Source organism: Actinophytocola sp. (assembly GCF_036002505.1).
GTDB lineage: Bacteria > Actinomycetota > Actinomycetes > Mycobacteriales > Pseudonocardiaceae > DASYTH01.
This window is the reverse complement of record NZ_DASYTH010000034.1, coordinates 1-42,955: the sequence shown is the minus strand read 5'-3', so window position 1 is coordinate 42,955 and position 42,955 is coordinate 1. Positions and strand designations below refer to the sequence as shown.

The window sequence follows — 42,955 nt, the reverse complement described above, 5'->3', positions numbered from 1 at the left end:
CCAAGCCCCACCCGAACTCCGCGCCGCGCTGCACACCATCGACCGTCACATCGATCACCGACTCGCCCAAGCACGGCTACCTGCCGCCGCCTGAAACTCAGGACAACTGACAAAGACTCAGAGACCAAGGGTCTCTAGCCGGAGCACGGGCGAAGGGATCGGACCATGGACCTGTCGGTCGTCATCCCCGCGTTCAATGAGGCCGATTACCTGCCGCGCTATCTGCCGACGGTGCGGGCAGCCGTGTGCCGTTGGGAGAACCGGTCACGCTCGCGCGGCGAGATCATCGTGGTGGACAACGCCAGCAGCGACGCCACTGCCCACGTTGCGCGCAGCCTCGGGGCGAGGGTGATCCACGAGCCGAGGCGGAACATCGCCCATGCTCGGAACACCGGCGCCGCCGCCGCGAGCGCGCCGATGTTGTTCTTCGTCGATGCCGACGTCGCCCTGCCGCTGGAGGCCGTGGACGTCGTGACGACGCATCTGCGGTCAGGCAGTTGTGTGGGCGGGGCGATTCCGCCGTCGTATGCGCCGCGCCGGCTTGGTGCCCGGTTGCTCTGTGGCTATTGGGACTGGTACCGCCGACGCCGCGGTGGTGCCCAGGGTGTTGCCCAGTTCTGCACGGCCGACGCGTTCCATGCGCTGCGCGGCTACCGCACGGACCTGTACATGAGCGAGGATGTGGAGTTCTTCCGACGCCTGCGGGAGTACGGGGAGGACTGCCGGCGTCCGGTCCTCATCGTGAATGAGCTGCGGGTCTGGCCGTCCACCCGCCGGTATGACCAGTGGCCGACGTGGCGAATGGTGTTCTGGCAGAACCCGATCACCGCCCGGGCCTTTCTCACCTCCGCGAGGTTTTGGCGGCACTGGTACGACGACACGACGGTCAGGTAGCGGCGATGACACCGGCCGCGGCGAGTTCCGCAAGACAGCTCCGGACCAGGCGGGATGCCCGCTCCCGAGCGCGCCGGGCACATTCGGCCCACGCCGGGCCGTCGAGCGAACGGATTGCCGCGGCCCAAGCCAGAACTTCGCCGGAGGGGATCACCAGGCCGCCGTCCTCGATGGCCTCGGCGATGCCGCCGCGGTCCGACCCGATGGTGGGCAGACCGGCGAGTCCGGCCTCGATGATGACGCGTGGGAAGGCGTCCTCGACGACCGACGGGACAAGCAACAGCCGATGGCTGCGATAGAGCCGATCCATCTCGTACGTCCGCCGGACGTAGCGCACGTTGTCCGCGCCGATGAACTCATCGCTGGTATCCCACCAGCCCTCAACGAGAGTGAACCGCCGCTCGGGAAGCTGCCGGGCCAACTCCGTCACGAGCTGGGCGCCCTTCGCGGGGACTGGGTTGACCATGAGCAGGTCGTCCGTGCGGGCGCTGGCGTCGGGCACGTCAACCCCGGAGACGGTGAACGGTGGGTAACAGAGGATGGCAGTCGTGTCCGGCGATGCACCCAGCCGCGACTGCACGAACCGAGAAACCACCAACGCGTATCTGGGGCGGCCGCGGAGCACCTCTGTGCCGGTGCGCGACACGGAGTGGATCCAGCCCACCACGGGAGCGACCCGGCCAGCGCGCACGGCCAGTTCGGCCGAGCCCTCCTGAGAGGTCACCACCAGCTCAGGTGTGGGCTCGCGCAGGACCGTGTCCAGCTCGGCCAGCACGGCGACTTGGCGAACCGACCGGCAGTCAACGCCATTCCACCGGTAGCGCAGCATGTCACGTGCCTTGTCATAGGTGTACTCGACTCCCCGGGCAGCCAGTTGATACCGCATGTCCGCCAGCACCGACGAGCCGTCCCACGGCGCTTCATGCGCCCCGAGATACGTGACCTGCCATCCAGCACCGGCGAACTCCTCGGCCAGCAGTTGCTGGGTCACCTCGGCACCGCCGATCAGGAAGGGTGGAGTGAACCGTCGCCAGGCGAACAGCACCGAACGCATCGGGGTGCCGTCATTTGTCGGTCACGACGAGGTCCCACACCGCTGCCACGGCCTCATCAGGACTACGCACGTACCGGCTGGTGCCGCCGGCCTGCTCGAACGCCCGGCAGTTCGCCTTGCCGTCATCAAGCAGGACGGCGTCAGCGAACGACAGGCCGTGGCGGTCGAGCCAAGCGCCGAAGAAACCGGCTGGATCTTCGGCTTTGAGCACGCCAACCTCGGATGACGAGATCAGATCATCGGAGAAGTTACGGATATCCTGTCGCTGGCGGGCCATGGAAACCAGGCAATCCATGTTGTCTGTGGCGATGACGATGTTCCAACTGGCAGCCGCGTAGCGAAGAGCCTCGATCAGCGGTTCGTGCAGGGGCATCGTCCGGCAATCGTGATAGAGCCGCCGGATAAAGTAGTCCCCTCGGGCGCTCTGCGGCTGTTCGATCTCCAGTAGATCGACGATCTCCTCGGCGGTGTGCCTGCCGCGCATCCAGTCATCGACGGTCTGCCAACGCTGGCCGAACAGTTCTGCCGCCTTGGGCTCCAACCGAGCCCGGAAAGGGTGCCGGATATTCGACCGGATGCTGTACCACAGTGGCGCCTTGCTCAACACACCGTGCCAGTCGACAAAAAGCACGCGCGGCCACAAAGTCAACTGGCGGCTCGGCCATTCTCTGAACCGGTGGATCACGCGCGTTCCCACAATGCCCTCCTCACTACGACAGCTCCTGCGCGATAGTGTACGCCACTGTGGACAGACTTTGTTCGGCATAAATCCAACTCACCTGCGTAGCACGAGCAAGCCCTTTCCTGGTAAAATAGTCACGGAAATACGTAATGAAATCCGGATCGAGCAAGAAAGAGTCGAACGGCTCCGCGAGCCGTTCGCGCCGCCGCTGCAGCTCCTGTGGACCGGCGTCGAGGTAGAAGGTCCGGTCGGGACGCAGGTGTGCCAGGCGTGCGAGCAGTTCGCGAGCCTGTTCGTGGACGCCGTAACCGAAAAGCCGGTCGAGTGCGTAGGCATGCGCCAGCAGGGTGTCCACGGAGCGATCAAGCAGGACCAGGTCCGCGCTGCCCGCCCGATCGTTCAGGTGGGCGACGCGCCGAGCCTCGATGCGCATGAACACCCTGAACGCGTCGAGTTGTTCCTGCGCGCTGCTCGTGCGGGCCGGCGGAACGTCGTCACGGTTGTCGATCTCATCGACGTAGCAACCGAACGTGACGAGCCCGTCCGCGGGAAGCAGCGACCTCAGCGCCGCCAGGATGCTCGTCTTCCCCGCGAACGACGGTCCCTCCAAGGCGATGATCCTCACGCGGACCCCTGCCCCGCGACGCGGAAGAAGCGCTCCGCGAACCGAGCGTTCCCCGAGACGCCGTCGTCCGAGTGGAGCGGAGCCGCGACCGTCCAGTTGTACCGCAGCACGCGGTACATCTCCCGCTGCGGCTGCATCTGCGACTGGTACATGTGGAGCAGGACGAGCTTGTCCAGGGCGACGTCGGTGATGTCCTGGACCTCGCTCGTGAGGATCCGGCCGACGCGTAGGTCGAAGAGGTGACGATCATCCACGTTGGCCGCGTAGGTCGGATAGAAGCTCGTGTCGTCCCAGAACCACCGGCAGCCGAGCCGACGAGCGGCCTCGTGCACCCGGAGGTGATCCGGATGGCGCGTCACCCCGGCCGGAGCGATCAGCTCAGCGTCCGGATGCTCGTCGAGACAGGGGCGCAGCAGGTCGGCCAGCAGCGGGACCGACCTGGGATCGTTCGCCTGGTACGGGGCATCGGCATCGTTGAGCCCGAGCAGGTGATGCCGGGTGACGTGGAGGGGTAGGAACGCCTGCCGCGACTCTTCGGCCCGCAGCGCCGAAATCTCGTCGATCGAGGACAACCCCGGGCTGATCCCGGGGTGCACGCTGGTCGTCTGCGTGAAGACCGTGACCACGGTCAATGGCCGCGTCCGGGAGAGGACGTAGCCGCCGGCGGAGAGGACCAAGTCGTCGTGGTGCGGTTCGAGCGCCAGGACCGGCCGCCCGCGGGGTGCCCGTTCCTCGATGAGATACCTCGTTTCGGTGAGCGGTGCGACGAGCTCGAGAATTCCCGGCTCGCCACTCTCCCGACGCGACCTCAACCGGCCTTGCCACTCATCGAGTGAAGCCAACATGTCGTCAGGGAATCCGTAGATGCCGATGCCGTCCGGAACCGGCAGCGGCCGTCGGGGCATGGCTTCTCCCGGCATGCGATGTGGCGGTGGACGAGCAGCGGACGCAAGCTAGCCCGACCCGCTTGTGGAGCGCCAGTGCACAACACGCCGGCAGCATGTGGATGGCATTCGAACATTCCACCGTGCGGCTGTGGACGACTAGGGTCTCTACCCACCGAAACACCAGGTCACGCTTGTGGATGAAGCAAATGTCCCTGGGGATCGCAAACAGGGCAGATCACACCCGATCGGGCGACGATAGCCAACAATTCGCATACACGCGACTACTCTGGGTATACCGCCGGGGTTCGGCAGTCGGGTGGTCAGTGCGTGAGTCGGTCCTCCCGCAGCAGGTTGCGGCGAATCAACTACGTGGAAATCCGCGTTAGCGATCATTTAGCTCGTGCGGCCCGCACGTGCTTCTTGATCACGGCGGCCGTGTCGGCCGGGGTGAGCGCCCAACCTGGCGTGTCTCGCATCTGCGTAGTCGTGTTCTGCGCTGGCGTAGTCATGACACGCGTCCACGTAGCCAACCGCGTCGACGCGAGAAGCCGGAGACCGGGAAGATCGCGGTCAAGGTCATCAACGACTACGGGGACGAAGTGATGAAGATCATCGACGCCTGACCGGCCGGTTACAACGCGAGGTGAGTGCGGAGGGCCGTGTCCAGCTTGGTGAGGAGGTCGTCGGGCACGGTGCCGGCGCGGTGGTTGAGGCGGGTGACGGCGACCGAGCGGATCTGTTCGGCCTGAGCCTTGGATTCCTTGTCGAGGCCGCATTCCGCGGCGGGCAGCAGGATCTGGAAGGGGAAGATGCGGTCGGTGTTCGAGGTGATCGGGACGACGGTCACGACGCCGCGACCGGATCGTTGGGCGGCACGGTTCGCCGCGTCGTTGCTGACGATCACGGCCTGACGGATCTTGTTCGCTTCGGAGCCGCGGACCGGTTCAAGATCGACCCAGTAGATGTCACCTCTGCGCATCGGTGAGCCCGTCGGCGGACGTGGCGTCCCACAGGTCGGCCTCCCCGCTGTCCGCCCACTCCTGCCAGGCCAGGTCATACGCGTGCTCGAGGTCGGCGGCGCGCAACAGTTCCAGTCCCCGGTGAATGACCGACGACCGTGACGGCGCGCCTGCCTTCGCGGCGTACTCGTCGATGAACGCCACGTCATCGTCCGGCAGGCTGACGCTGAGCTTCATACCCACAATGCTACCTGGAGTAGCACCAGATTGGCTACCCCAGGTGGCCGCTCATGACCGTGCCGAGTAGGCCACGCACGTCGCCGTGAATGACTGGGCCGGTGGGGTTCTTGCTGTCGCGGATGGCGCCTAAGCCCTCGGCGACCTCGACGCATGCATTGTTCTGACCGCCGGAGACGCTGCTCTTGCGCCAGCGGACAGTGTCGTTAGTGATCATTTAGTTCTTGAGTGCCCTCACGTGCTTCTTGATCAGGGTGGCTGTGTCGGCCGGGGTGAGCGCCAACCGGGTCACCTCATCGAACATGGTGGTGAAGCGCTTGACGTCCTCCTCATTGTCCACCCAGGCACCGCCGGCGGGGTACTCGAGGTAGACGCCGGACGTGGCGTCAGGCTCGGGGTAGTCAACGATGATGCATGAGCCGGCCATGGTGCCGTAGGCGCCGGCGGCGAACGGGATCACTTGCACAGAGATGTTCGGCTGCTCGGCCATGGCCAGCAGGTGCACGAGCTGCTCGCGCTGCACCTCGACGTCGCCGACCTCGCGATGGATCACTGCCTCGTCAATCAGCGCGTGCACGATGAGCGGATCCGGACCATCAAGAGGTTTCTGCCGGTCCATGCGCACCGCGACGACACTGTCCGCCCGTGTTTCGGGACGCTCCAAGATCCGCCCCGCGTCGAGCAAGGCGCGTGTGTAGCGCTCGGTCTGTAGCAAGCCTGGCACTACCAACGGCGCCAACTCCCGTTCCCGCACCGCCTCGCGCTCGGCGTTGACGAGCCTCCGGTAGCCGCTGGGTGCGCCGGCAGGCAGGCGTACCGACCGGGGCTCGTCCTTGGCGTCGTCGTAGCAGCGCGAGGCTTGGTCGAGGTCTTCGGCGGTCGCCTCGTAGAACGTCAGCAGGGTGCGCACGGTGCCCCAGGCCGGCAGGACCTCGCCGGTCTCGTAGCGGTTGAGCGTGCTGGCCGTGCTCTGCTTCAGCTCGGCGGCGGCCGCCAGCGCCGGCTTCCCCGACCGCTCCCGCACCTCGCGCAGGAGCCGGCCCAGCCGTTTCTTCAATCTCGTCGCCGTCGCCACGCACGGGAGCCTACGCAACTCGTGCTGGAAGCACATTCACACGATCGAGCGATCGATATGTGCGTACGCACGACTTATCGTTGCATGCATCAAGCTGGATCGCGTGCGGAAAGGAGTGTGGGATATGAGCCAGCAGGTGCACCGGGCTCGCTGGTGCAAGGACTGTCTCGCCGGGGTGCACAGCATCCACCCCGAGACCTGGCGAACCGGCTTCCTACTCCTGGTCCGCCGGCAATGCGCCTGCGTGGACTGCGACTGCACCTTCCGGCGCGTGCGCGTCGAGGAGCCGCGCTACCACCAGCGGCACCACCAGCCACATGTGCACCGCCGGCGCCGGACCGGGCGCCGGCACGCGGCGTGAACAGAAGGGACCGACATGCCGACCGGTACTGATTCGCCCGAACCCCGGCCCGGGTTGCGGCACAAATCGGCGATCGTGCCGTACACCACGCGATGGAGCGGCGAGACGAAGCTCCCCACCGCCGTGGTGGCCCGCGCCCGCGGATTCGGCATCGCCTTCGCCGACGAGATCATCAGCGATCGCGACCGGCATGGCGCGCTGTGGCAGCGGGATCCCTCCCGTCCGGGCACGGGGCTACCCGAGTTCGGCAACGTCCACTCCGGACGGCAGCGCCGCGCGATGCGCAACCTGCTCTGCCAGGTCTGTTCCGGCCCGGCCGACCGGGACGAGCTCGGCACGCTGTGGCTGCTCCCGGACTACTCCGACTACCACCAGGACTGGGCGGGCTGGCCCGAGCGGATGGCGACGCCCGAACCGCCGGTCTGCCTCGCGTGCGCCAACACCGCGGTCCGCGTCTGCCCGGCGCTCCGCAAAGGTCATGTCGCCATCCGCGTCGGCCATTCCGTCGTCAGCGGCGTTCGCGGCGCGCTGTACGTTCCCGGGCCTTTGCTTCCCAAACCGGTGGACGACGTCATGGTCCCCTACGAGGACCCCGCCATGCGCTGGACCCTTGCCGCACATCTGGTCCGGGAACTGTTCCAGTGCACCATCGTGCGCCTGGACGAATGAGCTCAGGCGGTGATGGTGTCGCGTTCGATGGTCAGGTTCGCGCGGTCGGCGGCGGCGCGGCCGGCATGCCAGCCGGCTCCGTTCGTGACCGACACCGACCGTTGGACGGTGTGGCTGAACATCGCCTGGAAGGTTGCCTCGACCACCCGGGACCGCCTGGCCAGCACCGGCAGCAGGCGGGCGTCTTCGGCCGGGTCGTGGGCGCGCGTCGCGGCCTCGTCGAGACGCTCGCCGATCCGGGTGGCGTAGGCGACGAGGAAGGACTGGCGGAACGACCGGGTCCGGGATGTTCCGGCCCGGGTGATCTGGCTGCCCTCGGCGACCATCGCGCGGGTCGCCTGCACCAGCAGGGACATCACCAGCAGCTCGGTGATCTCCAGGTCCATCTCCTCGCCCACCAGAGCGACGAACCCGAGCGTGGAGTAGAACACCGACCTGCACCGGTTGGCCGCGGCGACCGCGGCCACCAGATGGGATTTCGCCTCCACATAAGGGTTGTCCAGCCACAGCCGGACCGAGGCCGCCGTCTGCTCGCGGTCCGTGTCGGCGTCGAGCAGGGCTCGCTCGAAGGCATGCCGGTTCATCAGCTCCTGCGCCTTGGCCGACAGCGCCTCCGCCTCCTCGGGGTACTGCGTGGACTCCGCCTTGGCCAGCAGACCCCGGACCCGGGTGAGGATCTTCTGGTCCACTCTGGACACCGCGGCGCCGCCGGCGGCCGTGCCGGGTGGCGCGACGATCCGCGGCAGCTCCGGAAGGGTCATCAGCATGGCCAGCAACCCGATGGTGACCAGCAGGGCCTGCTCGAGGCCGGCGCCTTCGCGCTCGGCCCACTGCAGCAGCTGGGGCCGGTCGCGGTCCCACCAGACCGTGGCGTCGAGCTGGCGGACCTGCGCCGACCACCGGTCGTCCACCGCCGATCCGTACCGCGCGGAGTCCGCGGCGATCGTGTCCACCAGCAGGGCGGTCGACCCGGCGTCCGCGCGCCGCCGGGTGATCTCCCACAGGTCGGCGGGCATCCAGCCGGCCGACCAGAGCCGCTGGAGCACGTCGGCCAGGGCGATGCCGGCGCCGGTGGCGACGGTGCGCGGCTGTATGGCGAAGCGGCCGCCGGACAGCTCGGCCGCCCGGGCGGCCGCCGCGGTGGTGCTGCCCGCCCGGTGTGCCCGCGCCGTGTCCAGCAGCAGACCCGCCACCAGCTCGGGGGGCGGACCCGCCTGCGAGGCCCAGAAGTCTTCCTGCTCACACGTGCAACCCGGTCCGTGCGGACCGGAGAAGCCGTACCGGGACGGCGTGGGGCCGCGATGCGACCGGTTCCGCTTCTTGTTCGCCCGCTTCTCGCGGTTCCGCGTCGACACCAGCCAGAGGGTACTGAGCACGGACCCGCGAACGGGCGAGCCGCGCCGGTCGGGGACCCAACTCAGTCACAGCCCGAGCACTTGCCGCAGGCCCGAGTCCACGTCGCGCATCAGGACCATGGGAACGTCCCCGACCCGGCGCGTCAGGTCCTCTTTGTTGAGGGTGACGAGTGCGGTCACGTTCACCACAGAATCGCGGGGCAGTCCTGTCGCCGATGCAGGTAGGAACACGTTCCCAGGCGCGGTCGCCAAGTTCGTGTTGGAGGTGACTATCGCCACCAGCACGGTCGACAGGCGGCTTGCGTTGTACGGATCAGCTTGCACGACGAGCACAGGGCGCCGTTTGGCTGGACGTGAACCGTCGGGCTCGCCCAGGTCAGCCCAGTGGATGCTGCCCCGTTCAATCACCACTCGTCGTCCGCCGCCGCCAGCCGCCGCCGACCTGCCTCAACAGCCGCCACCGCCGAGTCGTCACTGTCGCCGATCAAGTCGAGGGCAGCATCGATCTCTTTGGTCAGCGTCTGCTGTTCCAGATGCTCGAGGTAGAAACGCGCAGCACGCGTGTAGAACTCGGAGCGCGTGACACCGAGATGTTTCGCACCGCGATCTACCTGGGCGAATGTCTCATCTGGAACCGATATGGCCGTCTTCACACCATCGAGTATAACTCGGTATTACCGAACTGTCGATCAGCCCTGGGCGGCGAGTTGGCCGCAGGCGGCGGCGATCTCGCGGCCCCTGGTGTCGCGAACGGTGCAAGCGACGCCGCCGGCGTTGACCCGGTGCACGAACTCCGACTCGACCGCCTTCGGGGACGCGTCCCACTGCGAGCCGGGGGTGGGATTGAGCGGGATGAGGTTGACATGCACCAGTTGGCCGAGCTGCTCGCGCAGCCGCTTGGCCAGGAGATCAGCCCGCCAGGGTTGGTCGTTGATGTCCCTGATCAGGGCGTACTCGATCGAGACCCGCCGGCCCGTCGTGTCGGCGTAGTAACGGGCCGCCTGTAGCACCTCGTCAACCGGCCACCGGGTGTTCACCGGCACCAACGTGTCCCGCAGCTCGTCGTCCGGAGTGTGCAGCGACACCGCGAGCCGCACCTGCATCCGTTCGTCGGCAAGCTTGCGGATCGCCGGCACCAGACCCACCGTGGACACCGTTACCGAGCGCTGCGAGATCCCCAACCCGGACGGTGCCGGATCACAGATGCGGTGCACCGCATCGACCACCCGGCGGTAGTTGGCCAACGGCTCGCCCATGCCCATGAAGACGATGTTGGACAGGCGGGTGGGGGTGCCGAGGGAGCCGTCGCGGGCGGCGGAGGCGGCGAGGCGGACCTGGTCGACGATCTCGGCGGTGGAGAGGTTGCGGGTGAGGCCCGCTTGGCCGGTGGCGCAGAACGGGCAGGCCATGCCGCAGCCGGCCTGGCTGGAGACGCAGACGGTGGTGCGGTCCGGGTAGCGCATGAGGACGGACTCGACCAGGGTGCCGTCGTGGGCGCGGAGCAGGGACTTGCGGGTGCGGCCGTCGTCGCAGGCGACCGCGCGGACCTCGGTGAACAGCGGCGGCATCAGCTCGGCGACCAGGCGCTCGCGGCTCGCGGCGGGGATGTCGGTCATCGACGACGGGTCGGCGGTCAGCCGGCCGAAATAGTGCCGGGACAGCTGGTCGGCCCGGAACGGCTGCTCCCCCAACGCCTGGACGGCCGCGCGGCGCTCGCCGGTGGACAGGTCGGCGAGGTGGCGTGGCGGCAGCGCGCGCTTGGGCGCGTCGAACACGAGGGGGAGGGAGGTCATAGCCCCTTCATCATCCCATGACGGCGCGAGGCCCCGACAGAATGGGACGACGGAGGCCCCGCGCACGAGGAGTCGAGATGACCGTTGCCGAGGAGAAGGCGTCCAGCACAGTCGCCAGCCACCCGCTGGATCCGATGACGGCGGACGAGGTCGACGCGGTTCGGGCGATCCTGGACCGCGCGGGGTTGCTGGGTGAGGCGGTGCGGTTCGCCTTCCTGGGGCCGGAGGAGCCCGGCAAAGCCGCGGTGCTCGGGTTCGCCCCGGGCGACGCGCTGAACCGGCGGTTCCGGGTGGTCCTGCTCGACCTCGCCGACGGGACCTCGCGGGACGTCGTGGTGTCCGCCACGCACGGCACGGTGGACCGGCTGACCGACCTGGATCCGTCGGTGACCGGGCAGCCGCCGATCATCGACACCGAGTTCGAGCTGGTCGAGGACATCGTCCGGGCGGACGAGGGGTGGTGTGCGGCGCTGGCCCGGCGCGGCCTCGACCCGCAGACCGTGCGCGCGGTGCCGCTGTCCGCCGGCGTGTACGGCTACCCCGAAGAGCGCGGCCGGCGGATGCTGCGCACGGTCGGGTTCCACCAGCCGCACGAGAAGGATCACCCGTGGGCGCACCCGGTGGACGGCCTTGCCGCCTACGTGGACCTCACCGCGCGCACGGTGCTCCGGCTGATCGATCACCGGGTCCACCCGGTGCCCGCCGAGCCCGGCAACTACGACGATCCGGAGCAGGTCGGGCCGCCGCGCACCACGCTCAAGCCGATCGTGATCACGCAGCCGGACGGCCCGAGCTTCACCGTCGACGGCCACGCCGTCCAGTGGGAGAACTGGAGCCTGCGGATCGGGTTCAACGAGCGCGAGGGCCTCACCCTGCACCAGCTCGCCTTCGCCGGCCGGCCGGTGCTGTACCGGGCCTCCATCGCGGAGATGGTGGTGCCCTACGCCGACCCGTCGCCGGTGCGCTTCTGGCAGAACTACTTCGACTGCGGCGAGTACATGTTCGCCCGCTACACCAACCCGCTCGAGCACGGTTGCGACTGCCTCGGTGAGATCCGCTACTTCGACGCGGTGATCGCCGACGACGACGGCGCGCCGCGGGTCGTCCCGAACGCGATCTGCCTGCACGAGGAGGACCACGGCGTGCTGTGGAAGCACACCGACCTGTTCACCGGCGCGCACGAGACCCGCCGCCAGCGCCGCCTGGTGATCTCCACGTTCACCACGGTCGGCAACTACGACTACGGCTTCTTCTGGTACCTCTACCTGGACGGCACGATCCAGCTCGAGGCCAAGGCCACCGGCGTGCTGTTCACCGCGGCCTACCCGCCCGAGGGCAACGAGCACGCCACCGAGGTCGCGCCCGGGCTCGGCGCCGTCCACCACCAGCACCTGTTCTGCGCGCGGCTGGACATGAGCGTCGACGGGCCGGTCAACGCCGTGGACGAGGTCGACGTCACCGCGGATCCCGTCGGCCCGGACAACCCGCACGGCAACGCGTTCCGGGCCGTCCGCACCCGGCTGGCCACCGAGTCGGCGGCGGCCCGGCTCGCCGACCCAGCGCGGGCGCGGACCTGGCAGATCATCAACCCGGAGGTGCGCAACCGGCTCGGCCAGAACGTGGCCTACGCCCTGATCCCGCAGGGCCACCCGACGCTGCTGGCCGACGCATCGGCAGCGATCCGGACCCGGGCCGCGTTCGCCACCCGGCACCTCTGGGTGACCCGGTACGACCCGGCGGAGCGCCATCCGGCCGGCGACTTCGTCAACCAGCATCCGGGCGGCGCCGGCCTGCCCGCGTGGACCGCGGCCGACCGGGCCGTCGACGGCGAGGACATCGTGCTGTGGCACGTCTTCGGCATGACCCACGTGCCCCGGCCCGAGGACTGGCCGGTGATGCCGGTCGACAACGCCAGCTTCACGCTCAAGCCGGTCGGCTTCTTCGACCGCAACCCGACACTGGACGTGCCACCGGCGGCCGGCCACTGCGAGACCGAGGAGTCACTTCCGTCATAGCGCGGTTGCATCGCGACAGGTTCCGATATATCGTGAACGTGTCGCGATACAGCGACGTACCTGAGTGAAGGAAGTGAACAACCATGCGTACGCATTCGAGGCACCAAGAGCACGGCTTCGACCAGGTCCGCGGCGCGTTCCGCCGCGGCTTTCCGCCGCGCCCGCCGTTCCCGCCGGAGCCCCCGTTCGGCCCCTGGCCGCCGGGCGCACCGGGCGGCGGTTTCCCCGGCTGGGGGCCCGGACCCGGGCGGGGAGGCCGTGGCGGCGGCCGGGGCCGGCGCAGTCGCCGCGGCGATGTCCGGGCGGCGATCCTGGCCCTGCTGGCCGAACGGCCCATGCACGGCTACGAGATGATCCAGGAGATCGGCGAGCGCAGCGGCGGGTTCTGGCGCCCGAGCCCCGGCTCGGTCTACCCGACGCTGCAGTTGCTCTCCGACGAGGGCCTGGTCACCAGCAGCGAGGGCAGCGGCAGCAAGCGCCGCTACGAGCTGACCGACGAGGGCCGCGCGGCCGCCGCCGGCCGGGAGGGCGCCCCGCCGTGGGAGCAGATCGCCCAGGACGTGGACCCGGACGACGTCAGCCTGCATTCCGCGACCCACCTGCTGATGGGCGCGATGCACCAGGTGCTGCACGCCGCGTCCCCGGCCCAGAAGGCCCGGGCCATCGACGTGATCAACAGCGCCCGGCGCGAGCTCTACGCCATCCTCGGCGAGGTGGAGCCGCCGGCCACCCCGGTGGACGACGAGGACTGACCACGCGAGTCCCCGATTCCAGCACGCGAGTCCCCAGTCCGAGCACGCGAGTTCGCGGTTCGGAACTGCGAACTCGCCGGCCTGAACCGGGGACTCGCGTGCCTGAAGTGGGGACTCGCGAGTTAGCCGCGGGCGCGCTTGAGCAGCTCCGCGAAGAGGTCACCGATCTCCTCGTCGGTGACCTCATCCAGCTGCTCGTTCGCAGTCAGCTCGAAGGCGCTGTGCCGCGGGGAGGGCGCCGGCCAGGTGTAGCGCGGCGGGACGAGCTCGCCCTCGTCGCGAAGCTCCTGGGACGCGGCCGTGACCGCGGCCGGCTCGGCGTCCATGTGCAGGTGGAACATGGCGGTCTGCGGCGGATCCGGCACGACGTGCACCCCGGGCAACTGGGACAGGTGCGCGGCCAGCGAGCGCGCCCGGTCGGCGAACTCCGCCATCCGCGGCATCAGCTCGTCGAGGCCGCGCTCGGCGATCATGGCGAGCGGCCAGGCCCGGTCCACCGCGCCGCCCAGCCGGTCCCGCCACACCCGGGCGTGGCCGATCACCTCGGTCTCCCCGGCCAGCACCGCGCCGGCGATGCCCATCAGTCCTTTGTAGAGGGACACGTAGACGGTGTCGAACAGCGCGGCGATCTCCGCGTGCGGGCGGCCGTAGAACGGCTGGGCCTCCCACAACCGGGCGCCGTCCATGTGCACCGCGGCACCGTGCTCCCGCGCCCAGGCGGTCTGCGCCACCAGCTCGTCCCAGCTCGGCAGCTGCCCGCCGATCTCGCGCTGCGGCAGCTCCAGCAGCAGCGCCGCGACCGGTTCGCGCACCTCCTCCAGATCGGACCGCCCGATCAGCGTGTACTGCCCGCCGACCAGGACCGCGTTCAGGCCGTGCACCACCGAATAGCCCTTGTGCTCGTGCACCTCGAGGTGGCACTGCGGATGGAAGGCCACCGAACGGATCCCGCGGCGGTCGGCATGCAGGCGCATCGCCACCTGCTGGGCCATTGTCCCGGACGGGAACATCGCCGCGGCCGGCTTGCCGAGCAGCTCGGCGATCCGCTGCTCCAGCCGGGGCACGGCGTCGGTTTCGATCTCGCTCGGCTGGACCCGGCCCTGCAGCGTGGACAGGACGCCGGCCGGAAAGCGGGACTTGGCGGTGACGGGTGAGACGAAGCGTTTCCTGTCGTCGCTGGGCACGCCGCCGAGGCTACGGACCACCGGCCGGGCCGCGCATCCGAGTTATCGAACGATCAACCCGGGCGGCTTGCGCCGCACCAGAATCCGGTAGCCGACCGGGAAGCTCAGCCCGGACACCTCGGCCACCGCCCGGGCGGCGACGCGCGCCGAGAACTCGATCCTGAGCACCGCCTCCAGGCTGGCCCGGTCGGTGAACCGCCACGTGGCGCACACCCGGCGGCACGCGAAACCGGCCCGCTCGAAGAACGTGTCGATCTCCGCGGGGTGGTACGTGGGCAGGTCGGCCCGCAGCCAGTCGCCGTACGGCCGCACGGTGGCGTCCAGGTCCACGATCGCCAGCGCGCCGCCCGGCCGCAGCACCCGGTCCGCCTCGCGCAGCCCGGGCTGGCAGCTCGGCCCGAAGAAGTACGCCGTCCGGGCGTGCACCAGATCGCAGCTACCGTCCGGCAGCGGCAACCGCTGTGCCGACCCGACCCGAACGTCCACATTGGACAGACCCGCGACCCGCTCGCGGGCGCGCGGCACCAGCGGCTCGTGCGGCTCCACCCCGGTCACCTGGCGTGCGGTGGCCGCGAACCGCAGCAGGTGAAAGCCGTCCCCGCAGCCCACATCCACCACGTCCCGGCCCGACCAGTCACACAGCTCCCCCAGCACCCGCCAGATCTCGTCGCCGACGTCCTGCGCCCGGTTCTCCACCTCATAGGTCTCGGGCCAGTGCCAGATGTTCGGGCTCGGCAGCACGTCAAGCGCGCGCAACTTCTCCCGCGCCCTCGCCAGCACTCCCATACCGCAAGCAAACCACGTCTCAGCCGCCGCGCGCGGCGAGCAGCTCGCGGGCGGCCTCGTTGCCGTCGTGCTCGGCCCAGCCCGCCGGGGTCGAGTCGTACAGCTCGTCGCGGATCTTCGGATCGGCACCGCCATCGAGCAGCACCGTGAGCACGTCCAGGTGACCGCTCTGCGCGGCCAGGTGCAGCGCGGTGACCCCCTCGCCGTGCCTCGGCCCACCGAACGTGGCGCGCCGGTCCGGGTCGGCTCCCAACTGGAGCAGCTGGCGCGCAGCCGGAACCTTCCCCCTGGCCGCCGCCCAGATCAGCGGCGTCCCGCGGTACACATCCGTGTCCAGGTCGGCCCCGAGCCGGTGCAACCGCCCGATCGCCAGCACGGCGTCGTTGCGGGCGGCCCAGGACAGCGCCTCGTCCACGATCTCCTTCGGGTCGCCGGAGGGTTGCCAGTCCGGGAAACCGCCGTGCGGCCGGTAGAACGCCCGGTGCGCACCGGCCTGGCGGGTCGGCCGGCCAGGCTCGGGCAGCAGCTCGTTGATCAGCCCGACGTCGTCGAGACCGGCCGCGGCCCGCAGGTTCCGCGGCGGCACCCCCCGCTCGGCCAGCACCGCGGCCACCTCCCGGTGACCCCAGAACAACGCGGCGATCAGCGGAGTGCCGCCGTCGCCGCGTCCGGAGACGTCGACCCGCGCACCCGCGGCCAGCAGCACCCTGGCCATGTGCGGAAGGTTCGAATAGCCGGCCTGATGCAGGGGCGTCCAGCCGTGGGCGTTGCTACGCGTCACGTCCGCACCGCGCTCGATCAGCAGCGCCACCAGCCGCTCGTCGCAGGTCCCGGCGGCCAGGCCGAGCAGGTCGTTGCCGTTGGTCCCGTTCGCGCCGACCAGCTCGGGAAACCGGTCGAGCTGCTCGCCGAGCCCGGCCAGGTCGTGTTTTCTGATCGCCTGGAACGCCCGGCGGAACGGCTCACCGCTGGTCGCCAGGGACGAGACGTGATCGTGCAGCGCCGTCCAGGTGGCGAACCCGTGCTCCCTCGCCACCACCGTCCGGGCGCCCGCCTCGGTCAGCGGAGCCGACCAGCTCCCGAAGGCCGCGACCGCGTCGGCCGTACCGTCCCGGGCCGACGCCAGCAGGCCACCGGCCCGTTCGGCGTAGTAGCCGACCCGGTCCTCGAACGCGTGCTGCAGGCCGGGACCGTGCTCGGCCACCCGCCGGACGTAGGCGTTCAGCTTGGGCCAGCTGGGAAATCCGTACTCCCGCGCGACCACGAGCTGGGCGTCGGTGAGCCTGGGTGGCTCCGCCGATGCGGGGTGGCTCGCGGTGAACCGCTCGACCGCACCGGGGTCCCCGGCACGGTGCGCGCGCAGCAGGTCCTTGGCCTGCTTGCGCAGCTGCTCCAGATTGGCGGCAGCGGGCAGGGTCGGCTTCACGGCAGCCTCCTTTCCACGTCGCCCGCGGTCCGCTGCATCGGGCGGGAAAGAAGGTACGTTCGGTGAAAGCTCAGGCTGGGGGTGGGCGCAGCCCTTTCCGCGGACCGGGCGCGGCCCCGGCCGCGCCCGCCCACAATAGCCGGTCGACGTGTCGGTCCGGACCGTCCGATCCGGTCTCTAGCGTCGATGGTGATGACTGAATCGCCTCGCGACACGCGAATCCTGCTGATCACCATGTGTGCCGGGTACTTCCTGGTGCTGCTGGACGTCACCGCGATGAACGTGGCGCTTCCGCGGCTTGGCACGGAGTTGCACGCCGAGGGAGCGCTGCTGGCCTGGGTGGTGACCGGGTACTCGGTGCCGTTCGCGTCGTTGCTGCTGGTGGGTGGCACGACCGGGGACCGGGTCGGACACCGGCCGGTGGTCCTTGCCGGACTGGCGGTGTTCGGCGTGGCCTCGCTCGCATGCACGCTGGCACCCGGAGTCGGGTGGCTGGTCGGGGCGCGGGCGGCGCAGGGTGTGGGAGCGGCGTTGCTGCTGCCCGGGACGCTGGCGGTGATCACCAGGGCGTATCCGGACGACCGGGCGCGGGCCCGGGCGGCGGGACCGGTGCTCGGCGGGGTCCTGGTCAGCGCGGCTGGATGGCGCTCGGTGTTCTGGCTGAACGTGCCGATCGTGGCGGCGGCGCTGCTGGTGGCGGCTCGGGTCCTGCCGCGGGAGCCGGGTGACCGGTCGCGGCGGCCGGACCTGGCCGGCACCGCGCTCGGCTCGGCCTGCCTGGCCCCTCTGGTCGCGGGGGTGGCCGAGCGGATGTGGGCGATCGCCGCGGCTGCGGTACCCGTCGGCGTGCTGTTCGTGCTGGTGGAGCGGCGCCAGGCGGAGCCCGTGCTGCCGCTGCGGCTGTTCGGCGACCGGCGGTTCACCTTGCCGAACCTGGGCGGAGTGGTGATAAACGGGAGCAGCCTCGGCATGCTGTTCCTGCTCACCCAGTTCCTGCAGGGGATGTGGCGGTTCGACCCGCTGCACGCCGGGCCGGCGATCTTGCCCGCTGAGATCCCGCTGGTCGCGGTCCCGCCGTTGGCCGGGCGGCTGGTGGCGCGGTTCGGTCCGGCCCGAGTGGCCACGATCGCGCTCGGCATCACCGTCGCCGGTATCGCCCTGCTGGCAGCGGGTTCGAGCTATCTCACGCTGCTGCCCGCGCTGATCATCTGGGGTGTGGGCCTCGGCGTGCTGACACCGGCGCTGGTCAGTCCGGTGCGGTGCGGTTGATGAAACTCGTGCCGACCAACGAAACCTCAGGGGACCGTGACGGCACCCAGCCACCGTCAACCTGCCACCCGCACCACCGGCTGGAACGCAACCACCGTTAGAAATTCCGGAGAGGCGGGACTGTGGGACGTGCGCCGCCATGGCGCTGGCCACCGGGCTGCTCAGCCCGGCACGAACAGCCGGAGCAGCAGCCAGGACACCACCGCGGACGGCAGCAGCGAGTCCAGCCGGTCCATCAGGCCGCCATGCCCGGGCAGCAACTGGCCCATGTCCTTGACGCCCAGGTCCCGCTTCATCAGCGATTCGATGAGGTCCCCGACCGTGGCGGTGAGGACCAGCGCGGCGCCGAACAGCACACCCTGCCACCAGTGGCCCGGCAGCAGCAGGCTCACCGAGAGGGCCCCGGCCACCACGCCGCCGGTGAGCGAGCCGGCGAAGCCCTCCCAGGACTTCTTCGGACTGATCGACGGCGCCATCGGATGCCGGCCGAACAGCACGCCGGCGATGTAGCCGCAGGTGTCCGAGCTGACCACCAGGATCAGGAAGCAGAGCACCCGCGCCCGGCCGTCGGCGGGCACCACCAGCATGGCCGCGAACGCGGCGAACATCGGCACATAAGCCGCGGTCAGCACGGACGCGCTGACATCGCGCAGGTAGCCGGCGGCGCCGCCGGGCAGCCGCCACACCAGGCAGGCCAGCACGGTCAGCACGAACGCGGAGAGCAGGCCGTTGCGGCCGAACGGCCAGGACAGCCACACCATCGCCTGGCCACCGGCCAGCACCGGCCACAGCGCCACCCGGATGCCGGCGCCGCGACGCAGCGCGCCGACCAGCTCGACGGTGGCGACCGCTACCGCCGCCGCCACGATGCCGACGAAGATCTGCCGGACGGTGAGCAGGGCGACCAGCACGGCCGCCCCGAGCAACACGCCGACCCCGATCGCGGCCGGCAGGTTGCGCCCAGCCCGGGATGGTTTCGCCCCGTCCGGCACCGTGTCGCCGGGACTCTCGGTAGCCGTTGCCACTAGACCTCGAGTAGCTCGGCTTCCTTGTGTTTCACCAGCTCGTCGACCTGCGCGACGTACTTGTCGGTGACGTGCTGAAGCTCCTTCTCCGCGCGCGCCACCTCGTCCTCGCCGGCCTCCCCGTCCTTGGCGATCCGGTGCAGTTCCTCGTTGGCCTTGCGCCGGATGTTGCGGATCGCGACCCGGGCCTCCTCGCCCTTGTGCTTGGCGACCTTGACCATCTCCCGGCGCCGTTCCTCGGACAGCTGCGGGATCACCACGCGGATGATCGTGCCGTCGTTGGACGGGTTGACGCCGAGATCGGAGTTGCGGATGGCCTTCTCGATCGAACCCAGCTGGCTGGCCTCGTACGGCTTGATGATCACCATCCGGGCTTCCGGGATGTTGATGCTCGCCAACTGGTTGATCGGGGTCTGGGAACCGTAGTAGTCGACGTGGATGCGGGAGAACATCGCGGGATTGGCTCGTCCGGTGCGGACCGTCGTGAGCTCGTCCTTGGCGAACCCCACCGCCCTTTCCATTCTCTCCTCGGCATCGAAGAGTGTGTCGTCGATCACAGCGTCTGCTCCTTTGGGGTGCTGACCAACGTACCGATCCTCTCACCACGAACCGCCCGGGCGATGTTGCCCTCGGTGAGAAGGTTGAAAACGATGATCGGCATGTCGTTGTCCATGCACAGGCTGAACGCGGTCGCGTCGGCCACCTTGAGGCCCATCTCCAGCACCTCCCGGTGGGTGATCTGGTCGAACATCTTGGCGTCCCGGTCGACCTTCGGGTCGGCGGTGTAGACCCCGTCGACCTCCTTGGCCATCAGCACCACCTCGCAACCGATCTCCAGGGCCCGCTGCGCGGCGGCGGTGTCGGTGGAGAAGTACGGCATCCCGACGCCGCCCGCGAAGATGACGACCCGGCCCTTCTCCAGGTGCCGCTCCGCGCGGCGCGGGATGTACGGTTCGGCGACCTGACCCATCGTGATGGCGGTCTGCACCCGGGTCTGGACCCCGAGCTTCTCCAGGAAGTCCTGTAGCGCGAGGCAGTTCATCACGGTGCCGAGCATGGCCATGTAGTCCGCGCGGTCGCGGTCCATGCCCCGCTGGGACAGCTCGGCACCCCGAAAGAAGTTGCCGCCCCCGATCACGACCGCCATCTGCACGCCCTCGCGCACCACCGCGGCGATCTGCCGGGCCACCGCAGCCACCACATCGGGATCGACGCCCACCTCCCCGCCGCCGAACATCTCCCCACCAAGTTTGAGCAGCACCCGGCGGAAGCCCCCCACCGGCTCCCCGTTTTCGCCCACAGAATCTCCTAACCGCATAACCCACAACCGTACGCAGCATGGGGGTCCGGGGGCGAAGCCCGCCGGGTGGGGTCTGGGGGTTGCACCCCCAGAAAATACCCAGGCGACGTGGTCCGCGCTGTCCGCGGACACACGTCGCCAGAGCCTGGTCGGGGTTGCCGTTGCAACCCCGCCTGCTCGTCAACTAAGCCTGGCCGACCTCGAACCGGGCGAACCGGGTCACCGCCACGCCGGCGTCGTCGAGCACCGCCTTCACGGTCTTCTTGGCGTCCTGCACCGAGGACTGCTCGAGCAGCACGACGTCCTTGTAGAAGCCGTTGACCCGACCCTCGACGATCTTGGGCAGGGCCTGCTCGGGCTTGCCCTCCTCGCGGGCCGTCTCCTCGGCGATGCGCCGCTCGCTGGCCAGCACGTCCTCCGGCACCTCGGCCCGGGTGACATAGCGCGGCTTCATCGCGGCGATGTGCATGGCCGCACCGCGGGCCGCCTCCGCGGCGTCCCCGGTGTACTCGACCAGGACACCGACCGCCGGCGGCAAGTCCGTCGCGCGCCGGTGCAGGTAGGTCGCGACGGCGCCGTCGAAGCTCACCACGCGCCGCACGTCGAGCTTCTCGCCGATCTTGGCGGAAAGCTCCTGCACGGCGTCGTTCACCGAGCCCCCGTTGAGCGGGGCGGCCTTGAGCGCGTCGGCGTCGGCCGGCCGGGTCTCCCTAGCCACCGCCACGATCTTGTCGGCCAGCTCCTGGAAGTCGGCGTTCTTGGCGACGAAGTCGGTCTCGCAGTTCAGCTCGACCATCACCCCGCCGTCGGCGACGACCAGGCCGTTCGCAGTCGCCCGCTGGGCCCGCTTGCCGATGTCCTTTGCGCCCTTGATGCGCAGCACCTCGACCGCCTTGTCGAAGTCGCCGTCGGCCTCCTCGAGCGCGTTCTTGCAGTCCATCATGCCGGCGCCGGTGAGCTCGCGGAGCCTCTTGACGTCCGCCATGGTGTAGTTCGCCATCGTCTCTTGTTTCTTCCCTCTTCGTGGCGTGGTTATGTGGTCCAGGATGTGGATCAGGCTTCCGCGGAGCTCTCGGCGACCGGCTGCCCGCCACCCCCAGCCGTCGCGTTGGCGCCGGTGAGCAGCTCCTGCTCCCACTCGGGCAGCGGCTCGTTCGAGCCGACCGGCTGAGGCTTGTCCTCGCCCTCGGGAGCGCCGTTGCGCGCACCGGCACGCGCGATCAGCCCGGCGGCCGCGGCCTCGGCGATCACCTTGGTGAGCAGCGCGGCCGAGCGGATCGCGTCATCGTTGCCCGGGATCGGGTAGTCGACCTCGTCGGGATCGCAGTTGGTGTCCAGAATGGCCACCACCGGGATGTTCAGCTTGCGCGCCTCGCCGACGGCGATGTGCTCCTTCTTCGTGTCCACGATCCACACCGCGCTGGGCACCTTGGCCATGTCCCGGATGCCGCCGAGGGTGCGCTCGAGCTTGTCCTTCTCCCGGGTCAGCATCAGGATCTCCTTCTTGGTAAGACCCTGGAAGCCGCCCGTCTGCTCCATCGCCTCGAGCTCCTTGAGGCGCTGCAGGCGCTTGTGGACGGTGGAGAAGTTGGTGAGCATGCCGCCGAGCCAGCGCTGGTTGACGAACGGCATGCCGACCCGGAGCGCCTCGTTGGCGATGGCCTCCTGGGCCTGCTTCTTGGTGCCCACGAACAGAATCGACCCGCCGTGCGCGACCGTCTCCCTGACGAACTCGAAGGCCCGGTCGATGTAGGTGAGGGTCTGCTGCAGGTCGATGATGTAGATGCCGTTGCGCTCGGTGAAGATGTAGCGCTTCATCTTCGGGTTCCAGCGCCGGGTCTGATGCCCGAAGTGCACGCCGCTGTCGAGCAGCTGCTTCATGGTGACTACGGCCATGGCCGGATTCGCACCTCTTCTGTGTGGCGCGCCGGGTGTCCGCCTCGGCGCGCGATGTCGGTTGTCGCGGCCCTCCGGTTGGCGAGCCGCCCTGGTGCCGTGCCGGCGCCCGGACCCAGCGAGGCCTGCTGGAGGCTCGCATGGGACCGCCGGGCGCCGCCTGATCCCGAGGGTCATCGGCTGAGTCGCTGACGCTCTCGAGGATGTGCGTTGGCACGCGAAGTCGCCCCGTGTTGCCACGGGTCGCGTTCGCAGTGTACGCGGTCCGCGGGACAAACCAGGAACCGGCCGCCATCGCCCGGGCCAGTTGTCCACATGCGGGGTGGTTGTCCACAGTTCGCCGCTCGCAACCCCGGCGCCGGGCTCGTGCGCGGCATCGTGGTCGGCATGCCCCTCCCGCTCCTCCCGCGGACCTTGCTGCCGGTCCTGCCGCTGGTCGTCGCCGTGTGCCTTCCCCTCCACACGGTGTCCGCGGCCGACCGGCAGCCCGCGGTGGCGGTGCCGGCGGCCCGGTTCTCCTGGCCGCTGGCGCCGCCACACCCCGTGCTGCGCCGCTTCGACCCGCCCGACGCGCCCTGGGGAGCCGGCCACCGCGGCGTCGACCTCGGCGGCACTGCGGGTGAACCGGTGCTCGCGGTGGCCGACGGAGTGGTCGCCTTCGCCGGGCCGCTGGTGTACCGCGGCGTGGTCTCGGTCGACCACGCCGGCGGATTACGCAGCACGTATGAACCCGTCGAGCCGGCCGTGACGCCGGGGCAAGCGGTCACCCGGGGCGCCGTCCTCGGCTACCTGTCCCCGGGCCATCCCGGGTGCCCCGCTCCGGCCTGCCTGCACTGGGGTGTCAAACGCGGCGATGAGTACCTCGACCCCTTGGTTCTGGTGGCCACTACCGGCCACGTCCGCCTACTGCCCTGGCGCGGCTAGGAGGCCTGTCCCACGAAAGTGTTGACAAAGCCTCGCACCGACCAACCGGAACCTCAGGGGACCGTGACGTCACTCAGCCACAATCAACCCGACCGCACCGTTCGCTGGAACGCAACGACAGCAGTTAATCCGGAGAGGCGGGCTGTCACGCGTCGGCGCGCTCCATCAGCTTGGCGCGCAGGCGGAGCACGGCTCGAGTGTGCAGCTGGCAGACCCGGGACTCGGTGACGCCGAGGACCTTGCCGATCTCGGCCAGGGTGAGGTTCTCGAAGTAGTACAGGGTGACCACGATCCGGTCCCGCTCGGCGAGGTGGCCGATGGCCTCGGCGAGCTGGCGGCGGTTGTCCTGGTCGACGAGCAGCGCCACGGGATCGGGCGCGGCCTCGTCCTCGAGGGTGTCGGCGAGCGAGGTGGAGCCGCGCCCGGCGGCGGCCAGCTCGTCGAGCGCGACCACGCTGGTGAGCTGCAGCTGCAGGTAGACCTCACGCAGCTCACCGAGCGAGAGCCCGAGCTCCTCGGCCAGCTCGGCGTCGCTCGGGGTCCGCCGCAGCCGCGCACCGAGCCGCTCCAGCGCCCGCTCGACCTCGCGGGCCCGGCCACGCACGGACCGGGGAACCCAGTCCTGCGCGCGGAGGTCGTCCAGGATGGCCCCGCGGATCCGCTGCATCGCATAGGTCTCGAACTTCAGGCCGCGGTTGGGCTCGAACTTCTCGATGGCGTCCACCAGCCCGAAGATCCCGGACTGGATCAGGTCGGCCATGTCCACGTGCGCGGGCAGCCCGGTGCCGACCCGGCCGGCCACGTACTTGACCAGCGGCGCGTAGTGCAGCACCAGCCGGTCCCGGAGGCCCTGCTGACGGCCCTCTCCGAACCGCCGCCAGAGCGCGACGATGCCGGCCTCGATGTCGTCGAAGGTGCGCTGGTCACCGGGCAGCACCCCGGCGGTGCTGCCGACGCCGTAGGACGCGGCGTGCCCGTTGGTCGGCCTGGCAGGCTCGGGCGACCAGCAACCGTCCCCGAGAACCTCAGGAGCGGGGGTGGGCTCGGTCATGGATCGCCTTCAGCCGTTCGACGGTCACGTGTGTGTAAAGCTGGGTGGTAGCGAGCGTAGCGTGACCAAGCAGTTCCTGGACGCTACGAAGGTCCGCACCACCGTCGAGCAAGTGCGTCGCAGCAGAGTGACGAAACCCGTGCGGCCCCATGACGGGCGCATCCGGCACCGCACTGAGCGCATCGTGCACGATACGGCGAACGCTGGCCGGTTGGAATCGTCCGCCCCGCGCGCCGAGCAGCAGGGCCAGCGGCCCGCCGGGCCGGGCCAGCCGGCTTCGACCGTGCGCGAGCCACTCCCGGACCGCGCGCTGCGCCGGCACGCCGAACGGCACGGTGCGCTCCTTTCCGCCCTTGCCGAGCACACGTACCACACGGCGATCCAGGTCGACATCGTCCACGTCGAGCCCACACAGTTCGGACACCCGAACGCCGGTCGCGTACAGCAACTCCAGCAGGGCGTGGTCACGCAGCGCCACCGCATCCCGCTCGGCTGCTCCGGACGCCGAGGCACCGAGCAGGTCGGCGGCCTGGTCCTGGCGCAGCACCGCGGGCAGCTTGCGGTGCGGCCGCGGCGCCACCAGCCGGGCCCCCGGATCGACCGCGAGGTGCTCCCGCCGGTGCGCCCACGCGGTGAACGTCCGAGCGGCAGCCGCCCGGCGAGCCAGCGTCGTCCGGCTGGCCCCGGCGGCCCGCTGCGCGGCGAGCCACGCCCGCAGCACCGCCAGATCCAGCGCCGCCACCGGACCGCTCAGGAAACCCAGCAGCGACACGGCATCGCCGACGTAGGCCCGCACCGTGTGTACGGAGAGCCCCCGCTCGAGCGTCAGGTGCCGCTCATACGCGTCGACAACCTCGGCCACGTCCGCCGCAAGCTCGGCACGCATCCGCAGCAGGTTGACCTTCACCCGCCCGGAAGTTGCGCGCGCCACCTCGGAGACGCTACCCGGGAGTCCGCCATTCGTGGTCTCTCCTCGGCCATGTCGCGCAGGAATTATCGCGTCGCTCATGGCACGCTCCCTGGCGGTACAACCCATTTCGCCGATTGCCCGGTGATCGAGGCGATCAGCTCGAAGTCGCGGTCGTAATGCAGGACCGTGGCCTCGTGCAGTTCGGCGCACGCAGCGATGAGGAGATCGGCCGTACCACAGGCACGGTGCTGAGAACGTTTGACGAGTTGAGATTGCACATCGATCGCCCTGGCGCAGATCTCCTGCGTGATGGGTAGATTGACGTAATTGACCCGCAGGTCCGTCAGCACGCTCAGGTATTCGGCGGGAGAGCGCGCACTGTACAGCACCTCCAGGTCGACGACCGAGCAGGTGGTGAGGCAGCGGAGATCGAGCAATTGACCGAGGATGGCCTTTACCGGCTTGATGTGAGCTCGGAAGAGTGCGCTCTTGTCGACCAGGTATCGAAAACTCGTTCCCAGGACTTCTGCAGAGCCTCGAGCTGGCGAGCATCCCGATACGGGTCGGTCATCCACCGCTCGACCATGGCGAGGCGCGCTGGCTGGTCGGCGACGTCGCGCAAGGCTCGTTCGACGGTCTCCTTGATTGTCTTGGTACCCAACCACTCCATGACGAATTGGAGCAGATCGTCGTCGATTTCGACGTGTCGCTTGGTCATAGGCGTCCTCCTCGGAAGGTGTGTTGTTGTTCATGACGCGGCCTGCCGCCAGCCGTCCTCGTCGCGGCGTGCGAGGCCGGTCAGTTCGAGTTCGGGGAGTAGGGCGCGGACGCGGTTGAGTGGTACGCCGGAGTCTACGGCGATCCGCTCGGCGCTGCGCGCGGTGCGTTTGGCCAGTGCTTCGTGGACGCGGAGGGCTTCGGGGCCGAGGCCGTCGGTGGGGCGCGACGGGGTGATGGGGTGGGTGGCCAGGGATTCGCCGAGGGGGCCGATGGATTCGAGGACTTCTTCCACCGAGGACACCGGGATGGCAAGGCCGCTGCGGAGGAGCTCGTGGCAGCCGGTGGATTGGGCGGAGGTGATGGGGCCGGGGACGGCCATGAGCTCGCGGCCGAGGGCGGCGGCGCAGGCGGCGGTGTTGCGGGCGCCGCTGCGGGCGCCGGCTTCGACCACGACGGTGCCGGCGGACAGGGCGGCGATGAGGCGGTTGCGGACGAGGAAGCGGTGCCGGGCAGGTGGGGTGCCGGGGGCGTACTCGCTGAGCACGAGGCCGGTTTCGGCGATGCGGTCGAGGAGGTTGCGGTGGCCGGCGGGGTAGCCGACGTCGATGCCGCAGCCGAGGACGGCGATCGTGGCGCCCTCGGCGGCCAGGGCGCCGCGGTGCGCGGCGCCGTCGATGCCGTAGGCCGCGCCGGACGCGACGGTCCAGCCGGCGGTGGCCAGGCCATAGGCGAAGTCGGCGGCCACGTGCTCGCCGTAGCCGGTCGCAGCGCGAGCGCCCACGATGGAGACGGCCTGCTCGACGAGGTCGCTGAGCCGGGCCGGGCCGCGGGCCCAGAGGGCGAGCGGGGCGCGGGCCCAATGCAGGCCGCGGGTGCCGGCCTGGTCGAGGCTGAGGAGCTGCCAGGCCGGCCATTCGTCGTCCTCCGGGACGACCAGCCGGGCGCCGGCCTGACGCGCGGCGGTCAGGTCCTCGTCCGCGTGATCTTGGCTTCGGCGGGCGGAGGTCTCGTCGACCACCGGCCGCGGTGCCCGGCCGGCCCGCACCAGCGCCGCCGCCTCGACCGGACCGCACGCCTCCACCAGCGCGGCCAACGCAGGTGCCGGCGGCTCGGCAACGCGGAGCAGGTAGGCGCGCGCCCGGCGGACCTCGTCCGTCGCACCCGCGTTGCCCAGGGACGTGTTCGCAGGCTCGGTCATCAGCGGTTCTCCTGCTCGGGCAGGCCGGCCGAGGTTGCGGGTCGCTTCGGGCGTCGGATCACCAGGACCGCTTCTCGGGCAGACCGTGTTCCACCGGGGGCAAGCCCCCGGACCCCAGTTCCTCGGGCCCACCTCGTCGCGGTGGGCCAACGCCCTCGCCGCGGCATTCGCAAGCTCATGCCGCCCTCCGGTCGCGGAACTCGAGCGCGGCGGCGACGTGATCGGAGTCGGGGCGGTCGACGTTGGCGAGGTCGCTGAGGGTCCAGGCGACGCGGAGGGTGCGGTCGGCTCCGCGGGCGGTGAGGGCGCCGCTGGCGAGGCTGCGGTCGAGCAGGGCGGTGGTGGGGCGGGCCAGGCCGAACTCGCGGCGGAGGAAGGGGCCGGGGACCTCGGCGTTGGTGTGCCAGCCGTGGCCGGACCAGCGTTCGGCGGCGCGCTGGCGGGCTCGGGCGACCCGGGCGCGAACGAGGTCGGTGGACTCCGGAATGGTGCCCTCGGTGGTGGACATGGCGGTGATCGGGCGCATCCGGACGCGGAGGTCGACGCGGTCGAGCAGCGGGCCGGAAAGGCGGGCCAGGTAGCGGCGCCGGGCGTGCGGGGAACAGGTGCAGTCGCGCTCCCGCGGTGGAGCGCAGGGGCATGGATTGGTGGCGAGCACCAGCTGGAAGCGAGCCGGGTAGCGGACCACGCCGTCGCGGCGGGCCAGACGGATCTCACCCTCTTCGAGCGCGGTCCGCAGCGACTCGAGACAACGGGGGCCGAGTTCGCCAGCCTCGTCCACGAACAGGATCCCATGGTGGGCTCGGCTGATGGCGCCGGGTTTGGCGAGGCCGACACCACCGCCGACGAGGGCGGGGACGGAGGTGGAGTGGTGCGGGGAGACGAAGGGCGGGATGGTGATCAGCGGTGATTCGGGGGTGAGGGCACCGGCGATGGAGTGGACGGCGGTGACTTCGAGCGCCTGATCGTGGTTCAGCCGCGGGAGCAGGCCGGGGAGGCGCTGGGCCAGCATGGTCTTGCCGGTGCCGGGCGGGCCCATCAGGAGCAGGTGGTGGCCGCCGGCCGCGGCGACCTCGAGGGCCCAGCGTGCCTCGGGCTGGCCGAGGACGTCGGCGAGATCCTCGGTGGGGACATCGGGGATGGGCGGGTGCGGGCCGGGTGCGGACAGCCGGCCCGGCTCGCCGCGGAGCCAGCCGAGCACGTCCTCGAGGCGTTCGGCGCCGAGCACCTCGACATCACTGACCAGGGCCGCTTCAGGGAGGGTCGCGGCCGGAACGATCGCGTGGCGCAGGCCTTCGCGACGGGCGGCTAGGAGCCCGGGCAGGATGCCGCGCACCGGGCGGATCCGGCCGTCCAGAGCCAGTTCGCCGATGAGGACGGTCTGCGCGAGCGGGCCCGGCGGGACCTGGCCGGCCGCGACCAGCACGGCGCAGGCCAGCGCCAGGTCGTAGCTCGAGCCGCCCTTGGGCAGCGCGGCCGGGGACAGGCCGAGGGTGACGAGTTGGTTGGGCCATTCGAGGTGGCTGTTGCGGATGGCCGCCCGCACCCGCTCCTTGGCCTCGTTGAGCGCGGTGTCGGGCAGGCCGATGAGCTGGGTCTTCGGCTTGCCGCCGCCGACATCGGCCTCGATCTCCACGACCTTGCCGTCGATGCCGAACAGCGCCACCGCGAAGGCGCGTGCGAGCGGCATCAGAAGGCCCTCGGCTGGTGGTCGATGACCGGGGTTCGGTTGGGCGGCCAGAGGATGGACACGATGTCGAACCGGTCCGGGACCCAGGGTTGGACGCCCTGGGCCAAGCGCCAGCGGCGGGCCAGGCGGCGGATGCGGTGGGCTTTCCGATCGGTGACGGACTCGGCAGGGGTGCCGTAGGTGGTGCTGGTGCGGGTTTTGACCTCGCAGAAGACGAGCTGACGGCCATCGGTGAGGACCAGGTCGAGCTCGCCTTCGGCGCAGCGCCAGTTGCGGGCGAGCACGAGCAGGCGCTCGCTGTCCCACAGGTAGCGGGCGGCGAGGTCCTCACCTCGGCGACCGAGGGCGAGGTGCGGGGCGGCGGGCGGTGCGCTCATGGCGTCGACTCTGCCGCGTGGCGGGCAGGTGAGCCGGCGTCTGGGCGTCGACTGTGGACAGCTACCCAGGTTGGGGACAAGTCAGCCGAACAAGATCGAGATAGGGCGGACTTGTCGGGGCGGTGTGCTACCCGCCGAAGGGGCCTTCCTCGGGGAGGCGGAGGTCGGGTTTGTCGAGCTCTTCGACGTTGACGTCCTTGAAGGTCATGACGCGGACGTTCTTGACGAAGCGGGCGGGGCGGTACATGTCCCAGACCCAGGCGTCGGACATCCGGACTTCGAAGTAGACCTCGCCGTCGGCGTCGCGGACCTGGACGTCGACGCCGTTGGCCAGGTAGAAGCGACGCTCGGTCTCCACCACGTAGGAGAACTGACCGACGATGTCGCGGTACTCGCGGTAGAGCGAGAGCTCCATCTCGGTCTCGTACTTCTCGAGATCCTCGGCGCTCATGCGGTGTCGCGCTCCTCGTGGTCCGGCCACCCGGCGGTCATCAGGGATGTCTCATTCTGAACCACGACACCCGCGCCGGTATCGACGGCTGGGGTGGGATCACCCGGGGCGGGTAGGTAGCAGTGCGGGGCGACCGGGTGGGGCGCCTTGAGACCGTGCCGGGCGCCCGCGGTGAGCACGTTGACGAAGGACCAGCGGTGCGCCACGCAGGGGCCGTGCTCGTCGAGCGCGGCGCCATGCTCGGCGGTGCAGTAGCCCTTGTGGTCGTCGAACCCGTAGACGGGATGCCGGTCGTGCAGGCCGACCATGATCCGGTCCCGGGTCACCTTGGCCAGGATCGACGCGGCGGACACACAGGCGGCGGCCTGGTCGCCCTTGACGATCGGGATGCTGGGCGCGGTCAGGCCGGGCACCCGGAAGCCGTCCACCAGCACGTAGCCGGGGTGCGTGGTGAGCTGGGCGACGGCCCGGCGCATGCCTTCGATGTTGGCCACGCCGACGCCCCGGCGGTCGACCTCGGGCACCGGGATGATCACGACGGCGTAGTCGACCGCGCGTTTGACGACCAGGTCGTACATCCGCTCCCGGGCGGCGGGCGTGAGCAGCTTGGAGTCGGTGAGGCCCTCGAACCGCGCGGCGTCGCCGGGCCGCAGCACGCAGGAGGCCACCACCAGCGGGCCGGCACAGGCGCCGCGGCCGGCCTCGTCGACCCCGGCGACCGGGCCGAGCCCACGCCGGTCCAGCGCGCCCTGCAGGCCCCAGTTGCCCGCGCCCCGGCGCAGGATCACCCGCGGCGGCCGCAAGTCCATGGCAACCATCGTCACCGCCGAGCCGACCGCCGCCTGAGCGGGAGCGAAGGCCGCCGCGTCGCCTGGACTGAGGAGCAGCGCAGGGAGCGAGCGCCAGCGAGCAACCGAGCAGCGGACGAGGGAAAGCGACGCGTTGGGCGGCCTGAGCGGAGCGAACCGTTGAACACGGAAACCCGCACCCTCCTGCCCAGCCACAGCACGGGGAACGCGGCCGCGAAGCCGACCCCGAACGGCAGGCCGGCCTCCAGCGCGACGGCCTGCGGGTCGTGGTCGCCGACGCCCCGCCAGCGACCCGGCGGCAGCACGATGAACCGCGCCTTGCCGATCACGTTGTCCACCGGGACGACGCCGTTGGGCCCGCCGCCGCCCTGCACCCGGGAGTCGGCCGAGTTGTTGCGGTTGTCCCCCATCACCCAGAGCGTGCCGTCCGGGACCTTGAACTCCTCGAACTCCTGGTTTCCGTTGGGCGCGCCGCCGTCCCAGTAGACGTACGGCTCGTCCAGCGACTGCCCGTCGACCTGCACCCGGCCCTGCTCGTCGCAGCACTTGACGGTCTGCCCGCCGACCGCGATCACCCGCTTGACCACGTCGTCCTCGTTCGGCGAGGCCAGGCCGAACATGGCGCCGATGTCCTGCAGCCAGCGCACCACGGTGTTGCCGGAGCGGTTGGCCCGGAACTCCGACTGGTTCCAGGTCTCGGGCCGTTCGAACACCACGACGTCGCCCGGGCGCGGATCGCGGAAGACGTAGGTGACCTTGTCCACCAGCACCCGGTCGCCGTAGCAGCCGGCGCAGCCGTGCAGCGTGTGCTCCATCGACTCGGACGGGATCAGGAACACCCGCGCGATGAACGTCTGGATGAGGATGGTCAGCACGAGCGCGACCGCGATCAGGATCGGCAGCTCTTTCCAGAACGACCGCTGCTGTTTCGCCTTTTTCGGCTTCGCGCCGGACTCGGTTTCCTCGCCGGTAGTGGCCTTGTCGGCATCCTCCTGCCCGGTTGGTTCCTCTTCGTCCGCATTGCCTTTGGCGTGTCCGACATCGACCACGTGTGCAGACTACCGGGACGGTGTGCGACCCCTGTGACGGCGGCGGAACAGCAGGAACACGGGCAGGGCGCCGAGCAGTCCGACGCCCGCCGGAAGGGCCTGCTGCCAGCTCGGCGCGCTCAGTGCCTGGGCGGTCGCCTGCGGGTTGTGGTCGCCGACGCCCTGCCAGCGGGACGGGGGCAGCACGATGAACCGGGCCTTGCCGATCACGAGGTCCACCGGGACGACGCCGCTGAGGCCGCCGTTGACGTCCTTGCCGCCGCCCTGGCAGCGCGAGTCGCAGGAGTCGTTGCGGTTGTCCCCCATGACCCACAGGGTGCCGTCCGGCACGCGGACCTTCGGGAACGGCGCCTGGGTGCCGGGACGGCCGGTCTCCCAGAAGATGTACGGCTCGTCCAGCGGTTTGCCGTCGACCAGCACGTGGTTGTCCGCGTCGCAGCACTCGACGGTCTGCCCGCCGGTGGCGATCACACGCTTGACGAAGTCCCGCTCGTCCGGCGGGGCGAGGCCGACCAGCGCGCCGATCTGCTGCAGCCCACGGACCAGGACGTTGCCCGTGCGCGGCACGTCGGCGTCGTTCTTCGTCCAGGCCTCCGGGCCCTTGAAGACGATCACGTCGCCGGGCGACGGGTCGGAGAACCGGTAGACGATCTTGTCGACCAGCACCCGGTCGCCGGTGCAGCCGGTGCAGCCGTGCAGGGTCTGCTCCATCGAGCCGGACGGGATCGAGTAGACCCGGCCGAGGAAGTGCTGGATCAGGATGGTGAGCACGATCGCCACGGTGAACAGGACCAGCAGCTCCCGCCAGAGCGGCTGCTTGCGGGGCGTCTTGCGGTGCCGGCCGCGTTTGGCCCCCTTCGGCAGCGGCGAGATCTCGGGTGTCCACGGCTGGGTGCGCCGCCCGGCGCGGGCCGAGTCGCGGCGCCGGGGCACGTCAACGCGCGCGATGAGCTCGGTGCGGTCGGGGTCATCCTCGGGCGCGGCGAGGTGCACGGGGGTGGCCACGACACCAGGTTACGGGAGAGCGGTGTAACGCGGCCTTATGAAGCCGACTGGGGCTCCCGCTTCTCCTTGATCTTGGCGGCCTTGCCGCGCAGCTCACGCAGGTAGTAGAGCTTGGCACGGCGCACGTCGCCCCGCCGGTCGACCTCGATCTTGGCGATGTTCGGGGAGTGCACCGGGAAGGTGCGCTCGACGCCGACGCCGAAAGAGATCTTGCGGACGGTGAACGTCTCCCGGATGCCGCCGCCCTGCCGGCGGATCACCACGCCCTTGAAGATCTGCACCCGCTCCCGGGAGCCCTCGATGACCCGGACGTGGACCTTGAGGGTGTCGCCCGGACGGAAGTCCGGGATGTCGGAACGCAGCGATTGGGCGTCCAGGGCATCCAGGGTGTTCATCGGTGTTCCGTCCTCGTCTAGCTGGGTTGATCTTCTCGCGTCCGGCTGGCACGCGGCATCGCTGGTGACCAGCCTGGATGGGGGCTCGTGGCGCGGGCCCGGGGCGGTGCCCGGTCGCGGCAACCTACAAAGTATGTCAGACCGTTGGCCGGTCGTTAACGGGCACCCTCGCGGAGCCGGTCGAGGACGGCTCGGTCGTGCTTGTCGAGGGCGTCCTCGGGGAGCGCGGCGAGCAGGTCGGGGCGGCGGTGGAAGGTGCGCTCCAGGGCCTGGTCGCGGCGCCAGCGCTCGACGGCGCCGTGGTTGCCGGAGCGGAGGACGTCGGGGACGGGCAGGTCACGCCAGATCTCGGGGCGGGTGTAGGACGGGCCTTCGAGCAGGCCGTCGGAGAAGGAGTCCTGTTCGGCGGAGGCGGGGTTGCCGAGCACGCCGGGCAGCAGCCGGGCCACCGCTTCGATGATCACCATGACCGCGACCTCGCCGCCGACCAGCACATAGTCGCCGATGGACACCTCGTCGACCGGCATCCGGGCGGCCGCGTCGGTGATCACCCGCTGGTCGATGCCCTCGTAGCGGCCGCAGGCGAACACCAGCCACTCCTCGGCGGCGTACTCGCGGGCCAGCGCCTGGGTGAACGGGCGGCCGGCCGGCGTCGGGACGACCAGGCGCGGCGAGCCGATACAGACCGTGTCCAGAGCCTCGCCCCAGACCTGGGGCTTCATCACCATGCCGGGGCCGCCGCCGTAGGGACTGTCGTCCACGGCGCGGTGCACGTCGTGGGTCCAGTCGCGGAGGTCGTGGACGGACAGGGTGATCAGGCCACGATCGATGGCCTTGCCCAGGAGCGCGGTGCGCAGCGGGGCGAGGTACTCGGGGAAGATCGTGATCACGTCGAGGCGCACGGCGGGGTCCTCCATGCCCTGAAGGCCGCCTTCAGGGCGTTGAGCGTCCTGAATGACGCCTTCATGGCATGTCCAGTAGGCCCTCGGGCGGGTCCAACACCACGCGCTTGGCGGCCACGTCGACCTCGGGCACGATCGCGTGGACGAACGGCACGAGCACCTCGCGGCCGCCGTCGAGCTCGAGCACGAGCAGGTCGCCGCCGGGGCCGTGGACGACCTCGAGCACGGTGCCGACCGGGGTGCCGTCGGAGAGCGTCGCGGCGAGGCCTTCGAGCTCGTGGTCGTAGAACTCGTCGGGATCCTCGGACGGGGGGAGGTCGGCGACGTCCACGAGCAGCAGCGCGCCGCGCAGGGTCTCGGCGACGTCCCTGGTCAGCACCTCGGCGAAGCGGACGAGCAGACGCTCGCCGTGCGGCCGGGCGGCGGCGACGGTGAGCGGCCGGGCGGTGCCGTCGCGGAGCCGGGCCCGCAGCACACTGTCGGGCGCGAACCGCAGCTCCGGCTCGTCGGTGCGCACGTCCACGGACAGCTCGCCGTGCACGCCGTGGGCCTTGGCTACCCGGCCGACGGTGACCTCACTGGTCGGTGTCGACGACATCCACCCGGATTCCCCGGCCCCCGATGCCGGCCATGACGGTGCGCAGCGAGGTCGCCGTGCGGCCGCCGCGCCCGATCACCTTGCCGAGGTCGTCCGGGTTGACGTGCAGCTCGAGCGTGCGGCCGCGGCGGGTGGTGACCAGCTCCACCCGCACGTCGTCCGGGTGATCGACGATGCCCCGCACCAGGTGCTCGAGCGCATCGGCTAGGAAGCTCACGGCATCCCCTCGCAGGCTCGGTGATGCCGTGAGCCAGTGTCCAATGGCTCGCTCGCAAGCTCGCTCGCGATCACGACTCTTCCTTGACGTCCTCGGTCTTCTCGGCCTTGGCTTCGGTCTTGCGCGGGGCCTTCTTCTTCGGCGTGGTGGCCTCGGTGGTCGGCTCCTCGCCGGCGGCCTTCAGCGCGGCCTCGAAGAGCTCCTGCTTGGTGGGCTTGGGCTCGGCCTTGCGCAGGGTGCCCTCGGCGCCGGGCAGGCCCTTGAACTTCTGCCAGTCGCCGGTGATCTCGAGCAGGTGCTGGACCGGATCGGTCGGCTGCGCGCCGACGCCGAGCCAGTACTGCGCGCGCTCGGAGTCGATCTCGATCAGGCTCGGCTCCTCCTTGGGGTGGTACCGGCCGATCGTCTCGATCGCCTTGCCACTGCGACGGGTGCGGGCGTCGGCGACGACGACCCGGTAGTACGGCGAGCGGATCTTTCCGAGCCGCTGCAGCTTGATCTTGACCACGGGGTGGGTTGCTCCTCAACGTTGCACACAATGGTCGGACGCCGGCCTACCCGAGTGGGGTCGGGTGGGCAGCGCCCGGAGGTTCATGGCGCCATGGCACGGCGAGAGGGTCCGGCCACAGCAGACAACCGAACATTCTGCCAGACGGCGGTTGGCGGCCCTCCACCTAGGTGCCGTGCGCCCGGCTGGCTGGTGGGTCAAGCAGAGGTTGGCGGGTGGCGGTTGATGGGGTGGCCGGCTTCTCAAGATGGCAAGGACGAGGAGGGTGGGTGGTGAGCTGCGGTGCCCGGGCGGCGGTGGCGAGGACCAAGACCCGGGCCGCAAAGCGGCCGTGGGTCCGGGTGGCACGTGTGGGTGACATGGAGGTCCATGATCGCTATTTGGGGCTCGTTAACCGCGCTGAGCACGGGCAGGGCGCCCGAAACGCTGATCTTGACGCCCAGGGGCCAGGAAGTGCCTGAAATCCGCCCAACGCGGCCGAACCCCTCCGCGGCGAGCCGTGCGGCCACCTAACGCACCGCCACCCAAACGAACCTTCAGACCCGGGCCTGACATCAGGGCGGTAGGACGTCCAGGGCCACCAGGAGCACGGCGAGAGCCGGCAGGAAGTTGTTGATCTGGTGGGTGATGATGCTCGCGCCGAGCCGGCCGGTGAAGAGGCGGGCCAGGCCGATCGGGATGCCGATCACCAGCAGCAGCGAGGTGCGCAGGGGCTCGAGGTGGGTGACCGCGAAGATCACCGTGGTCAGGCCGAACACCCACCAGCGGCCCCAGTTCAGCCGTTCCAGCGCGCCCCAGAGCAGGCCGCGGTAGATGATCTCCTCGCAGACCGGGCCGATCAGCCAGACGAACAGGAACATGGCGATCGCCGCGACGACCGGTAGGCGCTGGTTCTCCACGAGCATGCCGAGCGCGGAGGTGGCGTTCTGCTCGCCGACCAGCTTCGTCCACAGGAGCGCGGCCACGGTCGTGCAGACCAGCCCGATGCACCCGTAGCGCAGACCGGCCCGGATGTCGGCCCAGGTGAACGACCAGCGCAGGTCCAGCCGGGGTCCGTTGCCGCGCAGCACCGTGACCAGGATCGCCACGCCGGCGGCGAGCAGGGGCGGCATCACCGTGCCGATCACGGCGACCTTGACCGAGAGGGTCTGCCCCGGCGCCAGGACCTGCGCGATGGCTCCGATCAGCACCGCGGAGAGCACGAACGTGGCAAAGACCAGCAGAAACGCCCCGAGCCCCCAACGGTGCTCCCGTGGCTCGTCCTCCGGCAGGGCGGCGGAGATGCGATCAGCAAGATCACTCACTCGCGTCGACCCCCTCCACAGGTTCGCCGTAGATCCCCGAGAGTATCCGGCCCGCTACGAGATCACTCGTCCGCGCAGGACAATTCGCTTCGGGTGTCGCAACGTGTCCAGGTTCTGGCGTGGATCGCCGGACAGCACGAGCAGGTCGGCCGCGGCGCCCTCCCCGACACCGGACCAGCCCAGCCAGCTCCGGGCCGACCAGGAGGCCGCCGCGATCGCGCGCTCCGGGCTCATGCCGACGCGGTGCAGGGCAACGATCTCGTCGACGATCCGCCCGTGCCGGATGCCGCCGCCGGCGTCGGTGCCGGCGTAGACCGGGACGCCGGCCTCGACCGCGGCCGCGACCGCCGTGCCGGCCCGGGCGTGCAGCGCACGCATGTGCCCGGCGTAGTGCGGGTACTTCTCCGCCTTCGCCGCGATGTCCGGGAACGTCTCGATGTTGATCAAGGTGGGGATCAGCGCGGTGCCGCGCTCGGCCAGCTCGGCGATCTGGTCCGCGCCCAGGCCCGGGCCGTGCTCGAGGCAGTCGATGCCGGCGGCGATGAGGCCGGGCAGGGCGTCCTCGCCGAACACGTGCGCGGTGACCCGGGCGCCGGCCTCGTGCGCCACCTTGATCGCCTCGGCGAGCACGTCGTCCGGCCAGAGTGGGCCGAGGTCGCCGGTGTCCCGGTCGATCCAGTCGCCGATCAGCTTGACCCAGCCGTCGCCGTAGGCCGCCTGTTCGGCGACCACACCGGGGAGCAGCGCCGGATCGTCGACCTCGACGCCGATGTGCTGGAGGTAGCGCTTGGGCCGGGCGATGTGCCGACCGGCCCGGACGATGCGCGGCAGGTCGAACCGTTCCTGCAGCGGGCGGGTGTCCATCGGCGAGCCGCAGTCGCGGATCAGCAGGGTGCCGGCGTCCCGGGCGGTCACCGCCTGCGCCTCGGCACCGGAGAGGTCGTCGGTCGCGAGCCCGATGTGGCAGTGCGCGTCGACCAGACCGGGCACCAGGAACCCGCCGTCCACAATGGTTTCGGCGCCGGCCACCCGCTCGGTCCGGATGCGACCGTTGACGATCCACAGGTCGCGTTCCTCGTCCCCGGGCAGCACCACCGCCCGCACGTGCAGCGCCGTCATGCGTGCAGGTTACCCAGTGCGCACCGCGGCCGGCGTGTTCGCAGTGCGAACGCATTCTTGGGTACTAATGTGGCTACCTTTCGCGCTGCCGGAGGGGGAAGCTTGGGCGTCGCTATTCGCTGAGTCGTTCCCTGTTTCACCGCGACTCAATCAAGGAAGGCGCGCTCAAAGATGCGGAGAAGATCTCTCCGGAGGGCCACCGCGCTCACCGCAGCAGCAGTGTTAGCGATCTCCAGCTGGTCCGTGCGGACGGCCGTGGCCGAGCCGGCCGCGCCCGCCGTCGACCAGGCAATCGGTATCCAGGGCGAAGGATCGCCCCGCCGCGACGTGGACAATCGGGGCGCCGCGGCAGTGCCCACCACCCAACAACGCACGCTTGCGACGGAGCGCAGCACGGCCGTCCGGTGGAACCGGTACGGCACGCCCGCCACGCTCGTTCCGCGCACCGACACCCAGCGCCGGGCCGCCACCACGAGCGACCCGGTGGCGATTGCCCGCGGTTTCCTGGCGGATAACCGTGCGGCATTCGGAGTATCCGACCAGTCCATCAATTCGATGGACGTATTGCTGAGCCGGCCGATGGGCGAAGGCTCCTATGTGATGCTGCGCCAGCGGTTCGGCGACCTGCCGTCCACGCTGGACGGCCTGGCCGCGTTCGGCATCCGGGACGGCGCGGTCGAGTTCGCCACCTCCACGATCAGCCCGGACCGCCCGGCGCCCGAGCCGGCGACCCTCTCGCCCGAGGCGGCGCTGGCCGCGGCGAGCGCGGACGCGGGCCTGTCCGCGGCGCAGCTGGCGAGCACGCACGTGTCGCTGGGCGCCGTGCCGATGCCGGACGGCGCGCCCCGGGCGGCCTACCAGGTGGTGCTGCAGAGCAACGACCTGGTCGCCGACTTCACCGCGTTCACCACCTACATCGACGCCCGTACCGGGCAGGTGCTGGTTCGCGAGGACATCGTGGACCACGAGACCGACAACCCCGAGTGGAGCGCCTTCCCGGCCAACCCGCCGGCTGACTACTCCTCCCGGGACAACCGGGTGACCTGGTGCCTGACCCAGGCCCCCGGCTGCGAGCGCGCGGTGAGCTCCGCCAACGACGGGCTCGCCTGGGACGTCAACCGGGCGACCGGCACGTCCACCCTGACCTCGGTGGGCAACTCGGCCCGGAACACCGAGAAGTGGGACAGCCTGGCCGGTGGCACGGTCGGCACGCGCACCTCGGCGGCGAGCCCCGCCCGGGACTACCGCTACGCCTGGACCAACCAATGGCTCGAGGCGAAGTGCAACCCGGAGGTGTTCGCCACCCCGCAGCAGAACGACATCGACGCGGCCATCGCGAACCTGTTCGTGCAGCACAACCGGATGCACGACTGGGCCTACCACCTCGGGTTCACCGAGGAAGCCTGGAACATGCAGATCAGCAACGGCAGCCACGGCGCGCTGGGCGCGGACCCCGAGCAGGGACAGGCGCAGTCCGGCGGCCGGGCCGGTGGCGCGCCGCCGGCGTTCCCGTCCCGGGACAACGCCAACCAGTCCAGCCCACCGGACGGAGTGCCGCCGGTGACCAACATGTACCTGTGGCAACCGCTCCCCGGCGCCTTCTACGCCCCGTGCGTGGACGGCGACTACGACATGTCGGTGATCGGCCACGAGTACACGCACGCCATCTCCGGGCGCATGATCGCCGGCCCGAACTCCGGCTGGTCCGGGCAGCAGGCGGGCTCCATGAACGAGTCCACGTCGGACCAGTTCGCGTTCGAGTACCTGCAGGAGTACGGGTTCCGGCCGAGGGGCGACACGCCGTTCGTCACCGGTGGGTACGTCACCGGCAACGCGAAGGTGGGCATCCGCGACTACGACATGAGCAGGTCCCCGCTCAACTACAGCAACTTCGCCTTCGACCTCACCGGGCCCGAGGTGCACGCCGACGGTGAGATCTGGAACGCCATCGGCATGGACCTGCGCCAGGCCATGGTCGACAAGTACGGCGAGGGCACGCCGGCACAGCTTCGGGCGTGCGCGGACGGCGCGGTGCCGGTCGAGCGGTGCCCGGGCGGCCGGCGCTGGGTGCAGCTGATGTTCGACGCGCTGCTGCTCAACGCGTCGGGCGCGGTGAGCTTCGTGGACATGCGGGACTCCATCCTCGCCGCGGACCAGATCCGGTTCGGTGGCGCCGACCTCGAGCCGCTGTGGCTGGCGTTCGCCCGCCGTGGCGTGGGACGCGACGCGGCCAGCAACGGGACCGCCGACGTGGACCCGACGCCGAGCTTCGCCTCGCCCATGGCGCGCAACGCCACGCTGCGGTTGCTCCCCGCCGGTCAGGCGGCGGGCGCCGCGGTGCGGTTGTACGTGGGTGACTACGAGGCGCGGTCCGTTCCGGTGGCGGACACCGACCCGGCCACGCCGCTGCCGGACACGGTGGAGTTGGCACCGGGCAGTTACCACTTCCTGGTGGCGGGCGCCGGGTTCGGCAGCACCCGGTTGGAGCGCCGGGTGTTCGCCGGGGAGCGCGGTGTTCTGCCGGCCATCCTGTTCCGCAACGTGGCCTCCGCGGCGTCGGGTGCCACGGCGACGGGTGACGGGGTGAACCTGGACAAGCTCATCGACGACACCGAGGCGACCGACTGGGCGTCGGTGGGCTCGCCGGTGGCGGGCAAGAGCGTCACCGTGGCGCTTCCCGGCCGCGTCCAAGTGGTGACCCGGGTGCAGTTCAGCGCGTTGCTGCGGCCGGCGATCGCGGGTGACGCCGATCCGGGCGCGCAGAGCCGGTTCACGGCGCTGCGGCAGTTCGAGGTGCTCTCGTGCAACGCGGTGTTCGGCCAGGACTGCGCCAACCCGGCCAGCTTCCGGCACGTGTACACCAGCCCGGCCGACGCGTTCCCGGCCGGGGTGCCGCGCCCGGTGGCGCCGGACCTGATCGCCCGGTCGTTCCGGATCCCGCCGACCATCGCCACCCACCTGATGGTCCGGGTGCTCACCAACCAGTGCACCGGCACGCCGGCGTACGCGGGCCAGCAGCACAACGACCCGCGTTCGATCAGCGACTGCACCACCGGCAACCCGGCGGTGGCGCAGGCGGTGCGGATCGCCGAGTTCCAGGCGTTCATCCTCTGATCGCCTAGTTGACTCGAAGGGGGCTTTCGCCGGCGCGGCGGATGCCCCCTTCGTTCATGTCGAGATGTGGCCGCCGGCTTCTACGTACCGGGTGACGACACCACCGGAGCCTGGAGGCCGACCGTGACCTACACCGCGGATCCCCGCGTGGACGCCTACATCGACGCGTTGCCGGAGTGGCAGCAGGCCGTCTGCCACGAGGTGCGCGAGCTCGTGCACGCCGCCGACCCGGAGGTCGAGGAGACCATCAAGCGGACGCGGCAGCCGTATTTCGTGCTGGAGGGCAACGTCTGTGCGCTGCTCGCGGCGAAGGATCACGTGAACGTGTTCCTGTACGACGGCGGGATCGTCTCCGACCCGGAGGGGATCATCACCGCGGGCCACGACAACAAGACCGCGCGGACGGTGGCGTTCTGGCGCGGCGACACGATCAACGCGCGGGCGCTGACGGCGATGTTCCGGCAGATCATCGCCAACAACCGGGCCGGCGGCTGGCGCAAGCTCAAGCGCGAGGGCTCATGCCCTGAAGGACGCCTTCGGGGCGTTGAGCGTCCCGAAGGCGTCCTTCAGGGCACTCCGGCCTAGTTTTCCTTGGGGTTCTTGGGCAACTTGAGCTTGGACGGGTCGAAGCCGGGTGGGAGGTCGTTCAGCCCGGCGAGGCCCGGGGGAAGCTGGTTGAGCCCGGGCGGGAGGTTGGAGAGGTCGGGGAGGCCGCCGGGGAAGCCGGGCATGCCGCCGCGCACCTTGGGCTGGGTGGGGCCGCGGCCCTTGCCCTTCTTGCCTTTCTTGCCGCGTTTGGTGGCGCGGGAGGTGCGGGCGCCGGGGAAGCCGAAGCGGCCGGCCATCTGCTGCATCATCTTGCGGGCCTCGTAGAAGCGGTTGACCAGGTCGTTGACCTCGCGGACGGCCACGCCGGAGCCGCGGGCGATGCGCTGGCGGCGGGAGGCGTTGATGATCTTGGGGTCCTGGCGCTCGGCCGGGGTCATGCCGCGGATGATCGCCTGGAGGCGGTCGAGGTGCTTGTCGTCGACCTGGGCGAGCGCGTCCTTCATCTGGCCGGCGCCGGGGAGCATCCCGAGCAGGTTCGCGATCGGGCCCATCCGGCGCACGGCGAGCATCTGGTCGAGGAAGTCCTCCAGGGTCAACTCGCCGGAGCCGATCTTGGCCGCGGTGGCCTCGGCCTGCTGCTGGTCGAAGTGCTGCTCGGCCTGCTCGATCAGGGTCAGCAGGTCACCCATGCCGAGGATGCGCGAGGCCATCCGCTCGGGGTGGAAGGCATCAAAGTCACCGAGTCCTTCGCCACTGGAGGCGAACATGATCGGGACGCCGGTGACGTCGCGGACGGACAACGCCGCGCCACCGCGGGCGTCGCCGTCGAGCTTGGTGAGCACCACGCCGGTGAAGCCGACGCCGTCGCGGAACGCCTCGGCCGTGGTCACCGCGTCCTGACCGATCATGGCGTCGACCACGAACAGCACCTCGTCGGGCTGGACGGCCTCCCGAATGTCGGCGGCCTGGCGCATCATCTCCTCGTCGACGCCGAGCCGGCCGGCGGTGTCCACCACGACCACGTCGTGCTGGGCGTGTTTGGCCTCTGCGACGCCGCGGCGGGAGACGTCGACCGGGTCGCCGACGCCGTTGCCCGGCTCCGGCGCGAACACCGGCACGCCGGCGCGCTCGCCGACGATCTGGAGCTGGGTGACCGCGTTGGGGCGCTGCAGGTCGGCCGCCACCAGCAGCGGGGTGTGGCCCTGGCCGGCGAGCCAGCGGGCGAGCTTGCCGGCGAGCGTCGTCTTACCGGAACCCTGCAGGCCGGCCAGCATGATCACGGTCGGCGGGGTCTTGGCGAAGGTGAGCCGGCGCGTCTCGCCGCCGAGGATCGCGATGAGCTCCTCGTTGACGATCTTCACGACCTGCTGGGCCGGGTTCAGCGCGCCGTGCACCTCCGCGCCCTTGGCCCGGTCCTTGACCTTGGTGATGAACGAGCGGACCACGGGCAGCGCGACGTCCGCCTCCAGCAGCGCGATCCGGATCTCGCGCGCGGTGGCGTCGATATCGGCGTCACTGAGCCGGCCCTTGCCCCGCAGGCCCTGCAGAGCCGCGGTCAACCGGTCGGAAAGAGTGTTGAACACGTACGCAACGGTACTTGGTCTGGGAAAAACGGATTGCCCAGCGGACCGGTTCAGACCTCTAGACTGCTGGGTCGTGTTGAACAAAGCCCTGCGCATCGCCGTTGCCACAACGATGTTCGCCAGCGGAATGCTGCTGGCCGGTGGGGAGGCGGCGGCCGACCAGCCGCCGGTGACCCGCGGTCCGTGCCAGTACACCTCGACGCCGGACGACCCGGCGGTGCGGCCGGTCAACCTGCCG

Annotated in this window: 48 protein-coding genes; 9 read left to right on the top strand and 39 right to left on the bottom strand. The window is 70.4% G+C overall.

All coding sequences use genetic code 11. The annotated features are described in order from the left end of the window. Window positions 1–165: 165 nt before the first annotated feature. Complete coding sequence (locus VGR06_RS02105; protein WP_327557200.1) at window positions 166–894, top strand: glycosyltransferase; 729 nt, start codon at window positions 166–168, stop codon at window positions 892–894. Here the strand turns inward: VGR06_RS02105 and VGR06_RS02100 are convergent. The 8 genes from VGR06_RS02100 to VGR06_RS02065 all read right to left on the bottom strand — a co-directional run bounded on the left by VGR06_RS02100 (window position 887) and on the right by VGR06_RS02065 (window position 6,413). Further along, the gene (locus VGR06_RS02100; protein ID WP_327557199.1) at window positions 887–1,948 is read right to left on the bottom strand and encodes a glycosyltransferase; all 1,062 of its coding nucleotides are present in this window, start codon (window positions 1,946–1,948) and stop codon (window positions 887–889) included. The genes VGR06_RS02105 and VGR06_RS02100 overlap by 8 nt on opposite strands. A gap of 10 nt (window positions 1,949–1,958) precedes the next feature. Beyond that, window positions 1,959–2,645, bottom strand: a complete 687-nt coding sequence (locus VGR06_RS02095; RefSeq protein ID WP_327557198.1) for a hypothetical protein — start codon at window positions 2,643–2,645, stop codon at window positions 1,959–1,961. Between the two features lie 13 nt (window positions 2,646–2,658). Beyond that, entirely contained in the window at window positions 2,659–3,255 is a 597-nt protein-coding gene (locus tag VGR06_RS02090) for a hypothetical protein (RefSeq protein WP_327557197.1), read from the bottom strand. Next, window positions 3,252–4,160 carry a PIG-L deacetylase family protein gene (locus tag VGR06_RS02085; RefSeq protein ID WP_327557196.1) on the bottom strand — a complete coding sequence of 303 codons (909 nt, stop codon included), beginning with the start codon at window positions 4,158–4,160 and terminating at the stop codon, window positions 3,252–3,254. Before VGR06_RS02085 ends, VGR06_RS02090 begins: the two co-directional genes overlap by 4 nt. A gap of 613 nt (window positions 4,161–4,773) precedes the next feature. Further along, window positions 4,774–5,121 (bottom strand): type II toxin-antitoxin system PemK/MazF family toxin, encoded by a 348-nt coding sequence (locus tag VGR06_RS02080; protein WP_327557195.1) that lies wholly within the window; start codon window positions 5,119–5,121, stop codon window positions 4,774–4,776. Next, window positions 5,108–5,338, bottom strand: a complete 231-nt coding sequence (locus VGR06_RS02075; protein ID WP_327557194.1) for a ribbon-helix-helix domain-containing protein — start codon at window positions 5,336–5,338, stop codon at window positions 5,108–5,110. Before VGR06_RS02075 ends, VGR06_RS02080 begins: the two co-directional genes overlap by 14 nt. A 34-nt stretch (window positions 5,339–5,372) precedes the next feature. Further along, complete coding sequence (locus VGR06_RS02070) at window positions 5,373–5,555, bottom strand: DUF397 domain-containing protein (RefSeq protein ID WP_327557193.1); 183 nt, start codon at window positions 5,553–5,555, stop codon at window positions 5,373–5,375. Further along, on the bottom strand, window positions 5,556–6,413 hold the full coding sequence (locus VGR06_RS02065; protein WP_327557192.1) for a helix-turn-helix transcriptional regulator: 858 nt from the start codon (window positions 6,411–6,413) through the stop codon (window positions 5,556–5,558). Window positions 6,414–6,537: 124 nt separating this feature from the next. Between VGR06_RS02065 and VGR06_RS02060 the strand changes: the two genes are divergently transcribed. Both VGR06_RS02060 and VGR06_RS02055 read left to right on the top strand, forming a co-directional pair. After that, window positions 6,538–6,774, top strand: coding sequence for a hypothetical protein (locus VGR06_RS02060; protein WP_327557191.1), 237 nt, complete (start codon window positions 6,538–6,540; stop codon window positions 6,772–6,774). 15 nt (window positions 6,775–6,789) lie between these two features. Continuing rightward, a complete protein-coding gene (locus tag VGR06_RS02055; protein ID WP_327557190.1) occupies window positions 6,790–7,443 on the top strand; it encodes a hypothetical protein in 654 nt (217 codons plus the stop codon). A gap of 2 nt (window positions 7,444–7,445) precedes the next feature. Here the strand turns inward: VGR06_RS02055 and VGR06_RS02050 are convergent, their stop codons facing one another. From VGR06_RS02050 to rlmN, 4 genes are all read right to left on the bottom strand, one after another. Then, window positions 7,446–8,798, bottom strand: a complete 1,353-nt coding sequence (locus VGR06_RS02050; RefSeq protein WP_327557189.1) for a DUF2786 domain-containing protein — start codon at window positions 8,796–8,798, stop codon at window positions 7,446–7,448. Window positions 8,799–8,864: 66 nt separating this feature from the next. Then, complete coding sequence (locus VGR06_RS02045; protein WP_327557188.1) at window positions 8,865–9,209, bottom strand: type II toxin-antitoxin system PemK/MazF family toxin; 345 nt, start codon at window positions 9,207–9,209, stop codon at window positions 8,865–8,867. Beyond that, window positions 9,203–9,451 (bottom strand): CopG family transcriptional regulator, encoded by a 249-nt coding sequence (locus VGR06_RS02040; RefSeq protein ID WP_327557187.1) that lies wholly within the window; start codon window positions 9,449–9,451, stop codon window positions 9,203–9,205. Before VGR06_RS02040 ends, VGR06_RS02045 begins: the two co-directional genes overlap by 7 nt. 36 nt (window positions 9,452–9,487) lie before the next feature. After that, window positions 9,488–10,591: a 23S rRNA (adenine(2503)-C(2))-methyltransferase RlmN gene (rlmN, locus tag VGR06_RS02035; protein ID WP_327557186.1), complete on the bottom strand. Its 1,104-nt coding sequence runs from the start codon at window positions 10,589–10,591 to the stop codon at window positions 9,488–9,490. 77 nt (window positions 10,592–10,668) lie between these two features. Here rlmN and VGR06_RS02030 point away from each other — a divergent pair, with 77 nt between their 5' ends. Together VGR06_RS02030 and VGR06_RS02025 are read left to right on the top strand one after the other, a co-directional pair. Then, window positions 10,669–12,606 carry a primary-amine oxidase gene (locus tag VGR06_RS02030; protein ID WP_327557185.1) on the top strand — a complete coding sequence of 646 codons (1,938 nt, stop codon included), beginning with the start codon at window positions 10,669–10,671 and terminating at the stop codon, window positions 12,604–12,606. An 83-nt stretch (window positions 12,607–12,689) separates the two neighbouring features. Beyond that, window positions 12,690–13,358 (top strand): PadR family transcriptional regulator, encoded by a 669-nt coding sequence (locus VGR06_RS02025; protein ID WP_327557184.1) that lies wholly within the window; start codon window positions 12,690–12,692, stop codon window positions 13,356–13,358. Window positions 13,359–13,480: 122 nt separating this feature from the next. Here VGR06_RS02025 and VGR06_RS02020 read toward each other — a convergent pair whose 3' ends face one another. From VGR06_RS02020 to VGR06_RS02010, 3 genes are read right to left on the bottom strand one after another with little or no spacing between them, the layout of a single operon-like run. Beyond that, window positions 13,481–14,542 carry a threonine aldolase family protein gene (locus VGR06_RS02020; protein ID WP_327557183.1) on the bottom strand — a complete coding sequence of 354 codons (1,062 nt, stop codon included), beginning with the start codon at window positions 14,540–14,542 and terminating at the stop codon, window positions 13,481–13,483. Window positions 14,543–14,584: 42 nt separating this feature from the next. Next, a complete protein-coding gene (locus tag VGR06_RS02015; RefSeq protein ID WP_327557182.1) occupies window positions 14,585–15,328 on the bottom strand; it encodes a class I SAM-dependent methyltransferase in 744 nt (247 codons plus the stop codon). Window positions 15,329–15,347: 19 nt separating this feature from the next. Continuing rightward, window positions 15,348–16,754, bottom strand: a complete 1,407-nt coding sequence (locus VGR06_RS02010; RefSeq protein WP_327557181.1) for an ankyrin repeat domain-containing protein — start codon at window positions 16,752–16,754, stop codon at window positions 15,348–15,350. Window positions 16,755–16,946: 192 nt separating this feature from the next. Between VGR06_RS02010 and VGR06_RS02005 the strand changes: the two genes are divergently transcribed. Further along, on the top strand, window positions 16,947–18,023 hold the full coding sequence (locus VGR06_RS02005) for an MFS transporter (RefSeq protein WP_327557180.1): 1,077 nt from the start codon (window positions 16,947–16,949) through the stop codon (window positions 18,021–18,023). Between the two features lie 161 nt (window positions 18,024–18,184). Here VGR06_RS02005 and VGR06_RS02000 read toward each other — a convergent pair whose 3' ends face one another. The 5 genes from VGR06_RS02000 to rpsB all read right to left on the bottom strand — a co-directional run bounded on the left by VGR06_RS02000 (window position 18,185) and on the right by rpsB (window position 22,244). After that, window positions 18,185–19,048, bottom strand: coding sequence for a phosphatidate cytidylyltransferase (locus tag VGR06_RS02000; protein WP_327557179.1), 864 nt, complete (start codon window positions 19,046–19,048; stop codon window positions 18,185–18,187). Then, the gene (frr, locus tag VGR06_RS01995; protein ID WP_327557178.1) at window positions 19,048–19,605 is read right to left on the bottom strand and encodes a ribosome recycling factor; all 558 of its coding nucleotides are present in this window, start codon (window positions 19,603–19,605) and stop codon (window positions 19,048–19,050) included. The genes VGR06_RS02000 and frr overlap by 1 nt, the downstream gene beginning before the upstream one ends. Beyond that, entirely contained in the window at window positions 19,602–20,348 is a 747-nt protein-coding gene (pyrH, locus tag VGR06_RS01990) for a UMP kinase (RefSeq protein ID WP_327557177.1), read from the bottom strand. Before pyrH ends, frr begins: the two co-directional genes overlap by 4 nt. Window positions 20,349–20,532: 184 nt before the next feature. Next, complete coding sequence (gene tsf, locus VGR06_RS01985; RefSeq protein ID WP_327557176.1) at window positions 20,533–21,348, bottom strand: translation elongation factor Ts; 816 nt, start codon at window positions 21,346–21,348, stop codon at window positions 20,533–20,535. Between the two features lie 53 nt (window positions 21,349–21,401). Then, window positions 21,402–22,244 carry a 30S ribosomal protein S2 gene (gene rpsB / locus VGR06_RS01980; protein ID WP_327557175.1) on the bottom strand — a complete coding sequence of 281 codons (843 nt, stop codon included), beginning with the start codon at window positions 22,242–22,244 and terminating at the stop codon, window positions 21,402–21,404. A 387-nt stretch (window positions 22,245–22,631) separates the two neighbouring features. On the opposite strand from rpsB, the gene VGR06_RS01975 reads away from it, so the two are divergent. Then, window positions 22,632–23,168, top strand: coding sequence for a M23 family metallopeptidase (locus VGR06_RS01975; RefSeq protein WP_327557174.1), 537 nt, complete (start codon window positions 22,632–22,634; stop codon window positions 23,166–23,168). 145 nt (window positions 23,169–23,313) lie between these two features. Here the strand turns inward: VGR06_RS01975 and VGR06_RS01970 are convergent, their stop codons facing one another. The 18 genes from VGR06_RS01970 to VGR06_RS01885 form a co-directional block, all read right to left on the bottom strand. Continuing rightward, window positions 23,314–24,219, bottom strand: coding sequence for a FliA/WhiG family RNA polymerase sigma factor (locus VGR06_RS01970; protein ID WP_327557173.1), 906 nt, complete (start codon window positions 24,217–24,219; stop codon window positions 23,314–23,316). After that, on the bottom strand, window positions 24,194–25,105 hold the full coding sequence (locus VGR06_RS01965; protein WP_327557204.1) for a tyrosine-type recombinase/integrase: 912 nt from the start codon (window positions 25,103–25,105) through the stop codon (window positions 24,194–24,196). Before VGR06_RS01965 ends, VGR06_RS01970 begins: the two co-directional genes overlap by 26 nt. Before the next feature lie 119 nt (window positions 25,106–25,224). Next, window positions 25,225–25,578 (bottom strand): PIN domain-containing protein, encoded by a 354-nt coding sequence (locus VGR06_RS01960; protein ID WP_327557203.1) that lies wholly within the window; start codon window positions 25,576–25,578, stop codon window positions 25,225–25,227. Between the two features lie 5 nt (window positions 25,579–25,583). Beyond that, complete coding sequence (locus VGR06_RS01955; RefSeq protein WP_327557172.1) at window positions 25,584–25,847, bottom strand: type II toxin-antitoxin system VapB family antitoxin; 264 nt, start codon at window positions 25,845–25,847, stop codon at window positions 25,584–25,586. A gap of 30 nt (window positions 25,848–25,877) precedes the next feature. Next, on the bottom strand, window positions 25,878–27,047 hold the full coding sequence (dprA, locus tag VGR06_RS01950; RefSeq protein WP_327557171.1) for a DNA-processing protein DprA: 1,170 nt from the start codon (window positions 27,045–27,047) through the stop codon (window positions 25,878–25,880). Window positions 27,048–27,222: 175 nt separating this feature from the next. Continuing rightward, window positions 27,223–28,737, bottom strand: coding sequence for a YifB family Mg chelatase-like AAA ATPase (locus tag VGR06_RS01945; protein ID WP_327557170.1), 1,515 nt, complete (start codon window positions 28,735–28,737; stop codon window positions 27,223–27,225). Next, on the bottom strand, window positions 28,737–29,114 hold the full coding sequence (locus tag VGR06_RS01940) for a YraN family protein (RefSeq protein WP_327557169.1): 378 nt from the start codon (window positions 29,112–29,114) through the stop codon (window positions 28,737–28,739). Before VGR06_RS01940 ends, VGR06_RS01945 begins: the two co-directional genes overlap by 1 nt. Before the next feature lie 127 nt (window positions 29,115–29,241). Continuing rightward, a complete protein-coding gene (locus tag VGR06_RS01935; protein WP_326921153.1) occupies window positions 29,242–29,565 on the bottom strand; it encodes a DUF2469 domain-containing protein in 324 nt (107 codons plus the stop codon). Beyond that, window positions 29,562–30,374, bottom strand: coding sequence for a ribonuclease HII (locus VGR06_RS01930; RefSeq protein ID WP_327557168.1), 813 nt, complete (start codon window positions 30,372–30,374; stop codon window positions 29,562–29,564). Before VGR06_RS01930 ends, VGR06_RS01935 begins: the two co-directional genes overlap by 4 nt. 11 nt (window positions 30,375–30,385) lie before the next feature. After that, the gene (gene lepB, locus VGR06_RS01925) at window positions 30,386–31,423 is read right to left on the bottom strand and encodes a signal peptidase I (protein ID WP_327557167.1); all 1,038 of its coding nucleotides are present in this window, start codon (window positions 31,421–31,423) and stop codon (window positions 30,386–30,388) included. 9 nt (window positions 31,424–31,432) lie between these two features. After that, entirely contained in the window at window positions 31,433–32,428 is a 996-nt protein-coding gene (lepB, locus tag VGR06_RS01920) for a signal peptidase I (protein WP_414637127.1), read from the bottom strand. Window positions 32,429–32,463: 35 nt separating this feature from the next. Continuing rightward, entirely contained in the window at window positions 32,464–32,823 is a 360-nt protein-coding gene (gene rplS, locus VGR06_RS01915; RefSeq protein WP_327557166.1) for a 50S ribosomal protein L19, read from the bottom strand. A 155-nt stretch (window positions 32,824–32,978) separates the two neighbouring features. Next, window positions 32,979–33,725, bottom strand: coding sequence for a tRNA (guanosine(37)-N1)-methyltransferase TrmD (gene trmD / locus VGR06_RS01910; RefSeq protein ID WP_327557201.1), 747 nt, complete (start codon window positions 33,723–33,725; stop codon window positions 32,979–32,981). 61 nt (window positions 33,726–33,786) lie between these two features. Continuing rightward, window positions 33,787–34,323: a ribosome maturation factor RimM gene (rimM, locus tag VGR06_RS01905; RefSeq protein WP_327557165.1), complete on the bottom strand. Its 537-nt coding sequence runs from the start codon at window positions 34,321–34,323 to the stop codon at window positions 33,787–33,789. Continuing rightward, window positions 34,301–34,540, bottom strand: a complete 240-nt coding sequence (locus VGR06_RS01900) for an RNA-binding protein (RefSeq protein ID WP_326474701.1) — start codon at window positions 34,538–34,540, stop codon at window positions 34,301–34,303. The genes rimM and VGR06_RS01900 overlap by 23 nt, the downstream gene beginning before the upstream one ends. Window positions 34,541–34,610: 70 nt before the next feature. Beyond that, complete coding sequence (gene rpsP / locus VGR06_RS01895; protein ID WP_327557164.1) at window positions 34,611–35,048, bottom strand: 30S ribosomal protein S16; 438 nt, start codon at window positions 35,046–35,048, stop codon at window positions 34,611–34,613. Window positions 35,049–35,602: 554 nt separating this feature from the next. Then, a complete protein-coding gene (locus tag VGR06_RS01890; protein WP_327557163.1) occupies window positions 35,603–36,352 on the bottom strand; it encodes a type II CAAX endopeptidase family protein in 750 nt (249 codons plus the stop codon). A gap of 54 nt (window positions 36,353–36,406) precedes the next feature. Continuing rightward, window positions 36,407–37,471: an amidohydrolase family protein gene (locus VGR06_RS01885; protein WP_327557162.1), complete on the bottom strand. Its 1,065-nt coding sequence runs from the start codon at window positions 37,469–37,471 to the stop codon at window positions 36,407–36,409. A gap of 219 nt (window positions 37,472–37,690) precedes the next feature. On the opposite strand from VGR06_RS01885, the gene VGR06_RS01880 reads away from it, so the two are divergent. Both VGR06_RS01880 and VGR06_RS01875 read left to right on the top strand, forming a co-directional pair. Beyond that, a complete protein-coding gene (locus VGR06_RS01880; protein WP_327557161.1) occupies window positions 37,691–40,585 on the top strand; it encodes a M36 family metallopeptidase in 2,895 nt (964 codons plus the stop codon). 123 nt (window positions 40,586–40,708) lie between these two features. Then, window positions 40,709–41,170 (top strand): DUF1801 domain-containing protein, encoded by a 462-nt coding sequence (locus VGR06_RS01875; RefSeq protein WP_327557160.1) that lies wholly within the window; start codon window positions 40,709–40,711, stop codon window positions 41,168–41,170. Here VGR06_RS01875 and ffh read toward each other — a convergent pair. Next, the gene (gene ffh, locus VGR06_RS01870; protein WP_327557159.1) at window positions 41,167–42,717 is read right to left on the bottom strand and encodes a signal recognition particle protein; all 1,551 of its coding nucleotides are present in this window, start codon (window positions 42,715–42,717) and stop codon (window positions 41,167–41,169) included. The two genes, VGR06_RS01875 and ffh, sit on opposite strands and share 4 nt — an antisense overlap. Window positions 42,718–42,955: the final 238 nt, after the last annotated feature.

Excerpts from the sequence above, each read along its gene's own strand:
- VGR06_RS02105 (WP_327557200.1), top strand. The coding sequence starts at position 166 with ATGGACCTGTCGGTCGTCATCCCCGCGTTCAATGAGGCCGATTACCTG.
- VGR06_RS02100 (WP_327557199.1), bottom strand. The coding sequence starts at position 1,948 with ATGCGTTCGGTGCTGTTCGCCTGGCGACGGTTCACTCCACCCTTCCTG.
- VGR06_RS02085 (WP_327557196.1), bottom strand. The coding sequence starts at position 4,160 with ATGCCCCGACGGCCGCTGCCGGTTCCGGACGGCATCGGCATCTACGGA.
- VGR06_RS02080 (WP_327557195.1), bottom strand. The coding sequence starts at position 5,121 with ATGCGCAGAGGTGACATCTACTGGGTCGATCTTGAACCGGTCCGCGGC.
- VGR06_RS02075 (WP_327557194.1), bottom strand. The coding sequence starts at position 5,338 with ATGAAGCTCAGCGTCAGCCTGCCGGACGATGACGTGGCGTTCATCGAC.
- VGR06_RS02070 (WP_327557193.1), bottom strand. The coding sequence starts at position 5,555 with ATGATCACTAACGACACTGTCCGCTGGCGCAAGAGCAGCGTCTCCGGC.
- VGR06_RS02060 (WP_327557191.1), top strand. The coding sequence starts at position 6,538 with ATGAGCCAGCAGGTGCACCGGGCTCGCTGGTGCAAGGACTGTCTCGCC.
- VGR06_RS02055 (WP_327557190.1), top strand. The coding sequence starts at position 6,790 with ATGCCGACCGGTACTGATTCGCCCGAACCCCGGCCCGGGTTGCGGCAC.
- rlmN (WP_327557186.1), bottom strand. The coding sequence starts at position 10,591 with ATGACCTCCCTCCCCCTCGTGTTCGACGCGCCCAAGCGCGCGCTGCCG.
- VGR06_RS02030 (WP_327557185.1), top strand. The coding sequence starts at position 10,669 with ATGACCGTTGCCGAGGAGAAGGCGTCCAGCACAGTCGCCAGCCACCCG.
- VGR06_RS02025 (WP_327557184.1), top strand. The coding sequence starts at position 12,690 with ATGCGTACGCATTCGAGGCACCAAGAGCACGGCTTCGACCAGGTCCGC.
- VGR06_RS02015 (WP_327557182.1), bottom strand. The coding sequence starts at position 15,328 with ATGGGAGTGCTGGCGAGGGCGCGGGAGAAGTTGCGCGCGCTTGACGTG.
- VGR06_RS02005 (WP_327557180.1), top strand. The coding sequence starts at position 16,947 with ATGACTGAATCGCCTCGCGACACGCGAATCCTGCTGATCACCATGTGT.
- tsf (WP_327557176.1), bottom strand. The coding sequence starts at position 21,348 with ATGGCGAACTACACCATGGCGGACGTCAAGAGGCTCCGCGAGCTCACC.
- rpsB (WP_327557175.1), bottom strand. The coding sequence starts at position 22,244 with ATGGCCGTAGTCACCATGAAGCAGCTGCTCGACAGCGGCGTGCACTTC.
- VGR06_RS01975 (WP_327557174.1), top strand. The coding sequence starts at position 22,632 with ATGCCCCTCCCGCTCCTCCCGCGGACCTTGCTGCCGGTCCTGCCGCTG.
- VGR06_RS01970 (WP_327557173.1), bottom strand. The coding sequence starts at position 24,219 with ATGACCGAGCCCACCCCCGCTCCTGAGGTTCTCGGGGACGGTTGCTGG.
- VGR06_RS01965 (WP_327557204.1), bottom strand. The coding sequence starts at position 25,105 with ATGCGTGCCGAGCTTGCGGCGGACGTGGCCGAGGTTGTCGACGCGTAT.
- VGR06_RS01955 (WP_327557172.1), bottom strand. The coding sequence starts at position 25,847 with ATGACCAAGCGACACGTCGAAATCGACGACGATCTGCTCCAATTCGTC.
- dprA (WP_327557171.1), bottom strand. The coding sequence starts at position 27,047 with ATGACCGAGCCTGCGAACACGTCCCTGGGCAACGCGGGTGCGACGGAC.
- VGR06_RS01945 (WP_327557170.1), bottom strand. The coding sequence starts at position 28,737 with ATGCCGCTCGCACGCGCCTTCGCGGTGGCGCTGTTCGGCATCGACGGC.
- VGR06_RS01940 (WP_327557169.1), bottom strand. The coding sequence starts at position 29,114 with ATGAGCGCACCGCCCGCCGCCCCGCACCTCGCCCTCGGTCGCCGAGGT.
- VGR06_RS01935 (WP_326921153.1), bottom strand. The coding sequence starts at position 29,565 with ATGAGCGCCGAGGATCTCGAGAAGTACGAGACCGAGATGGAGCTCTCG.
- VGR06_RS01930 (WP_327557168.1), bottom strand. The coding sequence starts at position 30,374 with ATGGACTTGCGGCCGCCGCGGGTGATCCTGCGCCGGGGCGCGGGCAAC.
- rplS (WP_327557166.1), bottom strand. The coding sequence starts at position 32,823 with ATGAACACCCTGGATGCCCTGGACGCCCAATCGCTGCGTTCCGACATC.
- rimM (WP_327557165.1), bottom strand. The coding sequence starts at position 34,323 with ATGTCGTCGACACCGACCAGTGAGGTCACCGTCGGCCGGGTAGCCAAG.
- VGR06_RS01885 (WP_327557162.1), bottom strand. The coding sequence starts at position 37,471 with ATGACGGCGCTGCACGTGCGGGCGGTGGTGCTGCCCGGGGACGAGGAA.